The 57,044-nt window shown below is 61.3% G+C and carries 51 protein-coding genes and 2 pseudogenes (1 of these 53 only partly in view); 20 read left to right on the top strand and 33 right to left on the bottom strand.

Translation table 11 applies throughout. The features are described from left to right. Positions 1-130 precede the first annotated feature (130 nt). Positions 131-325 carry a hypothetical protein gene (locus AB1286_RS01850; protein WP_430361658.1) on the top strand — a complete coding sequence of 65 codons (195 nt, stop codon included), beginning with the start codon at positions 131-133 and terminating at the stop codon, positions 323-325. 71 nt (positions 326-396) lie between these two features. Here the strand turns inward: AB1286_RS01850 and AB1286_RS01855 are convergent. After that, positions 397-466, bottom strand: a pseudogene (locus AB1286_RS01855) (DUF2269 domain-containing protein); the annotation flags it as partial. Further along, a complete protein-coding gene (locus AB1286_RS01860) occupies positions 463-726 on the bottom strand; it encodes a DoxX-like family protein (protein ID WP_430361659.1) in 264 nt (87 codons plus the stop codon). The pseudogene AB1286_RS01855 and the gene AB1286_RS01860, both read right to left, overlap by 4 nt. Before the next feature lie 194 nt (positions 727-920). On the opposite strand from AB1286_RS01860, the gene AB1286_RS01865 reads away from it, so the two are divergent. Then, complete coding sequence (locus tag AB1286_RS01865; protein WP_430361660.1) at positions 921-1,316, top strand: hypothetical protein; 396 nt, start codon at positions 921-923, stop codon at positions 1,314-1,316. Here AB1286_RS01865 and AB1286_RS01870 read toward each other — a convergent pair. The 5 genes from AB1286_RS01870 to AB1286_RS01890 all read right to left on the bottom strand — a co-directional run bounded on the left by AB1286_RS01870 (position 1,303) and on the right by AB1286_RS01890 (position 10,424). Then, entirely contained in the window at positions 1,303-2,340 is a 1,038-nt protein-coding gene (locus tag AB1286_RS01870; RefSeq protein ID WP_430361661.1) for a hypothetical protein, read from the bottom strand. The genes AB1286_RS01865 and AB1286_RS01870 overlap by 14 nt on opposite strands. A 376-nt stretch (positions 2,341-2,716) precedes the next feature. Continuing rightward, a complete protein-coding gene (locus tag AB1286_RS01875; RefSeq protein ID WP_430361662.1) occupies positions 2,717-3,748 on the bottom strand; it encodes a hypothetical protein in 1,032 nt (343 codons plus the stop codon). Positions 3,749-3,821: 73 nt separating this feature from the next. Continuing rightward, a complete protein-coding gene (locus tag AB1286_RS01880; RefSeq protein ID WP_430361663.1) occupies positions 3,822-5,327 on the bottom strand; it encodes a hypothetical protein in 1,506 nt (501 codons plus the stop codon). 66 nt (positions 5,328-5,393) lie between these two features. Beyond that, positions 5,394-8,966 (bottom strand): RHS repeat-associated core domain-containing protein, encoded by a 3,573-nt coding sequence (locus AB1286_RS01885; protein ID WP_430361664.1) that lies wholly within the window; start codon positions 8,964-8,966, stop codon positions 5,394-5,396. A gap of 381 nt (positions 8,967-9,347) precedes the next feature. After that, positions 9,348-10,424, bottom strand: a complete 1,077-nt coding sequence (locus tag AB1286_RS01890; RefSeq protein WP_430361665.1) for a glycosyltransferase family 4 protein — start codon at positions 10,422-10,424, stop codon at positions 9,348-9,350. A gap of 166 nt (positions 10,425-10,590) precedes the next feature. On the opposite strand from AB1286_RS01890, the gene hpaR reads away from it, so the two are divergent. Further along, positions 10,591-11,082, top strand: coding sequence for a homoprotocatechuate degradation operon regulator HpaR (gene hpaR / locus AB1286_RS01895; RefSeq protein WP_430361666.1), 492 nt, complete (start codon positions 10,591-10,593; stop codon positions 11,080-11,082). Beyond that, on the top strand, positions 11,079-11,672 hold the full coding sequence (locus AB1286_RS01900) for an AAA family ATPase (RefSeq protein ID WP_430361667.1): 594 nt from the start codon (positions 11,079-11,081) through the stop codon (positions 11,670-11,672). Before hpaR ends, AB1286_RS01900 begins: the two co-directional genes overlap by 4 nt. Before the next feature lie 192 nt (positions 11,673-11,864). On the opposite strand, the gene AB1286_RS01905 is transcribed toward AB1286_RS01900, so the two are convergent. The 3 genes from AB1286_RS01905 to panE form a co-directional block, all read right to left on the bottom strand. Beyond that, positions 11,865-12,962, bottom strand: coding sequence for a saccharopine dehydrogenase C-terminal domain-containing protein (locus AB1286_RS01905; RefSeq protein ID WP_430361668.1), 1,098 nt, complete (start codon positions 12,960-12,962; stop codon positions 11,865-11,867). Between the two features lie 237 nt (positions 12,963-13,199). After that, a complete protein-coding gene (locus AB1286_RS01910; RefSeq protein WP_430361669.1) occupies positions 13,200-13,664 on the bottom strand; it encodes an Lrp/AsnC family transcriptional regulator in 465 nt (154 codons plus the stop codon). Between the two features lie 36 nt (positions 13,665-13,700). Beyond that, positions 13,701-14,633 (bottom strand): 2-dehydropantoate 2-reductase, encoded by a 933-nt coding sequence (gene panE / locus AB1286_RS01915; RefSeq protein ID WP_430364961.1) that lies wholly within the window; start codon positions 14,631-14,633, stop codon positions 13,701-13,703. Between the two features lie 254 nt (positions 14,634-14,887). Here panE and AB1286_RS01920 point away from each other — a divergent pair, with 254 nt between their 5' ends. Both AB1286_RS01920 and AB1286_RS01925 read left to right on the top strand, forming a co-directional pair. Next, the gene (locus AB1286_RS01920) at positions 14,888-15,373 is read left to right on the top strand and encodes a Spy/CpxP family protein refolding chaperone (protein ID WP_430361670.1); all 486 of its coding nucleotides are present in this window, start codon (positions 14,888-14,890) and stop codon (positions 15,371-15,373) included. 134 nt (positions 15,374-15,507) lie between these two features. Then, complete coding sequence (locus AB1286_RS01925; protein WP_430361671.1) at positions 15,508-15,939, top strand: PGDYG domain-containing protein; 432 nt, start codon at positions 15,508-15,510, stop codon at positions 15,937-15,939. A 41-nt stretch (positions 15,940-15,980) separates the two neighbouring features. Here AB1286_RS01925 and AB1286_RS01930 read toward each other — a convergent pair whose 3' ends face one another. From AB1286_RS01930 to AB1286_RS01960, 7 genes are all read right to left on the bottom strand, one after another. After that, a complete protein-coding gene (locus AB1286_RS01930) occupies positions 15,981-16,346 on the bottom strand; it encodes a DUF3022 domain-containing protein (protein ID WP_430361672.1) in 366 nt (121 codons plus the stop codon). A gap of 97 nt (positions 16,347-16,443) precedes the next feature. Then, positions 16,444-17,526, bottom strand: coding sequence for a LacI family DNA-binding transcriptional regulator (locus AB1286_RS01935; protein ID WP_430361673.1), 1,083 nt, complete (start codon positions 17,524-17,526; stop codon positions 16,444-16,446). A gap of 215 nt (positions 17,527-17,741) precedes the next feature. Beyond that, entirely contained in the window at positions 17,742-18,749 is a 1,008-nt protein-coding gene (locus AB1286_RS01940) for a 2-hydroxyacid dehydrogenase (protein WP_430361674.1), read from the bottom strand. A 5-nt stretch (positions 18,750-18,754) separates the two neighbouring features. After that, positions 18,755-20,041 (bottom strand): MFS transporter, encoded by a 1,287-nt coding sequence (locus AB1286_RS01945; RefSeq protein WP_430361675.1) that lies wholly within the window; start codon positions 20,039-20,041, stop codon positions 18,755-18,757. A gap of 187 nt (positions 20,042-20,228) precedes the next feature. Then, a complete protein-coding gene (locus AB1286_RS01950) occupies positions 20,229-21,188 on the bottom strand; it encodes a sugar kinase (RefSeq protein ID WP_430361676.1) in 960 nt (319 codons plus the stop codon). 95 nt (positions 21,189-21,283) lie between these two features. Further along, the gene (locus tag AB1286_RS01955; RefSeq protein ID WP_430361677.1) at positions 21,284-22,084 is read right to left on the bottom strand and encodes a sugar phosphate isomerase/epimerase family protein; all 801 of its coding nucleotides are present in this window, start codon (positions 22,082-22,084) and stop codon (positions 21,284-21,286) included. Between the two features lie 102 nt (positions 22,085-22,186). Next, on the bottom strand, positions 22,187-23,095 hold the full coding sequence (locus tag AB1286_RS01960) for a LysR substrate-binding domain-containing protein (RefSeq protein ID WP_430361678.1): 909 nt from the start codon (positions 23,093-23,095) through the stop codon (positions 22,187-22,189). A gap of 115 nt (positions 23,096-23,210) precedes the next feature. Here AB1286_RS01960 and AB1286_RS01965 point away from each other — a divergent pair, with 115 nt between their 5' ends. The 6 genes from AB1286_RS01965 to AB1286_RS01990 all read left to right on the top strand — a co-directional run bounded on the left by AB1286_RS01965 (position 23,211) and on the right by AB1286_RS01990 (position 29,172). Then, positions 23,211-24,287, top strand: coding sequence for a YeiH family protein (locus AB1286_RS01965; protein WP_430361679.1), 1,077 nt, complete (start codon positions 23,211-23,213; stop codon positions 24,285-24,287). Positions 24,288-24,399: 112 nt separating this feature from the next. Then, positions 24,400-25,134, top strand: a complete 735-nt coding sequence (locus AB1286_RS01970) for a glutathione S-transferase (RefSeq protein WP_430361680.1) — start codon at positions 24,400-24,402, stop codon at positions 25,132-25,134. Between the two features lie 123 nt (positions 25,135-25,257). Next, positions 25,258-26,991 (top strand): ClcB-like voltage-gated chloride channel protein, encoded by a 1,734-nt coding sequence (locus AB1286_RS01975; protein WP_430361681.1) that lies wholly within the window; start codon positions 25,258-25,260, stop codon positions 26,989-26,991. Between the two features lie 152 nt (positions 26,992-27,143). Then, positions 27,144-28,481, top strand: coding sequence for a C45 family autoproteolytic acyltransferase/hydolase (locus AB1286_RS01980; RefSeq protein ID WP_430361682.1), 1,338 nt, complete (start codon positions 27,144-27,146; stop codon positions 28,479-28,481). A gap of 125 nt (positions 28,482-28,606) precedes the next feature. Continuing rightward, the gene (locus AB1286_RS01985) at positions 28,607-28,870 is read left to right on the top strand and encodes a hypothetical protein (protein ID WP_430361683.1); all 264 of its coding nucleotides are present in this window, start codon (positions 28,607-28,609) and stop codon (positions 28,868-28,870) included. A 101-nt stretch (positions 28,871-28,971) separates the two neighbouring features. Next, positions 28,972-29,172 (top strand): DUF2795 domain-containing protein, encoded by a 201-nt coding sequence (locus tag AB1286_RS01990; RefSeq protein WP_430364962.1) that lies wholly within the window; start codon positions 28,972-28,974, stop codon positions 29,170-29,172. A 45-nt stretch (positions 29,173-29,217) separates the two neighbouring features. On the opposite strand, the gene AB1286_RS01995 is transcribed toward AB1286_RS01990, so the two are convergent. Next, complete coding sequence (locus AB1286_RS01995; RefSeq protein WP_430361684.1) at positions 29,218-29,841, bottom strand: TetR/AcrR family transcriptional regulator; 624 nt, start codon at positions 29,839-29,841, stop codon at positions 29,218-29,220. A gap of 246 nt (positions 29,842-30,087) precedes the next feature. Between AB1286_RS01995 and AB1286_RS02000 the strand changes: the two genes are divergently transcribed. The 3 genes from AB1286_RS02000 to AB1286_RS02010 are packed head-to-tail and all read left to right on the top strand — an operon-like array spanning position 30,088 to position 35,839. Further along, a complete protein-coding gene (locus AB1286_RS02000; RefSeq protein WP_430364963.1) occupies positions 30,088-31,212 on the top strand; it encodes an efflux RND transporter periplasmic adaptor subunit in 1,125 nt (374 codons plus the stop codon). After that, positions 31,209-34,379, top strand: coding sequence for an efflux RND transporter permease subunit (locus AB1286_RS02005; RefSeq protein WP_430361685.1), 3,171 nt, complete (start codon positions 31,209-31,211; stop codon positions 34,377-34,379). The genes AB1286_RS02000 and AB1286_RS02005 overlap by 4 nt, the downstream gene beginning before the upstream one ends. 2 nt (positions 34,380-34,381) lie before the next feature. Then, positions 34,382-35,839: an efflux transporter outer membrane subunit gene (locus AB1286_RS02010; RefSeq protein ID WP_430361686.1), complete on the top strand. Its 1,458-nt coding sequence runs from the start codon at positions 34,382-34,384 to the stop codon at positions 35,837-35,839. Between the two features lie 82 nt (positions 35,840-35,921). Here the strand turns inward: AB1286_RS02010 and AB1286_RS02015 are convergent, their stop codons facing one another. The 4 genes from AB1286_RS02015 to AB1286_RS02030 form a co-directional block, all read right to left on the bottom strand. Continuing rightward, complete coding sequence (locus tag AB1286_RS02015) at positions 35,922-36,740, bottom strand: ABC transporter permease subunit (RefSeq protein ID WP_430364964.1); 819 nt, start codon at positions 36,738-36,740, stop codon at positions 35,922-35,924. Next, positions 36,740-37,669: an ABC transporter permease subunit gene (locus tag AB1286_RS02020; protein WP_430361687.1), complete on the bottom strand. Its 930-nt coding sequence runs from the start codon at positions 37,667-37,669 to the stop codon at positions 36,740-36,742. Before AB1286_RS02020 ends, AB1286_RS02015 begins: the two co-directional genes overlap by 1 nt. Continuing rightward, complete coding sequence (locus AB1286_RS02025) at positions 37,666-38,829, bottom strand: ABC transporter ATP-binding protein (RefSeq protein ID WP_430361688.1); 1,164 nt, start codon at positions 38,827-38,829, stop codon at positions 37,666-37,668. The genes AB1286_RS02020 and AB1286_RS02025 overlap by 4 nt, the downstream gene beginning before the upstream one ends. A 92-nt stretch (positions 38,830-38,921) precedes the next feature. Further along, positions 38,922-40,019 (bottom strand): polyamine ABC transporter substrate-binding protein, encoded by a 1,098-nt coding sequence (locus tag AB1286_RS02030; protein WP_430361689.1) that lies wholly within the window; start codon positions 40,017-40,019, stop codon positions 38,922-38,924. Between the two features lie 390 nt (positions 40,020-40,409). Between AB1286_RS02030 and AB1286_RS02035 the strand changes: the two genes are divergently transcribed. Further along, positions 40,410-40,613, top strand: coding sequence for a DUF1289 domain-containing protein (locus AB1286_RS02035; RefSeq protein ID WP_430361690.1), 204 nt, complete (start codon positions 40,410-40,412; stop codon positions 40,611-40,613). Between the two features lie 85 nt (positions 40,614-40,698). Here AB1286_RS02035 and AB1286_RS02040 read toward each other — a convergent pair whose 3' ends face one another. The 4 genes from AB1286_RS02040 to AB1286_RS02055 all read right to left on the bottom strand — a co-directional run bounded on the left by AB1286_RS02040 (position 40,699) and on the right by AB1286_RS02055 (position 47,109). Beyond that, positions 40,699-41,397: an OmpW/AlkL family protein gene (locus tag AB1286_RS02040; protein ID WP_430361691.1), complete on the bottom strand. Its 699-nt coding sequence runs from the start codon at positions 41,395-41,397 to the stop codon at positions 40,699-40,701. A 141-nt stretch (positions 41,398-41,538) separates the two neighbouring features. After that, positions 41,539-42,975, bottom strand: a complete 1,437-nt coding sequence (locus AB1286_RS02045) for an aldehyde dehydrogenase family protein (RefSeq protein WP_430361692.1) — start codon at positions 42,973-42,975, stop codon at positions 41,539-41,541. Between the two features lie 162 nt (positions 42,976-43,137). Then, positions 43,138-44,730 (bottom strand): ABC-F family ATPase, encoded by a 1,593-nt coding sequence (locus AB1286_RS02050; protein WP_430361693.1) that lies wholly within the window; start codon positions 44,728-44,730, stop codon positions 43,138-43,140. Between the two features lie 123 nt (positions 44,731-44,853). Then, complete coding sequence (locus tag AB1286_RS02055; RefSeq protein WP_430361694.1) at positions 44,854-47,109, bottom strand: AsmA family protein; 2,256 nt, start codon at positions 47,107-47,109, stop codon at positions 44,854-44,856. A gap of 173 nt (positions 47,110-47,282) precedes the next feature. Here AB1286_RS02055 and AB1286_RS02060 point away from each other — a divergent pair, with 173 nt between their 5' ends. Both AB1286_RS02060 and AB1286_RS02065 read left to right on the top strand, forming a co-directional pair. Further along, entirely contained in the window at positions 47,283-47,978 is a 696-nt protein-coding gene (locus tag AB1286_RS02060) for an ABC transporter ATP-binding protein (RefSeq protein WP_430361695.1), read from the top strand. Continuing rightward, on the top strand, positions 47,975-48,784 hold the full coding sequence (locus AB1286_RS02065) for an ABC transporter permease (RefSeq protein ID WP_430361696.1): 810 nt from the start codon (positions 47,975-47,977) through the stop codon (positions 48,782-48,784). The genes AB1286_RS02060 and AB1286_RS02065 overlap by 4 nt, the downstream gene beginning before the upstream one ends. Before the next feature lie 36 nt (positions 48,785-48,820). Here AB1286_RS02065 and AB1286_RS02070 read toward each other — a convergent pair whose 3' ends face one another. Further along, positions 48,821-49,372: a DUF6013 family protein gene (locus tag AB1286_RS02070; RefSeq protein WP_430361697.1), complete on the bottom strand. Its 552-nt coding sequence runs from the start codon at positions 49,370-49,372 to the stop codon at positions 48,821-48,823. A gap of 323 nt (positions 49,373-49,695) precedes the next feature. Here AB1286_RS02070 and serB point away from each other — a divergent pair, with 323 nt between their 5' ends. Further along, positions 49,696-50,535, top strand: coding sequence for a phosphoserine phosphatase SerB (gene serB, locus AB1286_RS02075; protein ID WP_430361698.1), 840 nt, complete (start codon positions 49,696-49,698; stop codon positions 50,533-50,535). Positions 50,536-50,613: 78 nt separating this feature from the next. Here serB and AB1286_RS02080 read toward each other — a convergent pair whose 3' ends face one another. From AB1286_RS02080 to rimO, 3 genes are all read right to left on the bottom strand, one after another. After that, positions 50,614-51,801: a cystathionine beta-lyase gene (locus AB1286_RS02080; RefSeq protein WP_430361699.1), complete on the bottom strand. Its 1,188-nt coding sequence runs from the start codon at positions 51,799-51,801 to the stop codon at positions 50,614-50,616. Between the two features lie 2 nt (positions 51,802-51,803). Then, a complete protein-coding gene (locus tag AB1286_RS02085) occupies positions 51,804-52,412 on the bottom strand; it encodes a hypothetical protein (RefSeq protein ID WP_430361700.1) in 609 nt (202 codons plus the stop codon). Positions 52,413-52,528: 116 nt separating this feature from the next. Then, positions 52,529-53,908, bottom strand: a complete 1,380-nt coding sequence (gene rimO, locus AB1286_RS02090; RefSeq protein WP_430361701.1) for a 30S ribosomal protein S12 methylthiotransferase RimO — start codon at positions 53,906-53,908, stop codon at positions 52,529-52,531. Between the two features lie 135 nt (positions 53,909-54,043). Between rimO and AB1286_RS02095 the strand changes: the two are divergent. Then, positions 54,044-54,404 (top strand): annotated as a pseudogene (locus tag AB1286_RS02095) (DDE-type integrase/transposase/recombinase); the annotation flags it as partial. A gap of 67 nt (positions 54,405-54,471) precedes the next feature. Here AB1286_RS02095 and AB1286_RS02100 read toward each other — a convergent pair. The 3 genes from AB1286_RS02100 to AB1286_RS02110 form a co-directional block, all read right to left on the bottom strand. Then, on the bottom strand, positions 54,472-55,509 hold the full coding sequence (locus AB1286_RS02100) for a DUF3800 domain-containing protein (protein WP_430361702.1): 1,038 nt from the start codon (positions 55,507-55,509) through the stop codon (positions 54,472-54,474). A 666-nt stretch (positions 55,510-56,175) separates the two neighbouring features. Next, the gene (phaR, locus tag AB1286_RS02105; protein WP_430361703.1) at positions 56,176-56,745 is read right to left on the bottom strand and encodes a polyhydroxyalkanoate synthesis repressor PhaR; all 570 of its coding nucleotides are present in this window, start codon (positions 56,743-56,745) and stop codon (positions 56,176-56,178) included. Positions 56,746-56,892: 147 nt separating this feature from the next. Further along, on the bottom strand, positions 56,893-57,044 hold the 3' end of the coding sequence (locus AB1286_RS02110) for a 3-ketoacyl-ACP reductase (RefSeq protein ID WP_430361704.1). It continues 589 nt past the right edge of the window; only the last 152 of its 741 coding nucleotides appear in the window; its start codon lies off the right edge, out of view; its stop codon occupies positions 56,893-56,895.

The following is a 57,044-nucleotide window of genomic DNA, read 5'->3' on the forward strand; positions in this document are numbered from 1 at the left end:
CAATGACGTCACTTCTATCATACTGAAGTCACCGCAGAGGCTGCCATCACGTGCACGGGGTTTGCTCGTTCGTACATGCAGGCAGCGCCGCTGCCGTTCCTCACGAAAACATATCGAAAGGAGTCGCATCATGGCAAATAAACAGGCGCCGAATCAATCTGAAACCTCAACCGGGCAACCCGGTTCGGAGCAAGACGAAACGGGCGGCACGTTCAAGACCGACGTCTCCGAAACCGACGATGAAGGTACGACTGTCCGCAAAGCCGAAGTGCATGAGGACGATCTAACCGAAGTCGATCGCTCGAAGGAACAAGGGCACAGTTAACCGCGGAAACCGACCCAGCCGGCGCTGCGCTAAAACAGCGCCGGCTTTGCGACCATCAGAAAGTACACGGTCTAACCCGGTACCGACAAGAAGTACCGATGAGAGGATATGCAATGTCTTGACGAGCAAATACGCGTTCATGTGCGCCTCTCCTCACTGTAGAGGACAAACAGAATTGCGAGGATCGGCAGATTCTTGAGAATGGGCGCGAACGGCTCGATCAGGAACTCGGGCATGACGGCCGCGATCAGCACGGTATATCCGATAATCAGCGCCGCCTGTAAGAGCCATAACGCGCGGTAGGCACCCAACATCTCTCGATAGGTGACCTCCGTGGCCCACCGCATCGATACACGAACAAGACGCTTCGCCGTCGCGAGCCAACAAGCGCGAGATCGCATACGTCGTCGATATGGACGGGCCTCAATACCTGCTCGCCGCTCCCGGGCAGAAAGCGAATCGGCACGCCCGCCAAAGCGCGAAATAAGCGGGCCGACGTCCCCACCGCGCCATAGACCAAGGCCGGCCGAATTTGAACGACATGCCGTATCGTTTGCAGGCGGCAGGCCTCGAATAGCGCAATCGGTGCTTCGGTATGCATGCGCGAAAACGTCCGTTTCCCTCGCTCGACGATGATGCCCACGGCATTGATCACCGCATCGACATTGCGAACTTTATCGAGCCAGTCTTGCGCCGACACATCGGTCGCAAGTCTATCGCGATTTCTTCTGAGCGCTGCGGCCGCCGTACGCCGCGAACCACCCCATGCCCGTCTTGCGTCAACCGCCTTGAAATCGCACTACCGATAAATCCGCTCGCCCCGCATACCAAGACCTTCATGACGCGCTCCTCGCCGGGTGCGATGGTCCGGCGCATCACGTCTTACTTTTCCGAACGGTTCGACCGATACGCGCTGCGGTACCGAACGTTTTCATCAGCGTTCAGGCTTCAACCGCAGCGTTTCATCAAACTAAGAATCAATCAGGCGTAGACTTGTATACAAGGTACCCATTCTCTCCGCCATCCTGATTCTCTACAGCAAAATTCCCCCAGTTTCCGAATTGGTCAAATATCGTGAACTGAGGTGGTGAGACGTCCTGGGTGTCTTGGGGGTAGATCGGCACAGCATTAGTATGGTAGTAATACACACTAGTGACGGACGATCCATCTAGATTATAGGGTATCGAACCCATATCATATGTCTTATACCAAAATTCCCAATTACCACTTTGCCCCAGGGTGAATAGAAATGTCATCCACCAGCGCCCAGAATTGTCACTATATCGATCCAACTTCCAATAGTTGTAAATATCCCATGAGTTCTCGCCCACATTATTTGGATCGGTCGGATTTGTAGACGTCAAGTTATTAAAGCGTAACTTATGAATGACCGCACCGAGAGGAACGCCTTCACCTTCCTTCGAGTCATCTATTTGAAGAGAATGAAGCCATGCCTGATGGTCATTTGTTTTGACAGTTTGATCGTCGACGGTAACCTTGCACAAATCCATCGTATACACAACCTCCTCCAACAATGAAAAAACAGCGGGAGATTTGTAATTAGGGGATACATCTGGAGACCCAAGTTGCTGGCTCGAGCACGTATAAATGGCGCCAGTGGTTGTTTTAATAACCCAGCCGATCTGCACACTACTTACATAATGATCCGTGCGCACATAGAAATCGATGCTATTTATCGGATCGCCCTGTTTACTGGGAATTTGTGGAGTCAACCTGCTTTGAGGTGGATATTTATAGAAATCACCAGGAGCCGTGTCGACAGCCCAATTATCATCGTCGGCGAGATTCTGATTGAAACTCGTAGCATTGTAGTCGATCAACCAGACACATGCCTGAAGATCAGCCGCTGTAAGCGGAACGGGCTTGCTCTGCGTATCCAGGGCGACAAATTGAACGGTAATCTTCATCTGATTACCATTGTTTGCGTAGATACAACTACTTTCCGCCTTGATAGCCGGGCTTGCTATCGTTGCGAAATCAACGGTATCGCTCATTAGCCTTCTCCGAATGTCTTGATGAAAATTGAACGCACGGCGAATAAAACTCGACTCAAAGCGAATGTTATTTTTACGAAATATCTGTGTACGTGTACGCGGTCGTCAACGACGGCGCATCCGAATATGGCGTCAAATAGTGTGTTTTTATTACGCTCTTCATAAAGCGTTTCGAGCCACGGAGCGAATCTTGACGACAGCGCGCACCATCCTCTCCCTCACAGCAGAGAGATCTCACAATTCGGATCCTGCTGATTTGTTTCAATGCTATCGTGCATATAACCGCCGAAAACGTCAGACACATCGCTTGCGCCGGAAGAGCCACCACCCGTATTGGCCCTTGTGTATAACGACACGGCCCGAGGTTGCCCCGGAATCAATCAGGCGTAGACTTGTATACAAGGTACCCATTCTCTCCGCCATCCTGATTCTCTACAGCAAAACTCCCCGAGTTGCCGAATTGGTCAAATATCATGAACTGAGGCGGTAAAGCGTCGCTGACATCTTCAGGGGAAACCGGCACGGCAGAAGTATGGTAGTAATATACACTGGTGACGGCCGACCCATCTAAATTATAGGGTATCGAACCCATATTATAGTTTTTAAACCAAAAATTCCAACTCCCCGACACGCCCGCAGATAGCTGGAATATCATCCACCATCGCCCACCATTGTCACTATATCGATCCAACTTCCAATAGTTGTAAAAATAATATGGGTTGAAGCCCGAGATATTGGGATCGATCGTACATGTCAAATCACTAAAAACTAGACTATGAATGATTGCACCCCGAGGAACACCTTCACCATCCTTCGAATGATCTATTTGAAGAGAATGAATCCATGCCTGATAGTCATTTGTTTTGACCGTTTGATTGTCGACGGTAACTTTACAATTATCCATCGTATACACAACCGCCTCGATCAATGAAAAACTGGCGGGAGACTTGTAATTAGGGGATACATCTGGTGAACCAAGTTGCTGGCTCGAGCACGTGTAAATGGCGCCAGTGGTTGTTTTAATAACCCAGCCGATCTGCACACTACTTACATAATGACCCGTGCGCACATAGAAATCGATGCTATTTATCGGATCATCCTGCTCGCTGGAAATTTGCGGCGCCAAACTGCTTTGAGATGGATAATTATAAAACTCACTAGGAGCCGTATCGACAGCCCAATTATCATCATCGGCGAGCTTCTGATTGAAGCTCGTAGCATTGTAGTCGATCAACCAGACACATGCCTGAAGATCAGCCGCTGTAAGCGAAACGGGCTTGCTCTGCGCGTTCAAGGCGACAAATTGAACAGTAAGCTTCATCTGATTATATGAATTTGCGTATATGCAACTACTTTCCGCCTTGATAGACGGGTTTGCTATCGTCGCGAAATCAACGGTATCGCTCATTGTCCTTCTCCGAATGCCTTAATGAAAATCGAACGCCTGACGAATAAAACTCGATTCAAAGCGGATATAATTTTTATGAGATATCGGTGTACCTGTATACTGTCGTCAACGACGGCACATCCGAATACGACGTCAAATAGGGTGTTTTTGTTACACTCTTCATAAAGCGCTTCGAGAAACCGAGCGGATCTTGAGGACAATCCGTACCATCACTGCCGTCGCCAACATAGAACGCCCAGGTAGTTTTAGGTGAGCATTGGCTTTGGCAGCCCTCGTCTTCGTATGCCGTCGATTCGGTCAAATTGCCCTGATCGTCATACTTGGTAACGACCACGTGCTGCTGCTGATTTCCCGATGACGTCCAGGTTGTCGTTTTTTTCGTCGGGCATTGACAGTTCGAAACCTGCTGATCGAAGGTTTTACCCTTTTTGAGATTTGCGTACTCAGTTGTAACGGTGCGCACGTATCCGTTTTGGTTTACTTTTTCCTCTATCAAAAGGTGATAACGATTGTATTTGCGAGTCGTTACGACAGAGTCGGCGCCGCATGTTTTCGTTTCGACGCTGCCGTACGTATAATCGTCGAAAACGCCGTATAGTGCATCGCTTGTGCTGGAGGATGCACCGCCCGTATTAGCCCCAAGAAAGCTGCCTCCGAGATATGCGTACTTACTGACTATGGGTGGTTGTTGACAACCTGGATCACGCGTATAGGAAGCTACGAGCGGCAACGGCGGGGTGGACGAGTCGGGAAAGGACGCACCCGTGCCGTCATCGAGATATTGAACGCTTTCCGTTTTGGCGTTTCCGCTTTGCCCGGGTGTGGTGACACCCGTAACCCATGCCCCCCAGGATCCGTTCTGTCCAACCGTGTCATAGGTCAACGTCCATATCAAAGGGTTGTTTGTCCCAAGACTGAAATTCTTGATGGTCAGGATGCCGTCACTCACAAGCAGCTGCACATCGTACGTTTCCGTCTGCCCCGGGTAGAAGGTGAAGGTAGGGCCAGTTGGTTGAGAATAATCTACGCTGAGCAGTTTGGTACCATTATCATCGACAATATAGTCGAGCCTCGGAACCGGGCCGCTAGTATTCCAGTGAAGCGTTAGGCTGTGCCCCAGATGATTGATCAACTGTTTGGGCATTTTTAGTCGAGATGGGTACGCACCAGGCCCATCCAAAATCTCCACGGCACCGGATCTATAAGTGATCTTATAGTTATCTGCGCCTTTCTCGATCCTGACGTGGTCGAGCTTTTTTTGGAGAATTTCCATAGTATCGTCGTTGACGATATATTGCTCCCCCGTTGACAGCGAAAGCCGGCATGGCGTCTGAGACGTATCGTATTGCGTCGTATTCAACGACACCCCTGGACCGAATACAGTTGTGGTGGGACCGTTTAGCGACGCAAGCGGGCTATAGCTCAGGGCGATAGGAAGCGTGGGGCCGAGATGGTTGTTCCCAACAACTTCGCCAAGCTTGATGCTGACGTTGAACATACCGGTGCGCGGGTCGACCGAGCCTTCGACGTCGTTACGGAAATTACCGGCTTGTGTATAAAAACTGGGCAAGTTACTCATGAATCGAATTCCCAATTAAATTGTCCTTGATGTCAAACATCGACAGGGTCGTGAGACGGTGGCGCGCTAGCGCACCGCGATCCAGTCCACCAATCGGCTCGCAGTGCGCCCTACATAGGTGCCCGCGAGCAGAAATCCGATCCGCACGCGATAGAGGATTGATTCCTCGCGCCACCACGCTAGGGACACACCATCGTCTTCAGTGTTGGCCATCTCCGCCGAAAACCGACGCATCAATGTGTTCACGCCCGATCGCGCCACGTCAATCCCCGATCTGATCGCCCCCGTGCGTGCGTTCATACTCGCTTGCTCCGGGGTAGGATCCAGCTCGGCCTGTCCGGCGTTGCGGCGCGCTACTTCCCGCCACGCTGCTTGCCGGACCCGCTCTGCTTCCTGGGCCTCTGCGTCTATTCCGTCGTTCAAGGTCGACGGATCTTGGGGAAATTCCTCAAACTCTATGCCGGCCTCTTCCGCCTCCGAAAACGCCCCCGCGGCGAACTTCGATACAGCACCGAGCAACTCCCCGGCGCCCAGAGTCGCTACCGATAGCGTCGTTGTGGATATGACGTTGGCCCATGAAGCGGAAATGTGCAGATCATTTTCAAGGAGTCCATTTTCGAACTTGCCCTGAGCCCATCCAATGCCCTTGAGCGCCCAATATGCCCCCGAGAACTTCGCGCCCTTCCAATTCATGAAATCTTGTATTCCTTCGCCAACCCAATGCTTCAAGTAAATGACAGGGTTATATTTGTCCAGCCCAAGCGGGTAAAGTACGAGGGAAAGTGCGCCGCCTTTTATCGCGTGGCTGAAATAGTCACCCGCGCCATGCAGGACCTTCTTGAAAATATGGAAGATATTGAAGTGACCGGTCGGATCTGAATAATTAATCGGGTCGCCGGAGCAGTAGGCGTAGGGATTAATACCGCCCGCCAGGAACGGACTCATATTGTCTTGCGACGTAAACCGCATCAGCGACGGCAGATACGCCCGATAGCCGTTGCCGAGCAGGTAGCCTTGGATCACCTCGTCGCGGTATTCGCCATCGTAGCCGAGCACCGTCGCGCTTTCGGCGGCCGAGCGTTCGCCGTAGGGGCTGTACCCAAATTGCTCGGGTTTGGCGGTGCCATTGCTCGCGCCCAAAACGGACCCCGCGTGATCCGCACTGGTGAGCCACACCCCCGAATTCGCACCCGAGATCGATTGCGACGTGCATCCTGCTGCCGACCACAACATGCGCACGGCGTTCTCGCCTTGCACAACGTTGACTAATCGATCGGCCAGATAGTAGAAATAGGTCGTCGCGTCCGATTGGTCGTCCCGCACGTGCTTGTAGCGCCGGCTATAGGCGTCGTAAGCGTACGTCGCCTTTCGGTTCGTCTTGCTGTCCTGCGCAGCCTGTATCCGTCCTTGCATGTCATAAACGAACGAAAGCGTCATGCCGTCGTCGGTCATGCGCCCGGCCGCATCGTAGCTGGGCTTGCCGCTCGCGGGATAAGAGGAATGCGTATTCGTGAAAGAGGTTAGCCTACAGGGATCGGTTGCACAGGCATAAGTGAAAACGGCGGTATTGCTGCCGCCCTTGGCGAAAGCGGTCACCACATTCGTTATGTTGTTCTGCGCATCGAAGACGAACTTCTGGCTTTGCAGTTCGTTGTTGTAGCGGTCTTTCGGGTAAGCGCCGTCTACCGCTGTGCAAGTCCAGGAAACCAACCGATTGCGCTCGTCGTAGCCATACGTTTCGTCGCGGTACGTCGCATTGTCGTAGTAGCCTGTGGTCCGGCGGGTGAGCTGATCGGCTTCATTCCACGTCTGCGTCAACTTCCATACCTGTGTGCCCTTGTCGGTGATCAGGTCGGTGATCACGCGCGAAATTTCACGGCCGTAATCGTCCGGCGTGATATGCGTATGCAACTGATGCGAGTTGGTTGCATCAGCGGCTACCCAGTCCGTCAGTCGGCCGACCGCGTCGTAAGTGAGCGTCACCGACATATCGTCGTCTTTTATCGTCTGTGCCCGTCCGTCTGGATAGCGCTCGATGGTTGTCGTTTTTTTGTCGACGTGCGTGTACTGATAGGGAGCGCCGTCCACGGTATATATCCAACCGGTGCAGGTTTGGTTTCCGTCCAGCGTAATCGCCTGGCTCTGCATTCGGCCTGAAGGGTACGGCGTAGACTGAATCTGGGTTGAAGCTGCCGCAGCTTCCGTCGGGAAGCCCGTCACGCTGTCGTATGAAAAGGTATGGCTCCCGTCGCTAGCGCTCAATGAAATGAGCGTGTCGCCCAGCTCTCTACGGTATGCAAACTGCAGAGCGACTGTTTCTGGCGCGGTGCCTTTATCGTGCGGCGGCGTGATCTGTGATGCCTGGGTATCCTCGGGTTTATCGTAGGTGTAGCTCCAAACGTTCTTGTCAGCGATTGCCGATGCAATTGCCTCACAGCCGACAGTCTTGTAGACGACTCGCCCGAGCCCATCGAACTGCTGGGTGCCTGACAGGCAACCGTTGACCAGGATCTGCGTCACATCCTTGCTGCCCGAGTCGGGACGGTACTTACGCGTCACTACCGCCACCGGCATGGTCTGCTGGGTCACCTCATTAGTGGTAGCAGGCAATGTCGTTTTGACCACCCGCCCCCAATCGTCGTAGTCGTAGCTCGTCGTGTGGCCGCGCTCGTCGGTGAGCTTGCGCAACCTGTGCAGGCCGTCGTACTCCATCGAGCGCGTGCTGTAAGGCTGTGCGCTGCTCGGATCGTCACCGGTCGCATAGCGCGCAATCTTTATTGGCAAGCCACCGGCATCGTAAGTGGTGACCGTCAGCGCTGTTTGTATGGCGCCAGTGCCGCTACCGCGGCCAACGGTTCGTTGGCGCGCAATAGGATCGTAGCTGGAACTCACGTAGCGGCCATCGGTATCGAGTCGGTTCTGCTGGCCCCAATCGTCATACGACGATGTTTCCACACTGCTGTAGGCTTGGCTGAAATTCGGGAGCCAGTCGTTGTTGGTGCGTTGCTTCGTGCGTCCAAGCTCGTCGTAGCTAACGACCGCACGCTGATGGTCATGCGATGGCTCGGTTACACCGTTGTCCACATCGCTAGTTTCACCGTAGAGCAATCTGCCCAGTGCGTCCAACCCGCAGCGCGTCGTATTGCCGACTACCGTAACGCCGTTGACGACGCTCGACGACGTAGTGCGAATCGTGATTAACAACGACTCCGTGCCGCCATCGCTCAGGGCATAGTTATAAGCAGTGGTGCAGGCGTACGGTGTGTTCGGCGCAAGCGTCTTCTCTATCACACGGCCCAAGCCGTCATATTTGTAGGAGGTAGCATTGCCTTTAGCGTCGACGGTTTGCCATACTCGACCGGTCCAGACTGAATGGCTGCCGGTTGCGGTGCGCGACAAACCGTCATTCGCCGTCATCGTCGAACTATACTTCAGCGCGCCAGGCAGATCGGAGTCGGGCTGGTATTCGTATGACTGCGTCGCCGTGTAGCTTTTTTGAGGATCGTCGTCGGAATAATGAACGTGCGTACTTGTTTTCGGGCGACCCAAGTTGGCCTTATCCGTGTAGTATTGAAACGACGACTGCATCAAATTCTGGGTGCTACTCGAGTGCGATTCGCTTGCTTTTAGAATTGTCATCTTCTGTCCCAAGCTACGAGTTATGAATGCACCCAGCTTTATCGGCTGAATAACGTCGATCGACAGCAATTGGCCGGCGCAGTTTTAAATTGATTCGGATTTACGATAAAGTGAACCGCAGATTGCAAAAATAATGTCACCCAAGCTTTAAATCATAAGCATCCTATATGATTCAAGCCATTGGAGTCAGTGTAGAGAAAAATTGCGCGAGAGACCGATCTTTTATTTAACGATCGTCGGCGAATCATTAGATATTGAGAATATGTTCGACGCGCGGCCAGACCGCACGTCGAGACGCTCGATACTTGCGTTGTTCACCATCATGACAAGGTCAGTCGCTCGTCGCGGCGACAGCGCTCCCAACTTTTGGATGAAGTTGCCCTACCCTCGCCCAGAAACCGCCCGAACACGCCCGTCGCGAGCACTGCCGCGTTCCAATAGCGCCTCATAGACGTCCACGTACTCGCGCGCCATCCGCATACTCGTAAAGCGCGTCTCGAACGCGGCCCGGCATCGGCGTCGATCGATGGCATCCAGACGCCCGATGGCATCGACCGCGTCCTCCTCGCTATCGACGATATACCCCGTCACCCCGTGTTCGAGCACTTCGGGCACAGCGCCGCACCGGAACGCAACCGTGGGCGTGCCGCAGGCCATCGCCTCGATCATGACCATCCCGAACGGCTCCGGCCATTGGATGGGAAAAATCAACGCGCGGGCCCTCGACAGCAACTCGACGCGCGCCTGTCCGCCCACCTCGCCCAAGTAGTCGACCGTATCGCGGTTCGCGTCGATCAACGGCGCGATGCGCTCTTCGAAATACCGTTGTTCGCCCGGATGCACCTTCGCCGCCATCTTCAACCGCAGCCCCGCACGGCGACCGATTTCGATCGCAAGATCCGGCCGTTTCTCAGGCATCATCCGGCCCAGAAACAATAAGTAATCCTCAGCATCTTCTTGAAGCGCGAAAGCGTTTTCCGGCAATCCGTGATGGATCGTTGCCTGCCAGTTCGCCCATGGAATCGGCTGTCGCTGGCAGTCCGATATGGATACGAGCGGCGCCTCCGAGAACTCCCGCAAGAGCGGTCCATGGTCGGCCGGTAATAAACGTCCGTGCATGGTGGTCACGTGAGCGCAAGGCAGACGCCGCGCCGAGGGGAAATAAAGCGGGTCGGTATGGAAATGCACGACGTCGAAACACCCTGCCCGTTGAACGACGGCTTCCACCTCGCGCACATGGTGCGTTAGTGTGTCCCACACGCCGGTGTCGCGCCACAGGCCACGCTCGCAGATGGGAATGAGTTCGCCCGACGTCGTCGAATCGGCCGTGGCGAACAGCGTGACGTGATGGCCGAGTGCGACCAACGCCTCGGTCAAGTAATGCACCACCCGTTCCGTGGCCCCATATCCATAAGGCGGAACGGATTCGTACAACGGCGCGACTTGGGCAATGCGCATCGACGGGCCTCCGCATCGAACGAATGCGCCGCGCTTGAACGGGTACAGGCGCGGCGTCAGCGCTTGATGCACGGCCCGTGCCCGGGCCTGCGCGCGAAGTCGCGTAGGGACCTGCGCGCGCGGCACGCTGTTAATATGCCCACATGCCACTCCCTTCTTCGCCACCATGACGCGTACGTTCGAACACCGGAATCTGGCCATGCTGTTGCTACAGGCGCGCGAGGCGCTCATGGGCGTGTTTCGGCCGATCCTGAAGGATTTTTCATTAACGGAGCAGCAATGGCGGATTTTGCGTACGCTCGACGAGGCGCCGCGCAACGAATTGGAAGCGGGCCAAATCGCCAAGCTGGCATGCATTCTGAGTCCTAGCCTTACCGGCGTGCTCGATCGAATGGAGCGCGATGGGCTCGTCTTTCGCGAGCGGCCTCCTGAAGACCAGCGTAAATGGATCGTTCGCTTGACTACGAGGAGCCGGGCGATGATCGCGCAAATCCTGCCACGGGTCGATGCGCAGTACGCGCTGCTCGAAGCCCGCTTGGGGCAACCGATGCTGGAGGATATGTACCGCCGTCTCGACACGCTGATCGAAGCGGTGCCGGCCGGTCACGAAACCGGCGATGCGCTTGCGCCCTCTTTGCTCAAGGAGTCGGGCTCGTGACACATCTCGTTTTCATGTGCGGCCACGCCGGCACGGGCAAGACGACGATCGCCAAACGCCTCGTCGGCCCGCTCATGCACGAGACGGGCGAAGCTTTCTGTCTGCTGGACAAGGACACGCTCTATGGGCGCTACAGCGCGGCGGCGATGGGCGCTTTGACGGGCGACCCGAACGACCGGGACAGCCCCTTGTACCTCCAACATCTGCGCGAACCGGAGTACCAAGGCCTGCTCGATACGGCACGCGAGAACTTGGAATTGGGCGTCGGCGTCATCGTGGTCGGACCGCTCTCGCGCGAGGTGCGTGAGCGCAAGCTTTTCGATCGCGCCTGGCTCGGGATCGGCGCCGACGTCGAGATTCGAATCGTCTGGGTCTATACGTCGGAGGAAACGGCGCATGCCCGCATCGTCGCTCGCCATAACCCGAACGATGCCTACAAGCTCGCTCATTGGGACGAGTACCGGCAGCGCCGCTTCGTGCCGAGCGGGTCCGCGCGCGAGGGGCTCATCATGTTCGATAACACCGCGCCGACGGCGGCCGAATTCGACGTGCTATTGCGCAATATATTGAAACCGGCCGCAAGCGGCTAAAGCGCGGTGCGGGAGGTTCGCCACGCATGCACCGGCGCATGCATGGCTGCCCTCTTCTTCGAGCGGCGTTCTCGAGGCCCAGCTCAGTGCCGCTACATCAATGCGGCGCGCCGCATGGCGCCGCCGCTCTCCCAGGTCGCCCTCGGTCCGGCGTTGCGCCGACCGGGCGATCGTCCCCCCTACCCGCCTGCCTCAGGCCGTCACCATCGTGTCGAGCGTCGCTCCTTCGTACAAACGGCCGAAACGGTTGTCGAGAAATTCGACCAGCGAGACTTGCTCTTGCCGCACGAAGCCGCTCTGCGGCAGCTTGCCTTCGCGGAACAAGTCGAGCACCGCGCACATCGCACCGGCCGTCGTGATCTGAATCGCGCTCATCGGCATGCCGCAAACGGCCTTCGCGAAGATCTTGCGCGTGAACACGTCTTGCACCAGTTGCCCGTCGCGCATGCCGGTGACCGTCACGAAAATCAGCACGACGTCTTGCGAGGTGGACGGTACGGCGCGGCGCATGATCGTCTTGAGCGTGTCGCGATCGCTCGCGAGCCGTAGATCCTCGAGCAAGAACTTCACGAGGTCGCGATGGCCCGGGTAGCGCACCGACTTGTAATCGAGCGTTTCCACGCGGCCCGCCAGCGTTTCGCACAGCGTGCCCAAACCGCCCGAGGTGTTGAACGCTTCGTATTCGGTACCGTCGAGCGAGAAATGCTCCAGCCCTTCAAGCGGCTGGACCCACTGCGTGCGCGAATCGCGGATCGCCTCGCACGGCTGACAGTATTCGTTGATCAAACCGTCGACGCTCCACGTCAAGTTGTACTTGAGCGCATTGGTCGGAAACTCGGGCAGCGCCCCCACGCGCATCTTCACTTCGCGCACTTCCGTGAAACGCTTGGCCAATTCGTGGGCTGCGATGCCGATGAAGCCCGGGGCCAGGCCGCATTGCGGCATGAACGCTTGCGAGGCACCGTCGGCGAGCGAGCGAATCGCATGCGTGGCGCGCACGTCTTCCGTGAGATCGAAATAATGGACGCCCGCTGCCTTGGCAGCGGCGGCCACGTTCACGGCGAGGTAATACGGCAGCGCATTGATCAAGACGTCGAAGCCTTGCACGGCCGCGCGAATCGCGTTCGAATCGGCGGAATCGACGCGCTGCGTCGCAATACCCTGTGCGGCCAGCTTCTCGAGGGCGTGATTATCACGATCGAACGCCACGACTTCGTAGTCGCCGGTTTCCCGCAACATATGGGCGATGGTATGGCCGATCAGCCCTGCACCGACGATGGCTACTTTCATGCGCTTCTCCTTCAATTCGTGTTTCGCGTTGTTGTGATCGTGATGCGCGGGTCCACGCTATGCGCGTGCCGTTGCGTTCGAAACAGTTTAGGAAGGTGTAAAAACGGAATATAGGACCAAAATGCTGCGTTTCGACGTCAGTTTTCGACGAAACGTCGATATGGCGCTACATTTCGTCGAAACGGCATGCAGAGAACGGGCGCGGACCCAGGTGCAACGCGGGAAAATCGATCGAATTCAGTTGCCGAATGCGCCGCGATCGATCTTGCGTGCGAGGATGATGGACGTGGTCGTGCGCTCCACCCCTTCGAGTTGGCCGATCTGGTCGAGCAATTCGTTGAGGCGATCGGGCGAGGCGGCACGCAGCCACGCCACGTAGTCGTACTCGCCGCTTACGGCGCAAAGCAATTGCACCTCGGCCATCTTTTCGAGCCGCTTGAGCGCGCTCGGACCGAACTTCGGCGCAAGGATGATGCCGACGTAGGCGTTGATACTGGCGTCGAGCACATCCTGACCGAGCCGCACGCCATAGCCGGCGATGACTTGCATGCGTTCGAGCCGCTCGATGCGGGCCAGCACCGTGGTACGCGCCACGCTCAGCCGGCGCGCCAAGTTGGCCACGCTCTCCCGGGCGTTTTCCTGTAGGAGCGTGAGCAGGTTGCGGTCGAGTTCGTCGAGCTGGTCGAGGCGCGGAGGTCTCATCGATTCGAAGCGGCTGGTATGAGCGAAAGCATCGGATTATCGCCCATGCCGAGCCTCGTAGGCTTTCACATGGGTGTACGCCAGCTCGAGCAGCGTGGGCGGCGCGCCCGCAGGCTGATTCGCACGGCGCCGAGCGAGCAGATCGCCTAGGACGTGGTCGCCCTCGGTTCGCAGCCCGTTCTCGATATCGCGCAGCATCGATGCCGTCAGCGGCGAGCCCTGCGCGAACAACATGGCGCGCGAACGTTCGGCGAACGGCTCGCGCATGGCGTGCCCATGCTCGGCGGCAACGGCCGCGCACTCGTCGAACAACGTGCGCATGGCAACTTGCCCGCCGGGAGCCGCCAAAATGTCGCCGACGCTGGCGCGAAACAGACACGTGCTGCCGGCCAGCGTTGCCAAAAAGACCCATTTTTCCCACATTTGCTGCACGATGGCATCGATCGCCTCGACGTCGAATCCACCGGTACGCAAGGCGGCTGCAATCGCGTCGACACGCGCGCTTTGTGTTCCGTCCAGCTCGCCGAATACGATCGTATGCATATTCGTCATCTGAACGATCGCGCGCGATGCATCGAGCGTGGCCGCGATCAGACAGACGCCGCCCAACACGCTTGCCTGGCCGAAGCGGCCCCGCAGCACGTCCAAATGCCGCATGCCGTTCAGCAGCGGCAAAATCGTCGTCGACGGCCCGACGGCCGGCGCGAACGCATCCATTGCGCTGTCGAGGTCGTAGGCCTTGCAACTGAGCAAAATAAGGTCGTATGGCGCGTCGATGCGTGCGCTGAGGACGGTCTTGACGTTAGCGAGCGTCGCGTCGCCTTTCGGGCTCTTGATGACGAGGCCGTGCTCGGCCAACTCCTGGGCCCGCGCTTCGCGCACGAGAAACGTCACGTCCGCGCCGCCCAAGGCCATCCGCCCACCGAAGTATCCGCCGACCGCGCCGGCGCCCACGACCAAAATACGCATCATCGATCTCCGAAATCGCTCAGTCCCAATCGTTGCGGCTGCCACTGTAATACAGAGCGAAAAAACGCGCCTGCATACGACTTGCACAACAGATGCGTTTCAGATGTAAGCGTATGTCTCACCGGCCGAATACATCGGCTCGGTCTGGTTACACTAAGCCGGAATCCATGAACATGCGCCAAGCATGCACGGTCCAACCGCCGGCGCCCCGGTGCGCCGGCTTTGACTTCGTCCACACGAACGCAGGAGGTTCCATGAAACGGACAATCGTCATTCTCGCGTGTGCGCTTGCCACGAGCGGCGCGTTCGCACAAGCGTCGGCGCCACAGGCGGCGACGGGTATGGCGGCCAGTACGCCTGCCGACGCTCATGCGGCCAAGCGCGAAGCGCACGTCGAACAGCGGATTGCATATTTGCATTCCCAGCTGAAGATCACATCAAAGCAAGAGCCGCAATGGAAGACGTTTGCCGAAGTGATGCGGACCAACGGCCAAAATATGAGCCGGCTCTTCCGCCAACGCAACGAGGCCGAACAGACGCAATCGGCTATCGACAACATGAAGCAATACGCCGAAATCGCCCAAGCGCACGCGGACGATATGAAGCAGCTGGTCGACGCGTTCCAGCCGCTTTACGACAGCTTCTCGCCGGAACAGAAGAAGCTCGCCGATACGACGTTCCGGCAGGTGCGTGACCATGGCGAGCGCGCCGGCAAGTCGGGGGCCCCGGCCAAGAACTGATTGCGCTCGCCCCTTCGCATTCGCGCAGCCGTCATCAAACGAAGGCGCCGAATGTCCCTTGGCCGAATGAAAGGCGTGCGCGTCGCGCGATTTACCGCTACGCTCACGCCTTCTTGACGTTTGGCTTGCTTCCCATGAACGAATTGAAAGACATCGACCTGCGCAACGACCCCGCGGCGGGAAGGTATGTAAAAGACGAAACGGTCACCGTCGAGTTCGCGCAGGCGGCCGGCGCATTGATGAGCCTCGAAGGCGCGAACCGGTATGTTCCCGGCGACGCACTGATTACGGGCACGGGCGGCGCACGCTGGGTAGTCGAGCGGGCTCGGTTCGACGAGAAATACGTCCCGGCCGAGCCGGCCCTTTCGCACGGCGCGGCCGGCCGCTATCGAAACCGCCCTGCTGTCGTGTTGGCCAAGCGCATGGATGCGCCGTTTGCGATGGCCCGCCGAGCGGCGGGCGACGTGTTGAACGGCAACGCCGGCGACTGGGTATTGCAATACGCGCCCGGCGACTACGGGGTCGTACGCGCCGATCGATTCGCTCAGGTTTATCGGCCCGCGTAACCGGACTCCCCGGGCGCGCGCAGCAGGCGCGCCACCCAAACCTACGCGAATTCGTCGCCCAACTCGATCGTGACTTCGCGCGGCACGGTCTGTCCGGCCGCATATTGTTCCTCGAGGGAACCCAGCGCGGCTTCGACATACGCCCGTAGCACGGCATAGCTGCGCGCACGCGCACGCGGCGGCGACGCTCGATAGCGGGCGAACGCGGGCGCGGCGAATTCGACGGTCAGCGTCATGCGGCGCGCCGTCGATCCGAATCGCATCGCCACCCACTGCACGTCCAGGCATGGGATACCGTTTTCGCCCGCGCGCTCGACAAAAACCGTCTGCTCGGGAAAGAGATCGCTGGCCGCTTGGGCGAGCGCCTCGACGTCGGGGCTCGGGCATTCGAATCGGTAAAGTTCCATCGTGAGGCTCAAAACTGTGTCACGCGAAGGCAGGCGATAGCTCGCGAGCCTACAAGGGTAAGCGCGCTAATTTGACGTGCCCGTGCGAATCAATCGATCAATCGTCTTGGCGCCAGACGGTCGAGCGGCGCACCACCAGCTCGCCCGGCAACATCGCTTCGCGCGCCGGCTCCACACCACCCTCGATGCGCTCGTGCAAAAACTCCACGGCGCGATAACCGATGGCGTAGGTGGGTTGCCGAATCGCCGTGACGCCAATGAGCTCGGCCCATTCGGAGTCGTCGATCGACATCAGCGCGACGCGCTCCTGCCAACGCGAGCCGTAGCGCGCGTGCAGATGCAATGCGAGCGACAGCGCGACCGGGCCGTTAGCCGCGAAGTATGCCACGCGCCGGCCGCCTTGCTTCGCGGCCTCCTCGAGATGCCGGTCGACGGCTTCATGCGTGAGTGCGACCGCGTCCTCGTCGCTCAGATCGAGCACCATCGTTTCGCCTCGCAGCGGCGAAACCGTTGCGTCGCGACCTTGCCGTGCTTGCTCGAGCGCCGCGCGAAACGCCGCTTCGCGCAAGCGCCGCGAGCTGACGTTCTCATAAGGCTGCACGGCGAACCGAATATCGTCGAAGCCTTGCTCGACCAGGTGCCGCATACCGAGCGCCACGGCGTCGCCGTTGTCGAGTCCGACCATGTCGGCCGAGAGGCCCTCGATCGAACGGTCGACGAGGACGGCGGGCGTCCCCGCCTCGCCGACGGGGCGAAGCGTTTCCTCTTTCACGCCGAGCGCATTGACGATGACCCCTTCTACGCGATAGGTCGTCATCAGTTGCAAATAGCGCCGCTCCATCTCCACTTCGTTGGCCGCGTTGCAAACGAGCGGCATCAACCCGAGTGCGTGGCATGCCGCTTCCACACCGCGCAATACCCCGACCGTGTAGGGGTTCGTGATGTCGGCGACGAGCAGGCCCACGAGACGATTGCGCCCGCGCTTGAGACCGCGGGCCATTTGATTGGGCCGGTAGTCGAGCCGTTTGATGGCCGCTTCGATGCGTGTGCGCAGATCGGAAGACAGGACGTTCGTCTCCCCATTCAAGTAGCGCGAGACGCTCGTTTTGCCGGTACCGGCTTCGCGCGCAACGTCGCTGATCGTCGCTCGGCGGTTGATGCCCATGGGGCCGATGCTCATTGCTCGGCGGCGCGCGTCTGGCGCGTCTCGAAAGAACCGGAAACCAAGGGGAACCTCCTCGTCAAAGACCTATGCCTTGCAGCCTCGGCATGGCACGGCGGATAGAGAAAAGCGCGCCGGGGCGCGCTTTGCAATTCATACGGTGGCGGCATCATAGCGCAGGGCTTCATCGCGCACCACCCGTGCAAGCGCACGGCGCGCACCTACGACGAATTCTAGTAGGCACGCGCGCGTAAGCGTGCCACGACCTCGGGGTTCGCGATGTTGCGCGTGAGGCGGCCGGCCAGTGCCTCGATGAGATTCTCCGCGGCGCAACGCGCCATGGCGTGGCGAGTCTCGTGCGTGGCCGAACCGATGTGCGGCAACGCCACGACGTTGCGCATCGAAAGCAGCGGCGAATTCGTGGCAAGCGGCTCTTGTTCGAAGACGTCGAGTCCGGCACCGGCGATCGTGCCGGCAGACAGCGCCTCGATGAGCGCCGCCTCGTCGACGATCGCGCCGCGCGAGGCATTAATGAGGATCGCGTTGCGTTTCATCGCGTGCAGCTCGGCCGCACCGATCAAATGCCGTGTCTGCGGCGTAAGCGGCACTTGCAAACAGACGAAATCCGATTGCGACAGCAACTCGCCGAGCTCGACGCGCCGGGCGCCGAACGCGCGCTCGGCGGCTTCGTTCGGATGCCGGTTCGTATAAAGGACACGCATGTTGAATCCGAGCGCCGCTCGCCGAGCGAGCGCACCGCCGATGCGGCCCAACCCTACGATGCCGATCGTCTTCCCATGCACGTCCACACCGTATTGCTCGGGGCCGATGCTGCCGTGCCATTGGCCGGCCTTGACCCATTCGGCGAGATCGACCACGCGCCGCGCGCTCGACAGCACGAGTGCGAATACCGTATCGGCCGTCGATTCCGTCAGCACGTCGGGGGTATGCGCGAGCACAATGCCGCGCGCGGTTAAATCGGCCAGGTCGAAATTGTCGACGCCGACGGAGATCGTCGAAATGGCTTTGAGCCGCGGCGCGCGCGCGACCATCTGCGGAGTCACCTTTACGCTTGCGCCGATCGCGCCGTCGGCGTCGACCAGCGCCGCGCCAAGTGCATCGGCGAGCGCCTCGTGGCTAGCGCCGGGTTCGGCTTCCAGAACGACGACCTGCGCTTGGCGGCGCAGATCGTCGAGTACATCCTGCGGCAGTTTTTTGTAGACGACGATCGTAGGTAGCATGCGATTCACTTTCCGTGGGCATGGGCTCGCGCCGTGAGCATGGCGTCGCTCGTCGGCTGCGCCTTGACGGCGAGCGTGAGCAAGACGGCCGCCACGAGCGCCGCGCTCATGAATGCGTACGAAGCCGCCGGCGAACCGGTCGAGCCATTCAAATAACCGACTACGTACGAACCGACAAACGAGCCGAGCGCACCCATGCTGTTGATGAGCGCCATCGCCCCGCCCGCGACGTTTTTCGGCAAGAGTTCGGGGATGATGGCGAAGAACGGTCCATACGGCGCGTACATCGCGGCTCCGGCCACGACGAGCAATACGTAGGACCACCAAAAATGCGTGGAGCCGAGCGCATACGAGCCAGCGAACGCAGCGGCGCCCACCAGCAGGAACGGCCAGACGAACGCCTTGCGCGCGTCGAGCTTGTCGGAGGCCCACGAGGCCGCGAGCATCGCGATCGTCGCCATTAGGTAAGGCAGCGCCGACAACCAGCCGGTCTCGACCATGCCAAGCACGGAGCCGTTCTTCAAGATCGAAGGCAGCCACAGGACGAACCCGTAGACACCGATGCTCCAGCAGAAATACTGCGCGCTGAGCTTGACGACGGCCGCCGAACGAAATGCTTCGGCATAGTTGCGCACGGGCTTGATGGCCGCTTGCTCGGCGGCCAGCGTTTGCTCTAGCGCGCGCTTCTCGTCCGTCGACAGCCAGGCGACCTCGCTCGGCTTATCGCGTACCGTGAACCACCAGCAAACGGCCCAAACGATCGCCGGCGCCCCTTCCAAGACGAACATTTCGCGCCAGCCGAACGCGTGCACGAGGTAACCGGAGACGACCGACATCCACAACACGGTGACGGGATTGCCGAGAATCAGGAACGTATTGGCGCGCGAGCGCTCCGCTTTCGTGAACCAGTTGCTGATGAAAATGAGCATGGCCGGCATGACTGCGGCCTCGACGACGCCGAGGAGAAACCGCAGCGCGATCAACGACGCGATATTGCTCACGATGCCCGTGAGCGCCGCGCAACCGCCCCACAGCACCAGGCTCACGAATACGAGGCGTCGAACGCTGCGCCGCTGGGCGTAGATCGCCCCGGGAATCTGGAAGAAAAAATAGCCGAGAAAGAACAACGCGCCGATCAACGAGGCCAGCGCGGGGCTAATGCCCAGGTCCTTGTTGATGCCGGCGGCGGAAGCGAAGCCGAAGTTCGCGCGATCGAGGTAAGCGAGGCTGTAGGTGATGAAGATGATCGGCATGATCATCCACCACCTGCGAGGTGCAATCGTTGCGTGCATGGCTGTCTCCTCCTATGCTGCGTTTCAAATGAGCGGCGGCATCGAGCCCCGCCTGCTCGCTCCTGCTTGGCGTGCAGTGTAGGCAAACGCAACCGCGCTTGCTCCGGCGCACTCGACGCAGCGTGCCGCTCGCATACCCGCTACGGCGGACTCCGGCGGCTTGGCTGGCGTGTGCCGACGAACGAAATCAGACCGCTGCGGTCGACCGTTCTATCCGGTCCAATTCTGCCCGCGTGGGTAGTCCTTCCGAATCGCCGATCACCTGGATCGCCAACGCGCCGATGCGGTTGCCGCGCGCGACGGCGCTCGGCAGATCCCGCCCTTCGAGCAACGCGCTGACGACGCCCACGGCGAATCCATCGCCGGCTCCGACCGTATCGACGACATTGGCCACCGGCTGCGCCGCCACGTAGCCGGACGCCTCGGCCGTTCTGAAATACGCGCCGTGCGCGCCGAGTTTGACGACGACGCCGCGTACGCCGAGATCGAGATAAAACCGCGCGATGTCTTCGGGCGCCTCGTACCCCGTCAGCGCAAGCCCCTCGCCCACGCCGGGCAGTACCCAATCCGACAGCTCGGCGAGCGCATTCAACGAGGCGGCCATGGCTTCACGCGAGGACCACAACGTGGGACGCACATTCGGGTCGAACGAGATCGTCTTGCCCGCCGCGCGCATCGATTGCGCAAGGCGAAAGCCGAGCTCGCGCGACGAGGCGGAAATAGCGGGACCGACGCCCGTCAAATGCAGATGGCGCGCGGCGCCCACGTACTCGGCGTCGAAATCGTCGATGGACAGATGGCTCGCGGCCGACCCTTTGCGAAAGTACTCGACGCTCGGATCGCGGCCGTCGGTTTCCTTCGACTTCAACTGGAAGCCGGTCGGGTGGCGCGTATCGATGCTGACATGACTCGCGTCGATGCCTTCGCCCGCGAGCGTATCGAGCACGTATCGTCCGAACGCGTCGGCGCCGACTCGGCTGATATAGCCGACGCGAAAGCCGAGCCGCGACAGACCGATCGCGACATTCAGATCAGCACCGGCAATGCGTTTCGTGAAATGGTCGACCGCCGCGAGCGGGCCCGCGTCGTCCGCCACGAAAAGCGCCATGGCTTCACCGTAGGTCAACACGTCGATGGGGCAAGACATCTATGGCTCCTAGTTTCACATCCAAACGTTCGGTCGAATCGCCGGGTAGGCGGCTCGCGCGCTCACAGCTTCGTAACACCCGAGCGCATCGAGTTTCATGCCGCGGCGAGCCAGGCGACGTGGCGCGTCGCATCGTCTTGCACCGCCTGCTCGGCAAGCGGAAACTCGATCCCCCGAGGCGCGGTGCGCGGCAGCATACTGAAAACCGCTCGGATCGCTGCATCGTCTGCTTTCGGTGCGACCGGAAACCGTCTCGCGCCGTGCCCTTCGGAAGACTTGCAATGCACGTACTCGACATAGGGCGCAAGTGCTCTGGCCGCGTCGACCGGCTCCTCGCCGGCCCAGTCCCAATTGCCGATGTCGAATGTCATCCCTAGCGTATCGGCGGCACCGTCGCGCTCGAGCGCCGAGAACAACGCGACGAATTGCGCGATCGTCCCGTCGCGCTCGCCCTGGCCGTTCTCGACGACGAGCCGGGCCCGGCGCCCCGCACCGACACGGCCGATACGCTCGCCGTCGGCCTGACCCGCGAAGCCGCCCAATTGCAGCTTTACCCAACGCGCGCCGAGCGCGTCGGCCTCTGCGTACGCTGCGGCCAACGTCATCGCGTCCAATTCGCCGTCTTCACGATAAAGCGTGGCCGGCGTCGAATAGACCGACCACAGGCCGCGCCCGGCAATCGCGGCGCCAAGCGCGCGCAGTGCCTCGAAAGAAGCCTCGGCCTCGTGGGCGAACAACTCGCGCCGGACCTCGAATCCGCTTGCCCCGGCAAGTCCCACCGTCTCGATCCACGCTTTATGGCCGGCGCGGCGAACCGCCTGAGGTCCAAAGGCGCTGGCCACCACGACGACCTCGACGTCCCCTGCCGCGTGATGCGTACCTGTTATCTTCAACATGAAATGGAACCGGTTCCAGATTTCAGAGAAAAAAATCGAGCGACAGGCTCGAATGCGTTTATCTTGCCTGCGCCGTCAGCGGACACGCCATCATGGTAATCCCTACGGGCGCTCGCCCGCCGCGGCGGTGCATAGGGCCAGGAACCCCGCGGCAACGCGCGAAGGCGCACCTTCGTGCGGTACTAAGATCGAAAAATTGCGGGTGAGCGCCTTGGGTGCGATCGATAGTTGAACGAGCGCGCCGTCCTCGTGACGCATCGACATCGCGGAGACGAATCCCACGCCCATCCCCGCGCGCACGGCCTCCTTCACGCCCTCGACGCTCGCCACGTTCAACGCGACTTGCATGGGGAGATCAGCCGCCTCGAACGACTGCTCCACGAATTGCCGCACCCCTGAGCCCTCTTCGCGCATCACGAGCGGATACCGTCCCACGTCGGCCAAGGTTGGGTTTGAACCACTATCGATCGAGACGCGCTCGGCCAAAGGATGACCGCGGGGCACGATCGCCACGACCGTATCCTCACGCCACATTCTGACTCCGGTTCCCTCGGGCAGATCGGTGCCGATCGGTCCCTCGATCATGGCAATGTCGAGCGCCGGCAAGGAGGCGACGATTTCGCCGGTGTTGCCACCCGCGGTTTGGACTTCCACCTCGGGATAAAGACGCTGGAAGTCGGCGATCAGGTACGGTAGCAGGTAGCTGGCGATCGTCGTGCTTGCCCCGATGCGCAACGTGCCGCGCGCCACGCCGCGCAATGCGTCGCGATACGCCTGAGCCTGACGGAAGGCATCGCGCACCTTCAGCGCGTATTCCGCGAGCTGAGCACCGCTCGGCGTCAGTCGAATCCCCCGGCCATCGCGCCGGTAAAGCGGCTCGCCGAACTCGTCTTGCAACTGACGCAATTGCCCCGAGACGGCCGGCTGCGACAAGTGCAGCGCCTCCGCCGCGCGGCTGATGTTCAGGCGCTCTGCAACGGCCGCGAATGTTATCAGCTGATCTGGCGTCATTGGCGATGAAATATCGGTTCAGGCGATATATTACGTCACAAATGACGATTTTTCATAAGCTTATATCTGAAATAGGATTGGACCGTCATAACCCGCCCGCTCAGAGGCACACAAGATGTCCCATTCGCCTACCCTCTCCACTCCGTCACAGATCACCTCGCACGGTCAGCTCAACGGCGTCTTATTCGTCGGCCTTTTCGCGGCGGCCGTAACGCGCTTGGCCGCCCTGCCCGCGATTACGGGGTTGGGTATCAGCCCACTGATCGTCGGCATCGTCTGCGGCGCCCTGTACGGCAATACGCTGCGAGCCGGTATGCCCGCGCATTGGGCCGCCGGCGTCAACTTCTCGGCGCGCAAACTGCTGCGCATCGCCGTGGCTTTTTTCGGGTTGCGCGTCAGCCTGCAAGAGATCGCCCAAGTCGGGCTTCCGGGGCTGACCGAGTCCGTCCTGATCGTGGCGAGTACGCTCGTGCTCGGCACATGGCTCGGCATGAAGGTCATGAAGCTCGATCGCGACACGGCGATCCTGAATGCGGCGGGCAGCGCGATCTGTGGCGCGGCCGCCGTGCTCGCATTCGAATCGACCTTGCAATCCAAGCCCGAAAAGAGCGCCGTTGCCGTCGGTAGCGTCGTGCTGTTCGGCACCTTGTCGATGTTCTTGTACCCGCTCATGTATCGCGCCGGCTGGCTCCATCTCGATACGCTCGGCGTCGGCTTGTTCTTCGGGGGCACGATTCATGAGGTCGCGCAGGTCGTGGGCGCAGCCAGCAACGTGAGCGCCGAGGCCACGCATATCGCAACGATCGTAAAGATGACGCGGGTCATGCTGCTCGTACCGGTATTGCTGTTCCTTGGCGTTTGGCTCGCCCGCTCGGCTCGCCGCGAGACGGCCGATGCGCACGGCCGTGCCCATGGATCGCGCAAGATTGCCGTGCCTTGGTTCGCGCTCGGGTTCCTCGCTTGCGTGATCGTCAACTCGCTTCACGTGCTTCCCGCCGTCGCCACGCAAACCGTCAATGCGCTCGATACGTTCGCGCTGACGATGGCGATGACCGCGCTCGGCATCGAAACGCATGTGTCGCAGGTGCGGCGCGCCGGTCCGCGCGCGCTGGCAACCGGGTTCATCCTCTATGCCTGGCTCATCGTCGGCGGTCTGGCCATCACCTGGGGAGTTCAGCACGTATTCGGCTGATTCGGCCGATCGACCGTCACAACACGCCGCGCCGCTCGCTCGCGTTGTCGCGCCCCGCATCGGGGAGCGATGATAGAGGGGCGGCGCGTCGCCGCTTTCCGGAGATGCCTCAATGCCATACGAACTCTATTATTGGAACGGATTGCAAGGCCGCGGCGAATTCGTCCGGCTGGCGTTGGAAGAAGCGCGAGCGCCCTACGTCGATATCGTCCGCGGTAGCGAAGACGACGGCCAGGGCGACTCCGCGATGATGGATCTACTGAACAGCAAGACGGAGCCGTTCCTGCCATTCGCGCCGCCGTTTCTCAAAGACGGCGATCTGATCGTCTCGCAAACGGCCAACATCTTGCTCTACCTAGGCCCGAAGATCGGTCTCGCGCCCGAGACGGATCTGCGCTACGTCGTGCACGGCCTGCAACTGACGATTGCCGACATGGTGACCGAAGTGCACGACACCCATCACCCGATCGCCAGCGGTCAGTATTACGAGGAGCAAAAGGTGCCCGCCAAAGCGCGCGCGGCCGACTTCCTCGCGCATCGCTTGCCCAAATTCATGCACTATTTCGAGCGCGTGCTGGCTCAGAACCCGCATGGGGCGCAGCACCTCGTGGGCGACACGCTGACGTACGTCGACTTATCGATGTTCCAGTTGATCGAAGGGCTCCATTACGCTTTCCCGCGCGCATGCGCTCGATTCGCGTCGCACTATCCGCGTCTGGCGGCATTGCGCAAAGGGGTCGCCGCGCGGCCGAACATCGCCGCCTACTTGGCGTCGGGGCGCCGTTTGCCGTTCAACGAAACCGGCATCTTTCGGCACTACCCCGAGCTGGACGGCGCCGCGCATTGACCGCGGCCCAACAATCGTTCGCGCGCGTGCGGCAACGAGCAGACGGGGCGGTCCGCCAGCGCCCGCCGATGCTATCCTTGCGCTCGCGCTAATTTCATCGAACCCCGAGCCGACGCTTTCTCCGTGCTTTCATTTCTGCTTCGACTGCGCACGCGCGCACAATCGCTTTTTCGTTTGTCCGAGGCCCATACGATGCTCGTTTGGGCCGTCGTCGTCGGCCTGCTCGGCGCCTTCGCGACCGTCGCATTCCGGCATGCGATCGAAGCGTTCCAATGGGTGCTCTCGGGCCGCAGCGGCAGCTTCGTCGCGATGGCGCATGCGCTGCCCGCCTCGATTCGATGGTGGCTACCGGCCGCGGGCGGATTGATTGCGGGGTTCTTCCTGCTCGTCGCCCGCCGTAGCGCCGATACGCAAGCGAACTCGGATTACATGGAAGCCATCACGATCGGCGATGGCGTCGTACCGGTTTGGCATAGCCTGTGGCGCAGCGTTTCCTCGCTGTTTACGATCGGTTTCGGCGGGTCGATCGGCCGCGAAGGCCCGATGGTGCAACTCGCCGCATTAGCCGGCTCCGTCGTCGGCCGTTGGGTCCACTTCGATCCGGCTCGACTGCGCCTGCTCGTCGCCTGCGGCGCCGCGGCAGGGATCACCTCGGCCTATAGCGCGCCGATTGCGGGCGCGTTCTTCGTGACCGAAATCGTGTTCGGTTCGATCGCGATGGAAAACTTCGGGCCGATGCTGGTTTCGTCGGTGGTCGCCAATATCGTCATGCGCGAGTTTTCCGGCTACAAGCCGCCGTACGAGATGCCGGAGTTTCCGGCGATCACGGGCCCGGAAGTGCTGCTCTTCGTCGCGCTCGGCCTGCTGTGCGGCGCCGTGGCGCCGCAGTTCCTGCATCTGATCGAAACCTCGCGCGCCCGCTTTCGCCGTTTGCCGTTGCCGCTGCCAGTGCGCCTCGCGCTCGGCGGCGTCGTCGTCGGCATTATTTCCGTCTGGGTCCCCGAGGTTTGGGGCAACGGCTACAGCGTCGTCAACTCGATCCTGCATTCGCCTTGGACCTGGCGCGCGCTGGTCGTCGTGCTGGCGTGCAAGATCGTCGCGACGGCGGCGACCGTCGGCTCCGGCGCGGTCGGCGGGGTATTTACGCCGACGCTGTTCGTCGGCGCGACGCTCGGCTCGCTGTTCGGGCTCGTCGTGCATGGCTTTTGGCCGCACGGCACGTCGGGCGCGTTCGCCTATGCAATGGTCGGCATGGGTGCGTTTCTCGCGGGCGCGACGCAGGCTCCCTTGATGGCGATCCTCATGATTTTCGAGATGACGCTGAGCTATCAGGTCGTCCTACCGCTGATGCTCTCGTGCGTCGTCGCGTATTTCGTCGCGCGCGCGATCAACAAGACCTCGATGTACGAAGTCACGCTGCGCCGTCATGCGGACGAACAAGAACGTACGCGCCTGCGCGCCAGCCAGGTGCGCGAACTCGTCAAGCCCGCCGACACCGTGGTTCGCCTCGATGCGTCGGTTCACGAGATGACGCGCGTCTTCCTCGAATATCCGGTCAAGTATCTGTACGTCATCGACGAGGCGCGACATTTTCGCGGTGTCGTCGCCTTGAAGGACATCACCTCCGACCTGCTCGAAAAACGCGACACCTCTTCGCGGACGGCTGCCGACTATTTGCAGCCGGGGTTCGCGGTCCTCACGCCCGACATGCCGATCGGCACCGCGTTGCAGCATTTCCTCGCATTCCAAGGCGAGCGTCTGCCTGTCGTCGAATGCGCCGAAGCGCCGACGCTGCTCGGCGCCGTCTATAAGACGACGCTGCTGGATGCCTACCGTCGGATGAATCCCGCTATCTGACGCCCTCATCGAGGCTCGGCAACCGGCGCTTGCCACGATGGCAAAGCGCCACATATTTTCTACAATGAAAAGCAGGCCGCCGAGCCCGCCGCGCGCCGTCCTTCGGCGCGCGCAGCGCAGCCCTTTCGATCGCGAGTCGATCAGGAGCGAAGATGAGTGAACCGTCCCTCGACGCCGTGCGTCGTGACCACGCGGGTTGGATTTTCGTGCACATCGAAGGCGAACCGTACGATCGCGGCGAACAGCACGGTCAGTTGCTCGCCACTGAAATCAGAAACGCGATCCGCACTGCGAAGTATCTGGCCAACTGGGAGACCGGCGAGGATTTCGAGACTTTCACGAAGGCGGCCGTCTCGCAATTCGCCTCGAAGCTCGATACGGAGTTCGCCGACGAAATCCAGGGGATCGCCGACGGTGCGAAGCTGCACTTCGACGAGGTGCTCGCCTGGAACGGCTATATGGATTTGCTCCAAAGCTGGTGGCCCGCCCAGGTGGCGCAGCGCCAATCCGAGTTGGGCGCGAAGTCCTCGGTCGCCCGGCGCGGGCATCATTGCAGTGCGTTCATCGCGACCGGCAGCGCAACGCGCGACGGACGCATCGTCATGGCGCACAACTCCTGGGACCGCTACGCGGCCGGCGACGCGTTCAACGTGGTGTTCGACATCGTGCCCGATTCGGGCCATCGAATACTCATGCAAGGCCTGCCGGGCTGCATTTCGAGTCTCACCGACTTTTGGCTGACCTCGGCCGGACTCATGATCACCGAGACGACGGTTTCCGACTTCGCGGGCTATAACAGCGCGGGCGCCCCCGAGTTCTATCGTTCCCGTCGCGCCACCCAGTACGCGAACAGCATCGGCGACTGGTGCGAAATGTTCGCGCTCTCGAACAACGGCGGCTACGCGAACAGTTGGCTGCTCGGCGATACGAAGACGGGCGAGATCGCGCGTTACGAACTCGGCCTGCACTATTCGGGGTTCGAGAGCACGAAAGACGGGTTCTACAGCGGCTACAACGCCGCGACCGATCAAAAGATCCGCGGTCAGGAATGCGTCGCCGAAGGCGACAGCTACGGCGATGCGCGCGGCAACGGCGCGCGACGGCTGCGATTCATGCAACTGGCCGAGATGCACCACGGCAAGATCGACCTAGAATTGGCCAAGCAGATGATTGCCGACCACTACGACGTCTATCTAAACCGCGACGACAACCCCTGCTTGCGCACGATTTGCGGGCATCCCGAATTGGACGATGCGCACACCGGCGGCGTCGATCAGGGCCCGTTCAATCCATGGGGTGCGAGCGACGGCAAGGTCGTCGATAGTGAAATGGCGCGCGATCTGGCGTTTTGGGCGCGTTGGGGGCATCCCTGCGGGAAGCCCTTCGACGCCCAAGCGTTCATGAGGCGCCATCCACAGTGGAATTGGCTGAACGGTTATATGCGCGACCGGCCGTCGTGGCCTTGGACGCGCTTTGAGGTGCTGCGTTAGGGCCGCGATGGGCGTGGCCTAGGCACAGGACGTGCTGCGACGTGTGTCGGAAAGGCAAGAGACGTCGGACCCGATCGACCGGTCCGTACGCATCGACGCATGCCCAATCGAAAGGAGGTCGAGCGATGAAAGTCTCGACACTGACAACTATGGCCCTACTCTCTGCTTCGTGCTTTGCGGCACCGATCCATACCGCCAGATTCGATAGCGCCACGGCCCGCGCCACATTGGCGGCGGCTCGCGCTAATGCGGCCCCGGTCGCGCCCCCCGCTCCGGACGTCATGACCGACCCCGCCGCGTCGCGTGGCCACTGGCGGCGCATCGCGCTACCTAAGCAGCACGAACTGGCGAGCCGCTTCGCCGCCCACGAACGGCAGGCCCGCACGTGAGCGCCCCCGACAAGCAACGGCCGCAAGGGGCGGCTGCCGGAGCGAAGACGAACGCCGACGGCGCCTCGGCGCCCGACCTTTCGGCCGTCCCAGCCGAGGCCATCGACTTGCAGATTGCCGATGTCTTGGGCGCGGTTCGGTATCCGGCCAACAAAGACCGTCTCGTGGACGCGGCGCGCGATGCGGGCGCTAGCAACGAATTGCTCGCGATCCTCGACGGGTTGCCCGAGCAAGACTATGCGGGCGTCGACGACGTGACGCAATTGATCGGCAGCAACTACGGGCCGGGGCTCGGACTATAAGGACGGCGAAACGGCTGGCGTTAGCGGCGCAAGCGGTCTACGCGCTCAGCGCGTACCGGTACCGAATACGGCTTTCGCGAAAAATCCGGCCAGCACCGCTTCGGTGAGATCGTCGCTGACATATTGCGGGTCGCACATGCGAATCGCCTGGACGCCCTCGCACAGCGCAATCAGTCCCATCGCCAGCACCTCCGCCGGCATCTGTAACGGCACGCCGACGTGCTCGGAGAACATGCGGGCATATCCCGTGAAAAACGCGTGCTCTTCGCGCGAGAACTCGTTGAAGTGCGCGCGGAACTTCGCGTCGCGCGAAGCCAGCAGCTTCGCTTCGGCCCATAAGACGAAGCAGCAGTCGTTTTCGCGAAAGAACTGGCTATAGAACGCGAGCGCGCGCGCTTCCATTTCCTCTCGCGTCGCCCCGTCTTGCAAGATCGAATGCAGATCCATCTGCATCCGCTCATGGTCGCGTCGCAGAAGCTCCATCAGGACCTCCGACTTGCTCCCGAAGTTCGAATAGAACGCTCCTCGCGTATAGCCGGCCGCCTCCGCGACGTCTTCGACGCTCGCGGCCACGAAGCCTTTCTTCATAAAAATAGTCTGCGCAGCATCGAGCAGCCGCAGGCGCGTCTGTTCCTTGCTCTCTTCACGGGTCAAGCGTTTGCGTTTCATGGTGTGAAGTTTAGCACCATCGTTCATTTAAATTCGACTTTGCATTCAAATACACACCTGTATTAGAATCCGCCCCTGTAGTTTTGAACCGGGTCCGCCAGCGATTGCTATGAGCGCTGTGAGGCCCTTGCCTTGCGGGCCTCACGCGCTTGCTTGGTTCGCACACTTCTCTTGCGTGGGGTCATCTTGATTCATCCCGATCTAGACGTGCCGAGTAAGGCGCGCGTGCAGGTCAAAAGTTTGGAATTGTTCGTCTCCCGTCCCGCGCTCAAGCGATACGGAGTTGCGGCAGCCGTTTGTTGCGCGCTCGCGCTCGCGGGCTGCCACCAGCGCGCCCCGGCCGAGGCGCCGCCGCGCCCAGTCGTCGCCGTCGCGGTTCATCCCGACGGTGCCCCGCCGGCTGAAAGCTTGCCGGGCGATATCGAAGCGCGCTACAACACCCCGCTGTCGTTTCGCGTAGCCGGCAAGATCATCGAGCGCGACGTGCGGCTCGGGGACACGATCAAGGCGGGGCAAGTGCTCGCCCGACTCGATCCGGCCGACCTGCAAAAGAACCTCGCCAATGCGCAAGCGCAACTCGATAGTGCGCAACACCGCCTTGTCTATGCGAAGCAGCAGCTCGACCGCGACAGCGCGCAGGCGAGCGAAAAACTGATCGCGCCCGCTCAGCTCGAACAAACGCAGGATGCGTACGCCTCGGCGGCCGCCCAGCGCGACGCGGCGCAGGCGCAAGTGTCGCTGGCGCGCAATCAGCTCGCGTACGCTGCGCTCGTGGCGGACCATGCGGGCGTCATTACCGCCGAGCAAGCCGATACCGGCCAGAACGTCTCGGCCGGGCAAGCCGTCTATGCGCTGGCCTGGTCGGGCGAGGTCGACGTCGTCTGCGACGCGCCCGAAAGCGCGCTTGGCGCGCTGCGCACCGGCGCGAGCGCCGAGGTGACGCTGCCTGCGTTGCCGGGCAAGCAGTTCACGGCGCACGTGCGCGAGATCGCGCCGGCTGCCGATCCGCAAAGCCGCACCTATCGCGTGAAACTGACGCTCGCTGCGCCCGACGCCCAAGTGCGGCTCGGCATGACCGCGCAGATCGCGTTTGCGGGCACGAGGGCGCAAGGCAACGGCCATCCGTTCACGCTCCCCGTTACCTCGCTGTTTCACAGCGGCAGCGGACCCGCCGTTTGGGTCGTGCGCGCCGGCACCGACACGCTGGAGTTGCGCCGCGTGGCCGTCGGACGCTACGACGAGCGGACGTTTTCCGTAACGCAAGGCTTGCAAGACGGCGACCGCGTGGTCTACCAAGGCGTCCATACCGTGAGCGCCGGCGAACACGTGCGCGTCGTTCCCCCGTTGCATCCCGAGGACTTCGCATCATGAGCGGCCCCGATCGCCAAGATACGGCCGCGTTGCCCGCCTCGCCCGCTCCCACGAGCGCACACGAAGAAGGTCGGTTCAATCTATCGGCGTGGGCGCTGCGGCATCAGGCGCTCGTCGTCTTCGTCATCGTCCTCGCGACGCTCGCGGGCATCCTCGCATACACGCGCCTCGCCCAGTCGGAAGATCCCCCGTTCACGTTCCGCGTGATGGTGATTCGTACGCTTTGGCCCGGTGCGACGGCCCGGCAGGTGCAGGAACAAGTCACCGATCGCATCGAACGCAAGCTGCAAGAGACGCCCTACATCGATTTTCAGCGCAGCTATTCGCGGCCCGGCGAATCGATGATCTTCTTCACGATGAAGGACTCGGCACCCGTCAAGGCCGTGCCCGAGACGTGGTATCAGGTCCGCAAGAAGGTCGGCGATATTGCGCAGACCCTGCCGCCCGGCGTCGTCGGTCCGTTCTTCAACGACGAGTTCGGCGACGTCTATACCAACGTCTACACGCTCGAAGGCGACGGCTTCTCCCCCGCGCAACTGCACGACTACGCCGATGAATTGCGCACGGTCTTGCTGCGCGTACCGGGCGTCGCCAAGGTGGACTATTTCGGCGATCCCGATCAGCACGTGTTCATCGAGATCACGAACGCGCAACTCACGCGTCTGAACATTTCGCCGCAGCAGTTGGCCCAAGCGATCGCGTCGCAAAATGCCGTCGCCTCGCCGGGCACCGTCACGACCGCCGACGATCGCGTGTTCGTGCGGCCGAGCGGCCAATTCGGCGACCTGCACGCATTGGCCGACACGTTGATCCCGATCGGCCATCGCAGCGTACGGCTCGGCGACATCGCCACGATCAAGCGCGGATATGACGACCCGCCCGTCACGGAGATGCGCAATCGCGGCCACGCGGTACTCGGCATCGGCGTGACCATGCAGACCGGCGGCGATGTGATTCGCCTGGGCAAGGCACTCGATGCGACAGCCGTGCAGTTGCGCGCGCATCTCCCGGCCGGCCTGACGCTCGAACAGGTGTCGAGCATGCCGCTCGCCGTCTCGCATTCCGTCGACGACTTTCTCGAGGCCGTCGGCGAGGCCGTGGCGATCGTGCTGATCGTCAGTCTCGTTTCGCTCGGGCTACGCACCGGGATGGTCGTCGTGATCTCGATTCCGATCGTGCTCGCGGTGACCGCGCTCGTGATGTACCTCTTCGATATCGGGTTGCATAAGGTCTCGCTGGGTACGCTCGTGCTTGCGCTGGGCCTGCTCGTCGACGATGCGATCATCGCCGTCGAAATGATGGCCGTGAAGCTCGAGCAGGGCTGGAAGCGCACGCGCGCCGCCGCCTTCGCCTACACGAGTACGGCGTTCCCGATGCTGACCGGGACGCTCGTCACCGTATCCGGCTTTCTGCCGATCGCGCTGGCCAAGTCGAGTACCGGCGAGTACACGCGATCGATCTTCGAGGTATCGGCCATCGCACTGATCGCTTCATGGATCGCGGCCGTCGTGCTGATTCCGCTGCTCGGCTATCACCTGCTGCCCGAGCGCAAGCGCGAGCACCATGAGCCGCACGACCATGAGCACGACATTTACGACACGCGCTTTTACCGTCGGCTCGGCGGTTGGATCACCTGGTGCGTCGAACGCCGTTTCATCGTCCTCGGCATCACCGTGGCCCTCTTCATTGCCGCGCTCGCCGCATTTTCGCTCGTGCCGCAGCAATTCTTCCCGAGCTCAGATCGCCCCGAGTTGCTGATCGATCTGCGCTTGCCCGAGGGCGCCTCGTTCGAGGCGACGCTCAAGCAAGCGAAGCGGCTTGAAAAGACGCTCGACGGCCGTCCCGAAATCGACCACTTCGTCGATTACGTCGGCACCGGCGCGCCGCGCTTTTACCTGCCGCTCGACCAACAGTTGCAACAGCCGAACTTCGCGCAGTTCGTCGTCACCGCCAAATCCGTGGAGGCGCGCGAAAAGCTCGCGCAATGGCTCGATACGCGTCTGGAGAACGACTTTTCGGCGGTACGCACGCGGCTGTCTCGGTTAGAGAACGGCCCGCCCGTCGGCTATCCCGTGCAGTTCCGCGTCAGCGGCGACGATATCGGGACCGTGCGTGCGATCTCGGAAAAAGTCGCGGCGACGATGCGCGCCGATCGGCGCACGCGCGGCGTGCAATTCGACTGGGACGAGCCGGCCGAGCGCTCCATGACGTTCGAAGTCGATCAAAACAAGGCGCGCCAACTCGGCGTGACCTCGGAGGACGTATCGAACTTCCTCGCGATGACCCTCTCCGGTTACACGGTGACGCAATACCGCGAGCGCGACAAGCTGATCAGCGTCGATTTGCGTGCGCCGAAGCGTGAGCGCGTCGACCCCGCACGGTTGCTCGGTCTGGCGATGCCCACACCGAACGGTCCCGTGCCGCTCGGCTCGCTCGGGCATATGCGCAACACGCTCGAATACGGCGTGGTCTGGGAACGCGATCGCCAACCGACCATCACGGTGCAAGCCGACGTGCGCGGCAACGCGCAAGGGATCGACGTCACGCACGATCTCGATCGCGCGCTGGCGCCGGTGCGAGCATCGCTGCCGCTCGGGTATCGAATCGAAGTGGGCGGCTCGGTCGAGGAAAGCGCGAAAGGCCAGTCGTCGATCAATGCGCAAATGCCCCTCATGGCGATCGCGGTCCTCACGCTGCTGATGATTCAATTGCAGAGCTTCGCGCGCGTCTTGATGGTCGTGTTGACCGCGCCGCTCGGCTTGATCGGCGTCGTGCTCACGCTGCTCCTGTTCGGTAAGCCGTTCGGCTTCGTCGCCATGCTCGGCGTCATCGCGATGTTCGGCATCATCATGCGTAACTCGGTCATCCTCGTCGATCAGATCGAGCAAGACATCGCGGCCGGTCACCGACGATTCGATGCGATCGTCGGGGCGACCGTGCGCCGGTTCCGGCCGATCACCCTCACCGCAGCCGCTGCCGTCCTCGCATTGATTCCGCTGCTGCGCTCGAACTTCTTCGGGCCGATGGCGACCGCTTTGATGGGCGGCATCACGAGCGCCACGGTGCTCACGCTCTTTTACTTACCCGCGCTCTACGCTCTGTCGTTCAGGGTGCGGCTTGACGAACGCGATCCGCCGCCGAACGCCGACGCGCATACGGGAAATTAATCATGAACGTCTCGCGTATCGCTTACGAACGCCGCACACTCGTCGTCGCGCTGGCCGCGGCTTGGGCGCTGGCCGCGTGCTCGCTCGGGCCGAACGGCGAACCGCCGGCCATGCCCTCGCCGGCCCACTACGGGCAAGCGGCGCTGCCCGAGCAAACGGCTACGGCCGGCGGCGTCGCTCAGCATTTCGATGTCGGGGCGCAGCCGGTGCCGAACTGGTGGCATCTGTATGGCTCGGCGCAACTGGACGCGCTCGTCGACGAAGGCCTGAAAAACAGCCCCACGCTTGCCGCCACCGCGAAAAACCTAGCGGGCGCGCGCGAGCAACTGCGCGCGCAGATCGGCTCGTCGGTGCTGCCCACGATCGACGCGAGCGGACAAGCCACGCGCAATCGGGCGCTCAGCATTCCCGGTGCGGGGCCGCAGACCGTGTTGTACAACGTCTTCGTCGGTCAGCTAGAGGCGCATTACACGTTCGATTTGTTCGGCGCCGTGCGTTATGCGAATGCCGCACTCCACGCACGCGTCGACGTCCAAGCGTTCGAACTCGACGCGGCGCGCCGCACGTTGGCCGCCAATATCGTCACGACGGCGATTGATGCCGCCGCCTTGAACGACGAAGTCGAGGCAACCCGGCGGCTCGTCGTGTTGGCGCGCCAAACGGCGCAAGAGGATGCGCGCCGCTATGCACTGGGTGCCGTGCCGCATGCGCAAGCGTTGGCGTCCGAACAAAACGCGTCGGATCTCGAAGCGAGCCTGCCGCCGCTCTTGCAGCAGCGGCAAGCCGCCCGTCATGCATTGGCGGTGCTCATCGGCCGAACGCCCGATGCCGTGCCCGACATTCCGACCCTCGCGAGTCTGACGCTGCCCGAGCACGTCCCGGTCGTCGTGCCGTCGTCGCTGTTGCATACGCGCCCCGACATCGCGGCGGCCGAAGCGGCGCTCAAGGCCGCGGCGGCCGACGTCGGCTTGGCGACCTCGCAATTGTTCCCGAATTTGTCGCTCACGGCGTCGATGGGACAAGGCGGGTTCAGCTGGCCGGCTGCGCTATCGGGTGCCGGTGCGCTATGGAGTATCGGCGGTTCGCTGACGCAGCCGCTCTTTCACGGTGGGGCGTTGTTCGCGCAGCGGCGTGCGGCGATCGATTTCTACCAGGCGGCGACCGAGCAATATAAGGCGGCGGTGCTGTCGGCCTTCCAAAACGTGGCCGATACGCTTGCGGCGCTCGAATACGACGCTCAGGCGGCGCGGGCAAGCGACGTCTCCGCCGCTTCGGCCCAGCAGGCATTCGAGGAAACGGCTTCGCGCGGCAAGCTCGGCGCGGTATCGGATCTAAGCGTGCGTGTTAGCGAGCAGCAATACTGGAACGAGCGATTGGCCGCGATTCGCGCGTCCGGGCGGCGTCTTGGCGATACCGCCTTGCTCTATCAAGCGATGGGTACGCCGCAAGCGACCGAGTGACCGGCAAACCGGGACGCCGGCATGGTCGATGCCGCCGTCCCGGTACCAGGTTCGGCGGCATCGCCTTAACGGCGACGAAGGCTTAGACGACCTCAGCGAGCCTGCGCCTCTCGGCGCGGAGCAGGAAGTAGTTGATGCCGATGACACCGACGGTGACGACGCCGATAAACAGCGTCGCCAGCGCATTCATCTCGGGATTCAAACCGAGCCGTACGCGCGAGAAAACGACGAGCGGCAGCGTCGTCGAACCCGGGCCCGACAAGAACGCCGACAGCACGAGGTCGTCGATCGACAGCGTGAACGAAAGCAGCCAGCCGGCCATCAATGCTTGGGAAATCAACGGCAAGGTAATCGAAAAGAACACCTTGAACGGCGTCGCGCCGAGATCGAGGGCGGCCTCCTCCAACGAGGGATTGAGCTCGCGCACACGCGATTGAACGATGATGGCCACGTACGACATGCACAGCATGACGTGGCCGATCCAGATCGTTGCAAACCCTCGACGCTCGGGCCAACCGAGCCACTTGCCCATCTCGATGAACAACAGCAGCAACGAGATGCCCTGAATGACTTCCGGGATCACGAGCGGCGCATTGATCATGCCGCTAAACAGCGTAAAGCCGCGAAAACGCCCCATCCTGGCGAGCACGAAGCCGGCCCAGGTGCCGATGAATACCGATGCGAAGGCCGTCAGCAACGCGATGCGCAACGAGAGCCAAAACGCCGCGATGAGTTCGTCGTCTTGCGCGAGCGCGGCGTACCAACGCGTGGAAAAGTGCGTCCACACGGTGACGAGCTGCGACGCGTTGAACGAATAGACGACGAGGCTCAGGATCGGAACGTAGAGAAACGCGAACCCGACGCCGAGCGCCGTCACTTGCAATGTACGGTTCGGTTTGATCATCGCCGCGTTTCCAGTTGTTTAGCCTGAAAATGCTGGAACATCGCCATCGGCACCAGCAGCAGCAAGACCATCGCGCACGTGACCGCGGACGCCATCGGCCAGTCGGCGTTGTTGAAGAACTCGTTCCACATGACGCGGCCGATCATGAGCGTATCCGCGCCGCCGAGCAGTTCGGGAATCACGTACTCGCCCACCGCCGGGATGAACACGAGCAGGCAGCCGGCGATGATGCCGTTTTTCGAGAGCGGCAACGTGATCTGGACGAACGCCTTCCACGGCTTCGCACCGAGATCGTAAGCGGCTTCGAGCAGCGTGAGATCCATCTTCACGAGATGCGCGTAAAGCGGCATGACGAGAAACGGCAAATACGAGTACACCATGCCGATATAGACGGCCGTATTGGTCCGATACAACTCGATCGGCGTATGAATGAGCCCGATCGTCAGCAAGAAGTTGTTGAGCAGCCCATTGTTCTTGAGAATGCCGATCCACGCATACACGCGAATGAGGAACGAGGTCCAGAACGGCAGCATCACCGCCATCATCAAGATGTTGCGCGAATTGGGATTCGAGCGCGCGATGTAGTAAGCCATCGGATAGCCGAGCAGCAAACACAGCAGCGTCGTGACGCCCGCAACGAGCACCGAGTTGACGTAGGTGGCGAAGTACAGGCTATCGGTGAACAGAAACGCGTAATGCGCAATGTTCAACGAAATCTGAACCACGCCATCTTTGATGGCAACGAGTTCCGTATACGGCGGAATACCGAGTTGCAACTCCGCGAAGCTGATCTTGACGACCAGCAAAAACGGCACGAAGAAGAACATCAGCAACCAGATGAACGGACCGGCGACGACGGCGGTACCGCCCGTCAGCCGCATACGCCGAGCCGGCCAGGTTGCGAGCGAGAGCAAATGCGCTTTCATGCCGTCAGCACCACCCCGGCCGATGCGCTCCAGCGCACGTAGATCTCGTCGCCCCAGGTAGGCGACTCGATCTCCGTCAGTGCCAGGCTCGAGACGTTGGCGACCACCGTCTTACCGGAATCGAGCTGCACGTGATAAAGCGAGTAGCCGCCCATGTAGGCGATGTTCGCGACCGTGCCGTGCCCCCAGTTGTAAGCGCCTTCGGGCGGCTTGCGCGTCAGCGCGATGCGCTCGGGGCGCACCGAGATCGTCACGGGCATGCCGAGCGGCCCTGTAATGCCGTGATTGACGTAGAGGCGGCAAGGCAGCTCGGTCGTCTCGACGAAAACGTGATCCGGCTCGTCTTCCACGACGTGTCCGTCGAACAGGTTCGTCGAACCGATGAACTCGGCCGAGAAACGCGTATTCGGATACTCGTACACCTCGTGCGGCGTGCCGAGCTGGACGATCTGCCCTTCGCTCATCACGGCGAGGCGATCGGCCATCGTCATCGCTTCTTCTTGATCGTGCGTGACCATGATGCAGGTCACGCCGACGCTATCCAAAATATTCACGAGCTCGATCTGCGTGCGCTGGCGGATCTGCTTGTCGAGCGCCGACATCGGCTCGTCGAGCAACAGCAGTTTCGGCCGCTTCACGAGCGACCTTGCGAGTGCGACGCGCTGCTGCTGACCGCCCGATAGCTGATGCGGTTTGCGCTTGGCGAAACGCCCCATTTGCACGAGTTCGAGGGCGGCATGCACGCGCTCCTTCAGCTCGGCCTTTTGCACGCCTTCCTGCTTGAGCCCGAAGGCGACGTTCGACTCGACCGTCATATGCGGAAATAGCGCATACGACTGGAACATCATATTGACGGGACGGCGATACGGCGGCATCAAGGCGAGATCTTCGCCGTCGATCAGAATCTTGCCCGAGCTGACCGACTCCAAGCCGGCCAGCATCCGCAGCAGCGTGGACTTGCCGCAGCCGGAGCTGCCGAGCAGCGCAAACAGCTCCCCTTTCGCCACCGACAAGCTGACATTCTTGACCGCGACCGTTTCACCGAACTTCTTGACGACGTCGACGATCTGCACGAAGTTGTCGGCCGATGCGTTGCCGACCGAATTTGAACCTGCGGGGCGCGCGCCGGCGGCCGGCTGCGAGCTCGACTGATCGCTCATGATGTGCTGCTTGACTCCACTCGTTGGACGTACAAAGCCCCCGGCGTTGGCTCCGGGGGCTTCATGACTGCGTGCCGCTTGCGGCGACGAAATTATCGGCCCGTCTTGAATTCGGTCCACAGCCGCGTCTGTAGACGTTGGATTTCAGGCGGCAGCGGCTTCAAGAGGAACAGCGTCTTGACAACGTCGGCCGGCGGATAGACGGCCGGGTCGTTCGCGATACTCGGATTGACGTACTTCTTCGCTTCCGCGTTCGCCGTCGGGTAGTAGACCGCATCGGTGATCGCAGCGTTGACTTGCGGCGTCTCGATATAGTTGATCCACTGGTGCGCCGCATCCTTGTGCGAGGCGTCCTTGGGCATCGCCATCACGTCGAACCAAACCGGTGCGCCGCCCTTCGGGATGTAGTACTCGACCTTGTAGGGCTTCTTGGCTTCGAGCGTGCGGTGCTTGGCGATCACGACGTCGCCCGACCAGCCGTACGCGAAACAAATATCGCCGCCGACCATGTCGTTGATGTAGCCCGACGAATTGAACTGCGTGATGTACGGACGGATCTTTTTCATCATCGCGAGCGCGGCCTCGTAATCGGCCGGGTTCGTGCTCATGGGATCCTTGCCGATGTAGTGCAGTGCGGCCGCGAAGAATTGATCCGGTGCGTCGAGCACCGACACGCCGCAAGCCTTCAACTTGGAGATGTTCTCGGGCTTGAACAGGATGTCCCAGTTATCGAGCGCAACGTTCTTGCCGAGGATTTGCTGGGCCTTCGTCACGTTGTAGCCGAGGCCCGTCGTGCCCCACGCCCAAGGCACTACGTATTTGTTGCCCGGGTCCGCGCCGGCCACGAGGGCCATCAATTGCGGATCGAGGTACTTGAGATTGGGGATCTTCGACTTATCGAGCGGCGAAAAGATACCGGCTGCGATTTGCTTGCCCGCGTAATTGCTCGTCGGCACGACGATGTCGTAGCCCGAATTGCCCGTCAGCAGCTTCGCTTGCAGCGTATCGTCGCTATCGTAATTGTCGTAGCGGACGTGGATACTCGACTGTTTTTCGAAGTTCGGAATGGTGTCCTTGGCGATGTAGTCAGACCAGTTATAGACATTTAGCTGCGTATCCTTGGCCGACGCCACCCACGGCGCCGCGCACAAAACCAGTGCGGTGAGCCCGCCCATCACCTGTTTTTTCATCCCGTTCTCCGATGCAGACCGGTTCGCCCGGCCTCAACCCCGCCCGTGCCGCGACAACCCGCCCGCGGCTCCTCTGAAAAACCCGAAAGCTACCATCAAACATTCACCCGCGGCACAAAAATACGAGCCGCTCGGATCACCTGTCGCGCAAACGGCACATATGAGCCCTCGCGTTGCCGGATAACATGGTCCGGTACGCTGAATCGGGCGCAATTTTATCGGGTTATGAGCCCTTGTCCACTTGAAAAAAACCTCGATTAGCCTTTCGGATAGCCTGCGGCGGACGCGTGGTGCCCCGCAGGCGCCGGCCCCTTGCGCGGTATGGGGTTTCGCAGGGCGGGCGCGGCGTCGGCTACCATACGGTTCGACCCGCATACGAGAAATGGTTTCATGGCTTCAAACCTTCACGCCCTACCCGACAGCCCCTGCATCGGCGTCTGCTCGACGCTCTTCGACGAAGTCTGCAAAGGCTGCGGCCGCACGGCGACCGAAGTCTCGAATTGGGTCTTCATGAGCGATACGGAAAAACGCGCCGTTTGGGTGCGTATCGAGCGCGAAGGCACGGCAATGCGTTTTAGGAACGACAACCTTTGACCCGCCGTTGAAAGCGAAAAACGCCGGGCTAAGCCGGCGTTCGACTACAGCAGCGAACCGCTCGCGGCCCGCGCCGCGCTCTCGTTTAGAACTTCATGCCGACCCCGAGGCCGATCACGAGCGGGTCGATATGCAGCGTGCCGAGCGACTGGCCGTTCAGCGATGCGCCGGTCTTGATCCAGATCTTCTTGATGTCGGCGTTCACATAGAGCCGTTTCGTGATCTGCACGTCGACGCCCGCCTGCAAGGCCGGGCCGAAGCTATGGTTGTCGATCGCAATCGACTGCCCGCCCGCGTTCAGCCCGTTGTTGTAGAACAGCGTGTAATTGATGCCGGCGCCGACATAGGGCCTGATGCGCCCTTGGTGATTGAAGTGATATTGCAGCAACAACGTAGGCGGCAACACGCCCACGCCGCCGAGATTGCCGAGACTCGAGGTCAGTTGATGACGCGAGGTCGCGAGAATCAACTCGACGCCCAGGTAGTCGCGGATCATGTACGTGAAGTCGAGCTCGGGCACGATCGCGTTGTTCACGCCCACGTTGAGCGCCGAGAGCGTCTCGTTTGTGCGGGCGGTCGGCTCGATGCTGATGGCCCGCAGACGGACCAGCCAGTCGCCGGTGTGCAGTGCCCCGTTGCCCGAGTAGTCGGGCGCTGAAGCAACCGGCGCCGCAACGGGCGCAGCGTCGTCGGCTGCGAACGCGGAAGAAGCGGCCAGCGAAGCGCTGATGAGACATGCCGCAATAGTGAAGTGCTTGATTGTGGTGCAGCGTTGGATTTGCATTTCGATTCCCTCTCGTCTAAACCCCTACATTCTTTGTGGGTTATCGACGAAAGGGGTTGACCCCAATCAACCATGGGCCAAGACATGCCGCGGTGCGACAGCCGGTCGCGCATCAACATCGTTTGCCGGCCGGCCGACGAACTACGCGGGCTTGGGCACCTTCAATTGGATCGATTTGTACTCGAGGTACTCCTCGAGCCCGTAGACGCCGTTTTCGCGGCCGTAGCCCGATTGTTTGAAGCCGCCGAACGGGGCTTGCATGTTCCAAGCACCGCCGTTGACGTCAACCTGGCCGGTACGGATGCGCCGCGCGACGCTGATTGCTCGCTCGTCGCAACCCGCCCAGACCGCTCCGCCCAGCCCGTAGATCGAATCGTTGGCGATGCGGAGCGCTTCGTCCTCGTCCTCGTAGGTCAAAATCGACAAGACGGGGCCGAAGATCTCTTCCTGTGCGATCGTCGCCTTCGGGTGGACTCGACCGAAAACGGTCGGCCTGACGAAATAGCCGTGGGTCAACCCATCGGGCATATGCGCGCCGCCGGTGACGAGTTCGGCGCCTTCGGCGATCCCGCGTTCGATGAATTCGCGTACGCGCGTCAGTTGGGCAGCCGATGCGAGCGGCCCGAGACGCGTCGTCTCATCGCGGGGATCGCCCACGACGAACGTTTCGGCCGCGGCCTTTGCCAGCGCTCGCACCTCTTCATAACGCGATTCGGGCACGATGAGACGCGTATGTGCCGAGCACGTTTGTCCCGAATTGAGATAGCAAGCGGAGACTGTGCTTTTCACGGCCGTCGCAAAATCGGCATCGTCGAGGAGCACGGCAGCCGATTTGCCGCCCAGCTCGAGTGCGACGCGTTTGACGCTCGCGGCCGCAAGCTCGGCGACGCGTTTGCCCGCGCGCGTCGAACCCGTGAACGAGACCATATCGACGAACGGATGGCTCGCAACGATCTCGCCGACGACGGGACCGTAGCCGCTGACGAGGTTGAATACGCCGGCCGGAAGGCCTGCTTCGTCGATTGCTTCCGCTAGCATGAACGCATTGAGCGGCGCGACTTCCGACGGCTTGAGCACGACCGTGCAGCCCGCCGCCAGCGCGGCGGCAACCTTCAGCGTGATTTGATTGAGCGGATAGTTCCAAGGCGTGATCGCGGCCACGACGCCGACGGGCTCGCGCACGACCAGAGAATTGCCGACGCGCGCTTCGAACTCGAATTCGCGCGCGAGCTTGGCGTAGAGGTTCCAGTTATAGACGGGACTGCCGACTTGAATGGCGCGCGAGAGCTTGAGCGGCATGCCCACTTCGCCGCAGATCGAGGCGGCCAGCGCGTCGGTGCGCGCCTTGAGGTTCGCCGCGATTTTTTCGAGGTAACCGGCGCGTGTCGCCGCGGGCGTCGCTGCCCATGCGTCGAACGCGAGCTTCGCCGCTTCGACAGCGGCTTCGGCGTCGGCGACCGAGCCTTCGGGGATACGGCCCATCACCGCTTCGGTACCCGAATCGATGACGTCGATGGTGCCCGTGCCCGAAGGCGTCAGCCATTGGCCGCCGATATAAAGCCGATCGTAGATTTTCATGCGAGTGTTCACCTTGTGGGTTTCGACTCGCACATTTTACTCAGCGTCGGGCAAAAAACGATCGGACGCGGCCCAATCGCCGGTTGGATCGTTCGATACGGATTCGATACGAACCCGATGCGGCTCAGGCGGACGGCCCGCCCTCAGCCGCAAGCAAGCAATTTACTGCACGCCCTGGCTAGCCAGGAAGTCCTCGTAATTCCCGCCGAAGTCGTACAGCGTGCCGTCCGTGCGCACTTCGATGATGCGATTGGCCAAACCGCTCACGAATTCACGGTCGTGCGAGACGAAGATGAGCGTGCCTTCGTACTTCTCGAGCGCGATCTGAAGCGACTCGATCGACTCCATATCCATGTGGTTCGTCGGTTCGTCCATCAAGAGCACGTTATGGCGGCCCAGCATCAGCTTGCCCCAGATCATGCGCCCCTTCTCGCCGCCCGAGAGGACCTTGACGGACTTCTTGATGTCGTCGGCATTGAACAGCAAACGTCCGAGCGTGCCGCGCACCATCTGGTCGTCGTCGCCTTCCTTGCGGTAGGTGTCGATCCAATCGGTCAGCGTCACGTCGTTCGGAAACTCTTCATACGTGTCTTGCGGCATATAACCGACGTTCGCGTTCTCGGCCCATTTGATCGAGCCGCCGTCGAGCGCCAAATTGCCGAGCAGCGCGCGCAGCAGCGTCGTCTTGCCCGCGCCGTTCTCACCGATGATCGCAATGCGCTCGCCCGGTTGCACGCTCAAATCGAAGTTCTCGAAAATCGTGCGCTCGTAACGCTTCGTGATGTGCTCGGCCACCACGGCGATGTTGTGCAGCTTCTTTTCGTACTCGAAGCGAATGAACGGATTCTGGCGCGAGGACGGCTTGAATTCCTCGATCTTGATCTTGTCGATCTGCTTGAGGCGGCTCGTCGCCTGACGGGCCTTCGACTTGTTCGCCGAGAAGCGGCGCACGAAGTCTTGCAGATCGGAGATCCGCTCCTTCGCTTTCGCATTCGCCGCAGCCTGGCGCTCGCGCGCCTGCGTCGAGGCGAGCATGTAGTCGTCGTAGTTGCCCGGGTAGAGCTTCAGCGTGCCGTAATCCATGTCCGCCATGTGCGTGCAGACCTGGTTCAAGAAGTGCCGGTCGTGGGAGATGATGATCATCGTCGAGTTGTACTCGTTGAGGATGTTCTCCAGCCAGCGAATCGAGTTGATGTCGAGGTTGTTGGTCGGCTCGTCCAGCAGCAGCACGTCGGGATTCGAAAACAGCGCCTGCGCGAGCAGCACGCGCAACTTCCAGCCCGGAGCGACGTTGCTCATCGGGCCGTTGTGATCCTCGATCGCAATGCCGATACCGAGCAGCAGCTCGCCCGCACGAGCCTCTGCCGTATAGCCGCCGTACTCGGCGAATTTCGCTTCCAACTCGGCGGCATGCATGTAGTCGTCGTCGGTCGCCTCGGCGTTCGCGTAAATGGCGTCGCGCTCGGTCATCGCGGCCCACATCTCGGTGTGGCCCATCATGACGACGTCGAGCACGCGCATGTCTTCGTAGGCGAATTGGTCCTGGCGCAGCTTGCCCAGGCGAACGTTCGGTTCCAGCATGACGGTGCCCGAACTCTGCTCGAGATCGCCGCCGAGGATCTTCATGAACGTCGACTTGCCGCAGCCGTTCGCGCCGATGAGACCGTAGCGGTTGCCCTCGCCGAACTTGACCGAGATGTTCTCGAACAAGGGCTTCGGCCCGAATTGCATGGTGATATTGGCGGTAGACAGCACGGCGCGTCCCTTCGAATGGTGATCGGCGAAAAACCCGGTATTTTACCAAGCTTTCGCCGACCCCACCCGCTTGCCGCCGCCGGCTATTCCGGCCCCATGCCGTGGCCGGCCCAGGAGCCGTCTTCAGTGCGCGGGGTGCGCGCCGGGCGGGGGCGCTTTGGGCGCCGCGCGCATTTGCGCGAGCAGTAAGTCGCACGGCGCGCCTTTCACATTGCTCGGCGCGATGAGCGGGATCAACGCCGCGAACGGATTGATCAAGCCCAGCCCCACCGCCGCGCCCGCCCGCAGAGCGATCGACGTCTTGCTCACGCCGACGTCGGGATGCTTGAAGGTGCCCTTCACGTAGAGCGGCGAGCGCAGCGTGAAGATGCGGAAACCCTTCGTATGAGGATGGATCGTCAAATCCATCGTCTCGTCTTGCAGATTGATCTTTCCGTCCATCCCGATGAGCGCATCCGACGTATCGAGCGCGAACGTGCGCGTATCGAGCACGCCGTCGGTTGCGGCGAAATCGGCGGCCATGCAGTTGATATCGACGTCGCGCGTGCCGAACAGCTTCTCGTAGACCACGTTCGCCACGTTCAGTCCCGCAGCCTCCATGATGAGCCGGCTCAGCTTGCCTTGCGTGACCAGCGCTTTCGCTTCCCCGTCGAGCGTACCGCCCAATGCGGCCGGCGAGTTGCCCGTCGCCGACAAGCTCGCGTCCGCATTCAACTCGCCCATCGCCGATTGCATGGTCTTTTGCGTCGGGAACAATTGTTTCAGCTTCAGGTGACGCGCTGAGAGCTTCATCCGCGCCTGTAGGGGCACCTTCGAGCCGTCGAGGTAAAAGTTGGAAGACAACGTTCCGCCCGCTACGCCGAAGTTCAACGGCTCGAACGTCAGCACGCCGTCTTTCATGACGACGTGCGTGTCCAGATCCGTGATCGGCAGCGAGGGATCCTTGACGATGCGCCGGCCCTTGAACGTGACATCGGCATCGATCGCTTTCCATCGCTCGGTATGAAACGGTTCCACCGGCAACGCGCGGGCGCTCGGCTGTTTGACGCTCTCCCCTCGGCGCGCCTTGTTCGCATTCGAATCGGCCCCGACGATCGGTGCGAGATCGGAGAACTGCAACACATTCGAGGTGACGTGCCCCGTCAGCAACGGTCTAGGCTTGCGCGACGCATACGTCAGCGTTCCTTCTAAATCGCTGCCGCCGACACGGCCCGTGAAGTCGCTGTACGTGAATTTGCTGGCGCCCGTTTCGAAGTGTCCGGTGAGATGCCCATCGGTCGCATAAGGCGGCGTCTGCGGCAACGTCACGCCCAGAATCGGATAGAGATGCGAAAGATCTTGGCCTTGCAGCCAGAGCCGCAGATCGAGCGCGGACAAATGGACGGGGTCGGTCAACGTGCCGACGAGCGCGAGGCGCGTGTCGCCGATCTTGACGTCGGCCTGCATCGGGAAGGGACGCGTCGCATCGCGCAGCGCCAGCACGCCGCCGAGCTTGCCGGTGCCCGAGACATCGGTCTTGCGATAACGCCCCTTCGCCTGCCAAGCGAGCGCGTAGAGAAGCGACGATCGCGAGCCTGCCGCCGTCCCGGAGGCGGTGGGCGCAGCAGCCGCCGAAGCGGCCGGCGAGGAAGCGGGCGGCGGACTCGACGCCGCGATCTCGGCCGACGCTTCGCGCGCGCCCGATGCCGTCTGCTCCTGCGCGGCGAGCTTGCGCGCGCCGTGCTCGCCGATCAAGTGAGCGGCCGAGCCGCGCGAGGCCGTTTCCTGCTGCTTCATGACGTCGCCGATCGGCAGCGGCTTACCGAGCGTATCGACATCCACGTGCAACGTGATCTGATCCATTTCGTCCGACAGCGCGATATGGCCTTTCGCAAAACCTAGATCGGCCAGGCGCAGCGTCCAGCGCGACGGCGTCGTCGACTTGGGAAGATTGAACGTCCAATTCGCACGCCCGTCTTTGAGCCGCTCGAGATCGATCGACGGATTGACGAGGTCGATCGAGGGAATCGAAATGACATGCGAAAGCAACGGCAGCACCTCCACGTCGAAACTGATCGAATCGAGCCGTGCGAAAGTCATCGAAGCGGTCCATGGCGGATTGCCGACCGTCACGTCATAAGCCGAAAAACGCGGCCAAGGCACCCATGCGCGCCAGCCATGTTCGTTTGCCGGGTGTTGCCAGCCGACCCGTAAGTCGCCGTTGATCGCGAACGGCCGCCCGATCGCTTGCGAAACCTTATCGTCGACCCAAGGTCGAGCGCGATTCCAGTCGAAGGTCAGAACGAAGATGGCAAGTGCGGCGCACAGTACGAGCACCACAACCACGATCCAGGCGAGGATCTTGCCGATGGTACGAGCGACAGTGGCAGGATACGGCATGCAAAGAGTCTCGATCGTTTATTGAGCGGCGCGGTGCGACACCGTAACGGCGGCGAGCGCGGCCTTCCTGCTCGACTCCGCAGCAATTGCCGTGCCTTGCATCGGGCCCTATGACCTATGATGCGGGTTCGAGCCTCCGATTCATCGCATCATCGATCTCCCCCCCGCAACAGATGACCGCACCCATTCTTCTGCAAGCGCGTGCCCTGCTCCGACGCGATACGGCGCGCACCGAGAAAACGCTGCTCGGTCCAGTCGACTTCTCGCTTTGCCCAGGCGATCGCGTGGCACTGACGGGACCGTCCGGTTCCGGTAAGAGCGTGTTTATGCGCGCGCTCGCATTGCTCGATCCGATCGATGGCGGCCAAGTGTCTTGGCATGGGCAACGCATCGATCGTCACGCCATCCCGCGCTATCGGCGAAGCGTCGTCTATGTCCAACAGCGCCCCGCCCTCATCGACGGAACGGTCGAAGATAACCTGCGCTATCCGTACTCGCTACACGCTTATCGCGATACGTGCTTCGACGGCGACCGCGCCGCGCGGCTCGCTAGCGCGGCCGGCAAACACGAGGACTTTCTTTCCAAACGCGCGAGCGATCTATCCGGCGGCGAAGGACAAGTCGTCGCGCTGATTCGCGTGCTTCAGCTCGAGCCTGAAGTTCTGCTACTCGACGAGCCCACGGCCTCGCTCGACCCGGAATCGGCGCGCGCCATCGAAGCGCTCGTCGCCGACTGGTTCGAAGCGAGCCGCGCGGTGCGCGCATCGATCTGGGTATCGCACGACCCGGCGCAAGCCCAGCGTGTCGGGGAGCGTCGGTTGACGATGCGTGCCGGCGCGCTCGCCCCGCATACGGAGGCCCGCCCATGACCCCCGTCTTGCATGCATTGAGCTTCGTCGACGTCGCGATCGCGGCCCTGCTCATCGTCGTCAACGGCGCGATCTCCGTCGCGCTGACGCTCGGCCTCGGGCGCCAACTCGCACTGGCCGCCGTGCGCACCGTTGTCCAGTTGCTGCTCGTCGGCTATGTGCTCGGATGGGTGTTCTCCGTCGATCGCTGGTATGTCGTGCTGGCGTTGATGGCGCTCATGACGATCATCGCCGGTTTCGCGGGTGCCGCGCGTGGGACGCATACCTATGCGGGGCAACGCATGGACAGTCTCGTCTCGATTTGGATCAGTGCTTGGCTCATTGCGGCCGTCGGCTTGTTCGCGGTCATGCGGATTCATCCTTGGTACGAACCGCAATATGCGATTCCCATTCTCGGCATGATTTTGGGTAACACGCTAACCGGCGTGTCGCTCGCGATCGAACGCATGACGGAGACCCTGACGGCACGGCGTGACCGCGTGGAAATGGCGCTCGCGCTCGGGGCCACGCGCTGGGAGGCTGCGCGCGACGCAGCGCGTGGGGCCGTGCGCGCGGGGATGATTCCGACGCTCAATCAAATGGCCGTGGTCGGCGTCGTTAGCTTGCCGGGGATGATGACGGGGCAGGTGCTCGCCGGCCAATCGCCGCTGCAAGCCGTGCGCTACCAGATCGTCATCATGTTTTTGATCGCGGCGGCATCGGCGCTCGGAACGGTCGGCGCCGTGTTGCTGACCTATCGGCGCTTGTTCAGCGCCGACCATACGTTCCTTGCCGCAAGGCTCGTTGAGCGCGGCGCGCGGCGCTGATCGGCGTGCCCAGTCACGCGGGCGCCGCCGCTAAGGTTATCGCTGCGCCGAAACGGTCACCTGCGTGCCGTCGCTGAGCGTGACCGTTTTCGCGCTGCCGCTCGTCGGCATCGTGAACCGCACGACTTGACTCAGCATATCGACGCCCGGGCACTGGAGCGTCTTGCCGTGCACTTTGACGGACGTCTTGCCGTGCGGCGTGCTCGCTTGGACGCTCATTTGCACGGTCGCGGTCCCGTCGGCCGCAACCGTCGGCGCGAGCCGAATGCGCATTTGCCGCTGCACCGTGCCGTTCGCATCGAGGGACATCGATCCATAGTTGGGGCATGGCTCGGATGCGCTTACGGCAGCACCGGGCGGCGTGCTCTTCCACGTATAGTCGTCGGTTTGTCCCGACCGAATCGTGCGCGTGTCCTGGACATTGCCGTACGTCTTCGATGCGACCTTGACCGTGTACTTGATCGGTCCGTCGGCGGGCGTCTTCGAGGTGACGGTGATGGGCGGCGCAGCCTGCGCGAGCCCCGCGAAGCCGGCCGTCGATGCGGCGACGAACACCCAAACCGCTACAGGTTTCAAGCGAACCCTCATGTGCACCTCCTGGCGAGCCGCGCCGCGCTTTAGAGCACGGGGGCGATGTCGATAACGCGTTCCCAGTCTAATCCGAACTCGCGCGAAAGACTGCGTCGGCCCGTCGGGGGTTGCCCCGCTTGCGCACGACATCGTTATCGGGTTGCATCCTCATGATCCCCTCCTCCGCACGGAGCGATCGCGCGAATCGGCGATGGCAACAATGCGGCAAGCTTCGTGCCGCCCCCCGGCCTCGGCTATCGAGGACTTACGATCGAACCGGCTACAATAGCCGCACTTTTTTTCGCCCGCCGAATCCGGTGGCACTCCCTGGCGCATCGTTCATGAATCTCGTCGTACAAAGCCCCGAACCGTTAGCGGCCGCCCACGTCAAGCCGCTCGTCGCCCTCTCGCGCGGGACGCAAATGCAGTCGCTCGATCCATGCGCGCTTCGCATTGCCGAAGCCGATCCGGCGCAGCGCCCGGACATCGAATCGTATTGCACGACGCACGCGCTCGATTACGCGTATGTGCCGGCCGGTCGCACGCTGCGCGATTTCGGGCTCGTCGCGATGGATATGGATTCGACGTTGATCACGATCGAATGCATCGACGAAATCGCCGATTTTTGCGGGCTTAAGGCAGAGGTGTCGGCGATCACCGAAGCGTCGATGCGCGGCGAGATCAAGGACTTCAACGAAAGCTTGACGGCACGCGTCGCCCTGCTCAAAGGGCTCGACGCAACAGCGCTCGAGCAAGTCTTCGTCGAACGCCTAAGGCTGTCGCCCGGGGCTGAAACGATGCTCTCGGCCGCGAAGGCCGCCGGCTTGCGCACGCTGCTCGTCTCGGGCGGCTTCACGTTCTTCACGGAGCGGCTCAAAGCGCAACTCGGCCTCGATTTCGCGCATGCGAACACGCTGGAAATCGTCGACGGAAAACTGACGGGCAAAGTGACGGGAGAGATTGTGAACGCAAGCGTGAAAGCGCGGACGGTGCAACAGACCTGCGCCAAGCTCGGCATTGCGACGTCGCAAGCGATTGTGATGGGCGATGGGTCGAACGACCTCGAGATGATGGCCGAAGCCGGCTTGTCGGTCGCCTTCCGCGCCAAGCCGGTCGTTCGCGCGGCGGCCAACGTCGCGTTCAATCACGTGGGCCTCGACGGCCTGCTGCGGTTGTTCTGAACAGCGAGGGGCGCACGCGCGCGCCCCAAGCTTACGGCGAGCCCGGCTACCGGCGCTCGCCCGCGCCGAAACGGATGCTCAGCGCAACGCTAGCCCCATGGCGCGCTCGATATCCGCGCGCAGATCGGCCTCTTCCTCCAGCCCCACATAGAAACGTACCAGCGTGCCGCGGTGAGGCCATTGCGCCGCGGACCGCATCGACGCGATGTCGTAAGGCATCGCCAGACTATGCGCACCACCCCAGCTCCAGCCGATGGCGAATAGCTCGAGCGCCTCGACGAACGCATCGACTTGCGCTGCGCTATAGCGTTCGTCGAATATGACCGAGAACAACCCACCCGCTCCCGTGAAGTCGCGCATGAACGCCGCGTGGCCCGGACAGTCAGGCAACGCGGGATGCAAGACGGCCGCAATCTCGGGGCGTGCCTTGAGCCAATGCGCCAACGCAAGCGCGCTACGGTCGTGCGCCTCGAAGCGAGCCTTCATGCTCGGCAAGCTGCGCAGGACGAGAGAGCAATCGTCGACCGACACGCCAATGCCCATGCGCATGCGCGCAAGCTTGAGCTTCTGGTGCAACTCGTCGCTCGCCGTAATCGTCGCGCCCATCAGCACGTCGCTGCCGCCCGATTGATACTTCGTCAACGCTTGGACGGAGATATCCACGCCATGCTCGAGCGGACGGAAGGCGAGCCCCGCCGAGTAGGTGTTATCGATCGCCGTGACGACATTGCGCGCGCGTGCCGCTGCGACAATTGCGGGAACGTCGGGCACTTCCATCGTTACCGATCCCGGCGCCTCGATCCAAATCAGACGCGTGTTCGGCTGAATCAACTCCGAAATCCCCGCACCGATCATCGGATCGTAGAAACGCACCGATAGACCGAAGTCGTGCGCGAGCCAATTGCCGTGTTCGCGATTCGGGGAGTAGACGTTGTCGGGAATCAAAACGTCGTCGCCCGATTTCACCAAGCCGAAGTAGACGTTCGAAATCGCACTCAACCCGGACGGCTGCAACAGCGCATGCTTGCCGCCTTCGATTTGGGCAAGCCGCTGCATCAATGCCGCGGAGGTGGGCGTGGCATGCAGCCCGTAGCGCCACTGCGCATCGTTGCGCCAATCGGCGCTGCGCACGGCCGCCAAATCGGGAAATACCACGGTCGATGCGCGCATCACCGGCGTCGCGAACGATTCGAAACCAGGAGCGATGTCGTGCTCGGGATGGACGAGGCGAGTCTGGCGTGCGCGAGAGGATGCGGAATCGGTCATAGTCAGCGAGTCGATAAAGGGGCTGAGAGCGGATGGAGAACGAACGGTTGCGGGTCGGAATCGTCTGCGTTCATACGGTCGCCGGCCAGCGTGCCGTCGGCCGTGAAGCGGCCGACCCAATTGCCGGCGATCGAACGGCCGTCATCGGAATCCTCGATTTCCAGCACGTCGCCTTCGCGGTCGCCCGCGACGAGCACGACTTCACCGGTGTCGGCAAATCGGTATTCGCCGTGAACACCCGTCGGATCGTCGGTTTTCTTGCCGAGGCGCAGTTCGATCTTTCGCGTGCCGAGCATGCCGACATAACGCGGGAAATGGGCAAATTCGGGATTTGGCGCAAGCGGCTGCGGGACCTGCGGGACTGCCGCGGCAGCGCCGTCGGCAGATTGCTGCACGATCGAGTCGGCCGCATCCGCAGCTTCGGTTGCGACCGATTCGGCGGCATCGGAGCTGCCTTCCGATATGACGGCGGCTGCATCCGAACGCTGCTGCGCCACCCGATCGGCGGCGTCGTCGGCTTGCTCCTTCATGACCGCGGCCGGCAACGTCGCCTGTTGAGCCCATGCCGGATGAAGCGATAGGCCGACGAGCACGAGCAGCGAAAAGGACACGAATCGCGCGCACAGACGCCTGCGCGCGGTACGAAGCATTCCATGCCGAACTCGCTTACCGCAGCTCACCGTGACTTCCCTCCAGCGATGGACGGCATGATGGCCGGGCGTTGCGTTCAGACCTCGCCCCACAAATCGTGGCCGTCCGCGCCCGTGATCCTGACCGATACGAAATCGCCGGCCTTATAGCGCTTCGACGCTTTCGAGGCGGGCGCCACGTAGACGACACCGTCGATCTCGGGCGCGTCGGACGCGGTCCGGCCGATACCGCCGTCCGCATTGACTTCGTCGATGAGCACTTTGAGCGTCTTGCCGACCTTGCGTTTCAACCGGCGCGACGAGACTTCTTCCGCGACTTCCATGAAGCGGGCGCGGCGCTCCTCGCGCACTTCGTCGGGCAATGCGCCGTCGAGCTCGTTGGCAGTCGCGCCTTCGACGGGCGAGTATGCGAAACAGCCGACGCGATCGAGTTCAGCCGCACGGATGAATTCGAGCAGCGTTTCGAACTGCGCTTCGGTCTCGCCGGGGAAGCCGGCGATGAACGTGCTGCGGATCGTGAGCTCGGGGCACATACGGCGCCAGGCAGCCACGCGCTCGAGCGTACGCTCGGCGTTGGCCGGCCGCTTCATGCGTTTGAGCACTTCCGGATCGGCGTGCTGGAACGGAATGTCGAGATACGGCAGCACGTGTCCCTTGAGCGGACCCTCGGCCATCATCGGGATGATTTCGTCGACGTGCGGATACGGGTAGACATAGTGCAGCCGCACCCAAGCGCCATATTGCGCCGCGAGTTCGCCCAACGCACCGACGAGTTCCGTCATGCGCGTCTTGAGCGGACGTCCGTTCCAGAAGCCGGTTCGGAATTTGACGTCGACGCCGTAGGCACTCGTATCTTGCGAGATGACGAGCAACTCCTTCACGCCGGATTTGAAGAGGTTTTCGGCCTCGAGCATGACTTCGGCGACGGGCCGCGACACGAGATCGCCGCGCATCGACGGAATGATGCAAAACGCGCAGCGATGGTTGCAGCCTTCGGAGATTTTCAGATAGGCATAGTGACGCGGCGTGAGCTTGATGCCCGCGGCCGGTACGAGATCGACGAACGGATCGTGCGGCTTCGGCAAATGACTATGCACGGCCTGCATCACTTCGCCGACGGCATGGGGGCCGGTCACGGCGAGCACCTTCGGATGCACTTCCTCGATGAGCCCGGAGCCGCTGGCGCTCTTCTTCGCGCCGAGACACCCCGTAACGATGACCTTTCCGTTTTCGGTCAGCGCCTCGCCGATCGCATCGAGACTCTCCTGGACGGCTTCGTCGATGAAGCCGCAGGTATTGACGACGACCAGATCGGCCCCGTCATAAGTCCCCGAAATTTCATAGCCCTCGGCGCGCAGCTGCGTGATGATCTGCTCGGAATCGACGAGCGCTTTGGGGCAGCCGAGGCTGACCATCCCAATCTTGGGCGAGGCATTTGATTTCAAAGGGGAATTCATATATTACGACGCCTTGAGCGCGGCTAAACCGCTATTGTAGCGTGCCGCCATCTCGCGGCACGAACCTTCCGTCGGGCAGCCGGATGCCAGTTGTGTTCTTTGTATGATACGCAGGCGTTTCGCTCATTGTATCGGCCACGCATGAAAGCAGAGCCGGTCGCCGATGCCCTGCGTATGGCGTGGTTCCGGCGCCGCCCGGACGCTGGCGTCATTGTCCGTAGCGACAGGGGTAGCCAGTATTGCAGCGGGCTGTTCCAGGACACGCTGAAAGCCTACGGCATGCGCTCGTCGATGAGTCGGCGGCGCGATTGTTAAGACAATGCCCCGACCGAAAGCCTATGGGCCTCGCTGAAAGTTGCACGCCTGGCATGGCCGGAACCTCGCGACCCGGCGTGCGTCCATGGATGAGATCGTCGACTGCCTTGGCTTTTATAATTCGCGCCGGCGACACTCGACGCTCGACTACGTCAGCCCCATGATGTTCGAGAAAAACTAGTTCGCTGCTCAGCAGGGGCGAGCTGCATAAATCTCTCGGTTATGGGATTCGCGAGGCAGGGACAAGGTCATTTCGCAGCCCTATCCGCTTCATCGCTTAAACGTGCCCCGTCGGTCGATGAAGTGATAACTGGCGCGGCTGGATCGTTCGTCGGTACAGATCCCTTTTTCAAGACTTCTTCCAAGATCAAGCCGAAATTGTCGACCTGGGCCGGTCGTGAGGTCCGTTTCGCCATTTGCTCGACTTTTGCATGTTGCGCTTGCGCCGTGGACTTGGCGGCGAGCGGAGGTACAACGAACAGCTCGGCAGACGCCCGCTTTTTGAGCTTGTCCCAGACCGAGACGCTCCAGTAAGCGCCAGACTTGAATTGCAGGTTCTTTACTCGCTTCGCATAGCGACGGCGCACTACCAAATCGCGAGCGTTGACGTGGACACCTGTAACGTGACCAAAGCAGTACACAGACGACGCCATCGGAAATAGCAACGTGGTGCAAAGAATATCCGTGATTTGGAGGCCGACATGATTATTGCTGACGCCAAACGTTGGCAGTTCGAGGATGTGCGAAAACGGGTCACCCTTCGCTCGGTACTTTTGGGTAAAAATTGAATGGGCAACCTGATCGTTCAGTTGCGTTGTTCTGAAGTCAGCGACCATGAAGCCGCGCGCGTCCTTGCTCTCCAGATATGCTTGAAACGACCGGCAAGCATGTTGAACGGACTGGGTATAGGTTTCACGCGCCTTGAATTCAGTACCAATGCCCTTGACCCAGATGTCAGCGAGAATTCGGCACTCGTAGCGTTCAAGCAGTTCGAGAGTCTCGTCAATGAACCGCAACTGAGTCGTTGCTTTGTGTGCTTTCTTCCGAATCGCGCTTCGCAAATCGGAGCCTTTAATTTCCTCCCGAACGTCATCTAGTAGGTGGATCGACGTGAAAGAGCCGGGAAAGTATTTGCGTTTGAGCGCCAGAAATTCGCGCGTGATGTCTGACAGCGCGTCCTGCTGCACGATCAACCCCGCAATGACCAACACGGGCTGGTTGTCGGTATTGCCGGACGGCAACGCAGCGCTGTTTCCTGCTTCGTCGATGTAGCAGATGTACGTCACAGTCTTCTGTCCCCGGAAATGAAAACAGCCGCTTAAGCGGCTGTTTGGCGGCCTGTGGCCGTATTTGTCGCCGGGCTTCCCCGTTCGACGAGCGATTCAGGCATCGCCTAATCGTACTAGCAATATTAGGGGGCTGTAAGTGCAATGTCAACGACTTTGGTTGACATTTTGGGCAGTACTTCTGCCTGTGCAATTTTTGCCTTACGAATTTCGTTGCCAAAAACTTCTAGAGCATCATCTGGCGTGGCAGCCGAGGGCCCTCGATCCAACCTTATACTCCTGTCCCGAAAAGGCGAAGCCGCGAGATCTAGGGACACTACGCGCAGCTCCAAAACATGGCACGTACGAGTCGCTCCTCGCCCACACCTTCGACCCGGCAATATATTTCAAGTGACTTACGGGCAGCCGAGCGAGACGAAGCCGACCTTGGGTGCGGCCGGCGTGCCGGCAGCCGGGGTGGGCACGGCGGAAGTGGGAGTGTGCGACATGAGGTGATCCAGCGAATGGCAATGACGCCGGGCGACCAAATCATGCGCAAGGATTGACGCGCCGCCTCCCGGACTAACCGCGTATTGTACCGCGAGGCGGCATCCATTGCCGCCGCCGGAACTCGCGGCGCTCGCCGCGGCGCTGCGGCGCCGAATGCGAGCGGAGCCGGAGAAGACCTTACTTCTTCTCGGGCTCGGGGCCTTGGCCCGGCTTATTGAACGTGAACGAACTGAACATCGTCTTAGCCTGGTTCTGCATCTGCTCTTGCATCTGCACGAACATGTTCTTCGACTGCTCGATATAGCTCGTCATCATCCCTTGCATCATCGGCGCTTGCATGTTCATGAACTGCGACCACACCTCGGGATTGAGCGCATTGCCTTCGTAGAGGTTCTTCGATTGCTCGGCGAGCTTGTTTTGAATATCGATGAACGCTTGGATGTTCTTTTCCAAATAGGTGCCCATCATGCCTTGCATCGCATGACCGTAGAACCGGATGATTTGCGACAGCATCGACGAAGAAAACATCGGCACGCCACCGCTCTCCTCTTCGAGGATGATCTGGAGCAAGATGCTGCGCGTGAGATCTTCGTTGGTCTTCGCATCGATGACCTTGAAGTCCTCCTGATCGAGCACGAGCTGTTTCACGTCGCTAAGCGTGATGTATGTGCTCGTTTCGGTGTCGTAGAGCCGGCGGTTCGGGTACTTTTTAATGAATCGCTCGGCTGTTTTCTTTGTAGTCGACATGTAATGCCTTTTATGAACGCAACGCAGCGCAATAACGGCGCCCTCGTAGTCCGCCGCGTCTCCCGCAGCGAACCGGACCCCCAAACCTATACACTTTAACCCGTTTTACGCCGGCGGCAATATCGATCGCCGCCGGCGCAAAACGCATCAGCCCATGTGCAAACCGCCGTTCAGCGAGAAATCGGCGCCCGTCGAGAAACCCGACTCTTCCGAGGCCAGCCAAGCCACGATCGAGGCGATTTCCTCGGGCGTACCCAGGCGCCGAACGGGAATCGTCGCGATGATCTTTTCGAGCACGT

The organism is Trinickia sp. NRRL B-1857 (assembly GCF_050470685.1).
GTDB lineage: Bacteria > Pseudomonadota > Gammaproteobacteria > Burkholderiales > Burkholderiaceae > Trinickia.

What these genes read in the sequence shown, in the direction of transcription:
- AB1286_RS01850 (WP_430361658.1), top strand. Translation starts at nt 131, where the DNA reads ATGGCAAATAAACAGGCGCCGAATCAATCTGAAACCTCAACCGGGCAA.
- AB1286_RS01860 (WP_430361659.1), bottom strand. Translation starts at nt 726, where the DNA reads ATGCGATCTCGCGCTTGTTGGCTCGCGACGGCGAAGCGTCTTGTTCGT.
- AB1286_RS01865 (WP_430361660.1), top strand. Translation starts at nt 921, where the DNA reads ATGCATGCGCGAAAACGTCCGTTTCCCTCGCTCGACGATGATGCCCAC.
- AB1286_RS01870 (WP_430361661.1), bottom strand. Translation starts at nt 2,340, where the DNA reads ATGAGCGATACCGTTGATTTCGCAACGATAGCAAGCCCGGCTATCAAG.
- AB1286_RS01875 (WP_430361662.1), bottom strand. Translation starts at nt 3,748, where the DNA reads ATGAGCGATACCGTTGATTTCGCGACGATAGCAAACCCGTCTATCAAG.
- AB1286_RS01880 (WP_430361663.1), bottom strand. Translation starts at nt 5,327, where the DNA reads ATGAGTAACTTGCCCAGTTTTTATACACAAGCCGGTAATTTCCGTAAC.
- AB1286_RS01885 (WP_430361664.1), bottom strand. Translation starts at nt 8,966, where the DNA reads ATGACAATTCTAAAAGCAAGCGAATCGCACTCGAGTAGCACCCAGAAT.
- AB1286_RS01890 (WP_430361665.1), bottom strand. Translation starts at nt 10,424, where the DNA reads ATGCGCATTGCCCAAGTCGCGCCGTTGTACGAATCCGTTCCGCCTTAT.
- hpaR (WP_430361666.1), top strand. Translation starts at nt 10,591, where the DNA reads ATGACGCGTACGTTCGAACACCGGAATCTGGCCATGCTGTTGCTACAG.
- AB1286_RS01905 (WP_430361668.1), bottom strand. Translation starts at nt 12,962, where the DNA reads ATGAAAGTAGCCATCGTCGGTGCAGGGCTGATCGGCCATACCATCGCC.
- AB1286_RS01910 (WP_430361669.1), bottom strand. Translation starts at nt 13,664, where the DNA reads ATGAGACCTCCGCGCCTCGACCAGCTCGACGAACTCGACCGCAACCTG.
- panE (WP_430364961.1), bottom strand. Translation starts at nt 14,633, where the DNA reads ATGCGTATTTTGGTCGTGGGCGCCGGCGCGGTCGGCGGATACTTCGGT.
- AB1286_RS01920 (WP_430361670.1), top strand. Translation starts at nt 14,888, where the DNA reads ATGAAACGGACAATCGTCATTCTCGCGTGTGCGCTTGCCACGAGCGGC.
- AB1286_RS01925 (WP_430361671.1), top strand. Translation starts at nt 15,508, where the DNA reads ATGAACGAATTGAAAGACATCGACCTGCGCAACGACCCCGCGGCGGGA.
- AB1286_RS01930 (WP_430361672.1), bottom strand. Translation starts at nt 16,346, where the DNA reads ATGGAACTTTACCGATTCGAATGCCCGAGCCCCGACGTCGAGGCGCTC.
- AB1286_RS01935 (WP_430361673.1), bottom strand. Translation starts at nt 17,526, where the DNA reads ATGAGCATCGGCCCCATGGGCATCAACCGCCGAGCGACGATCAGCGAC.
- AB1286_RS01940 (WP_430361674.1), bottom strand. Translation starts at nt 18,749, where the DNA reads ATGCTACCTACGATCGTCGTCTACAAAAAACTGCCGCAGGATGTACTC.
- AB1286_RS01945 (WP_430361675.1), bottom strand. Translation starts at nt 20,041, where the DNA reads ATGCACGCAACGATTGCACCTCGCAGGTGGTGGATGATCATGCCGATC.
- AB1286_RS01950 (WP_430361676.1), bottom strand. Translation starts at nt 21,188, where the DNA reads ATGTCTTGCCCCATCGACGTGTTGACCTACGGTGAAGCCATGGCGCTT.
- AB1286_RS01955 (WP_430361677.1), bottom strand. Translation starts at nt 22,084, where the DNA reads ATGTTGAAGATAACAGGTACGCATCACGCGGCAGGGGACGTCGAGGTC.
- AB1286_RS01960 (WP_430361678.1), bottom strand. Translation starts at nt 23,095, where the DNA reads ATGACGCCAGATCAGCTGATAACATTCGCGGCCGTTGCAGAGCGCCTG.
- AB1286_RS01965 (WP_430361679.1), top strand. Translation starts at nt 23,211, where the DNA reads ATGTCCCATTCGCCTACCCTCTCCACTCCGTCACAGATCACCTCGCAC.
- AB1286_RS01970 (WP_430361680.1), top strand. Translation starts at nt 24,400, where the DNA reads ATGCCATACGAACTCTATTATTGGAACGGATTGCAAGGCCGCGGCGAA.
- AB1286_RS01980 (WP_430361682.1), top strand. Translation starts at nt 27,144, where the DNA reads ATGAGTGAACCGTCCCTCGACGCCGTGCGTCGTGACCACGCGGGTTGG.
- AB1286_RS01985 (WP_430361683.1), top strand. Translation starts at nt 28,607, where the DNA reads ATGAAAGTCTCGACACTGACAACTATGGCCCTACTCTCTGCTTCGTGC.
- AB1286_RS01995 (WP_430361684.1), bottom strand. Translation starts at nt 29,841, where the DNA reads ATGAAACGCAAACGCTTGACCCGTGAAGAGAGCAAGGAACAGACGCGC.
- AB1286_RS02005 (WP_430361685.1), top strand. Translation starts at nt 31,209, where the DNA reads ATGAGCGGCCCCGATCGCCAAGATACGGCCGCGTTGCCCGCCTCGCCC.
- AB1286_RS02010 (WP_430361686.1), top strand. Translation starts at nt 34,382, where the DNA reads ATGAACGTCTCGCGTATCGCTTACGAACGCCGCACACTCGTCGTCGCG.
- AB1286_RS02020 (WP_430361687.1), bottom strand. Translation starts at nt 37,669, where the DNA reads ATGAAAGCGCATTTGCTCTCGCTCGCAACCTGGCCGGCTCGGCGTATG.
- AB1286_RS02025 (WP_430361688.1), bottom strand. Translation starts at nt 38,829, where the DNA reads ATGAGCGATCAGTCGAGCTCGCAGCCGGCCGCCGGCGCGCGCCCCGCA.
- AB1286_RS02030 (WP_430361689.1), bottom strand. Translation starts at nt 40,019, where the DNA reads ATGAAAAAACAGGTGATGGGCGGGCTCACCGCACTGGTTTTGTGCGCG.
- AB1286_RS02035 (WP_430361690.1), top strand. Translation starts at nt 40,410, where the DNA reads ATGGCTTCAAACCTTCACGCCCTACCCGACAGCCCCTGCATCGGCGTC.
- AB1286_RS02040 (WP_430361691.1), bottom strand. Translation starts at nt 41,397, where the DNA reads ATGCAAATCCAACGCTGCACCACAATCAAGCACTTCACTATTGCGGCA.
- AB1286_RS02045 (WP_430361692.1), bottom strand. Translation starts at nt 42,975, where the DNA reads ATGAAAATCTACGATCGGCTTTATATCGGCGGCCAATGGCTGACGCCT.
- AB1286_RS02055 (WP_430361694.1), bottom strand. Translation starts at nt 47,109, where the DNA reads ATGCCGTATCCTGCCACTGTCGCTCGTACCATCGGCAAGATCCTCGCC.
- AB1286_RS02060 (WP_430361695.1), top strand. Translation starts at nt 47,283, where the DNA reads ATGACCGCACCCATTCTTCTGCAAGCGCGTGCCCTGCTCCGACGCGAT.
- AB1286_RS02065 (WP_430361696.1), top strand. Translation starts at nt 47,975, where the DNA reads ATGACCCCCGTCTTGCATGCATTGAGCTTCGTCGACGTCGCGATCGCG.
- AB1286_RS02070 (WP_430361697.1), bottom strand. Translation starts at nt 49,372, where the DNA reads ATGAGGGTTCGCTTGAAACCTGTAGCGGTTTGGGTGTTCGTCGCCGCA.
- serB (WP_430361698.1), top strand. Translation starts at nt 49,696, where the DNA reads ATGAATCTCGTCGTACAAAGCCCCGAACCGTTAGCGGCCGCCCACGTC.
- AB1286_RS02080 (WP_430361699.1), bottom strand. Translation starts at nt 51,801, where the DNA reads ATGACCGATTCCGCATCCTCTCGCGCACGCCAGACTCGCCTCGTCCAT.
- rimO (WP_430361701.1), bottom strand. Translation starts at nt 53,908, where the DNA reads ATGAATTCCCCTTTGAAATCAAATGCCTCGCCCAAGATTGGGATGGTC.
- phaR (WP_430361703.1), bottom strand. Translation starts at nt 56,745, where the DNA reads ATGTCGACTACAAAGAAAACAGCCGAGCGATTCATTAAAAAGTACCCG.